Below are 43,463 nucleotides of genomic sequence, written 5' to 3'. Positions count from 1 at the left end.
CCGGGGGGCGGCAGGCGATTATCGTTCCTTCGTCACGGTACGAAGTTCAGTCGACCAGGACGCGTTGAGCTCCAGACCCCTGATGTCGGCGCGGAAGCCGACGCTGTCGACCACCTCGGCGAATGGCTGGATGGCTGGAACCATGTCGGCGTAATAGGTCTGGATTTCCTCGTATTTCTTGACCTGAGCCTCCGGATTGGCTTCCACGAGCGCCTCGTCGATCATCTTGTTGATCTTCTCGTCGTAGAAGGAGGTCCGCCAGCCCTGGAAGTTGGTTAGCTTCGCCTCGTCCGAATTGTCGGGATTGTAGACGATGGAGCGCAGATTCGAGTCTGGATGCGGCAACTGCCCGCCGCCGCCGCGGCCGACGATAAGCTCGAACTTCCGTTCGCGCATCGCGCCGTAGATCTGGTCGCCGGAACCGGTGATGATTTCTGCCTTGATGCCGGCCTGGGCGAGCGTCGCCTGGATGGCCGGCGCGAGATTCACGAATGGAGTGTCCGAAATCGCCCGGAGCGACGTCGAGAAGCCGTTCGGATAGCCGGCCTCCGCAAGCAGGGCTTTGGCCTTCTCCACGTCCAGCTTGTAACCGATACTGGGAAGAGCGCCGGAGATCCCGGTCTGGATCGGACGGTCGCGGAACTTGCCGAAATAGGGCAGGACGCTGTCGTTGAGCCCCTGATAGTCGATGAGGTAGCGCAGCGCCTCGCGAACCTTCGGGTTCTTGAACTTCTCGTCCTTCATGGAAACGGCGAGATAGTAGAAGCCGCTGCCGCCGATGGTCTGGACCTTCACGTCCTCATTGTTCTCGAGCGCCTTCAGGTCGGCTGCCGACATGGAATAGGCAATGTCGATATCGCCCTTTTCCAGCATCAGGCGCTGGCTCTGGGATTCGGCCAGATGGCGCATGATGATGCGGCGCATCGCCGGAGCGTCGCCCCAGTATTCGTCATTGCGGTCGAGGGTCACCCGCTCGTTGGAACGCCATCCCTCGAGCTTGAAGGGACCGGAGCCCGCCGAATTATTGGTCAGCCAGGCATTGCCGAGGTCGCCATCCTTCTCCTGCTCCGTCACGGCCTTGCTGTCGAGCACCGACCCCGGACCGACAAGGCAGAGCGTCATGATGATGATCTGTGGATCGACCTTCTTCGGAAGCTTGATGACGACGGTATGCTCGTCCGGCGCGGTGAAATTCTCTTCCGCATTGGCGGCCGTGAAGCCGTGCGTCTTCAGCGAGGTCGATTGCGCAAGATTGAGCTTCATCACCCGCTTGAGCGACCAGACGACGTCGGCCGAGGTCACCGGATTTCCCGACGCGAAGGTGGCGCCCTCGCGCAGCTTGAAGGTGATCGTGGAATTGTCGTCGCCGACCGTCCAGCTTTCCGCCAGTTGCGGGTCAACCTTCGAGCGGTCGGCGGCGTTCAGCGAAACCAGGTTATCATATATGTTCGCCAGAACCTGGACGGCCTCCTTGCCGGTGATGGCGGCCGGATCGAGCGTCAGGATATTGTTCATTGAAAAGCCGACCACCAGCATATTGGGCGGTGTTTCGGCATAAGCAGGCTGCATAAGCAGCGCGGACCCGATCAGGATCGACGATATCGTATTGAAGATTGGCTTCATCAGTGCTCCTCCTGCGCCACCATGACCCTGCCTCCGCAAGATCGCTCCTCACTTGAAAGAGATATGACCTCTTATATCTTCTGTCAAACGGAAAGCGTCTAGTGCCGCCCCGGTGCTGCGTTCCTCCTTGTATTCTCTTGGTCTTTTCGGAATGGGCGATTTCGGGACGCGGAGCCATGTCGGATGACGTAGGCCTGTCGCTCAGGGTACGCTATCTGGAAAGGCGATCGAGGAAGGCGCGCATTTCCTTCACAATCCCGGCGTCGGTGACGTAGGCCTGAGGCGGCTGAAAGCCGAAGGCGGCCGCTCGCTCGTCTTTCTTTTCAACGAGCCGCCGGCAGGAGCTGTGGACCTCGCTCGCGCCTGTTTCCATTACCACCCGCTCGACGGTGGCGAGATTGACGCCGCCGCCTGGCATGATCGAGACGCGGCCGCCCGCCTGCCTTACGAGGCGTTTCAATACGTCGATGCCATCCAGGCTGGTTGTCGCAAGTCCGGAGGTGAGGATGCGCTCGACGCCGAGGCTCGCGGCCTGTTCCAGCGCCGCTTCCGCATCGGGGATAAGATCGAAGGCGCGGTGGAGCGTGACGCCGAGGCCTCGGGCACGTTCCATCAGCCGCTGGAGAAGCGAAAGATCAAGCGTCGTGTCCGGGTGGTTGGCGCCGATCACCACGCCCGCAAGTCCGGCTGCGCGAACCGCGTCGATATCGGCCATCATCCCGGCCTCGTCATCGCCATCGAAGACGAAATTGCCAGCGCGTGGCCGGATCATCGCGTAGACGGGGATCGGCGCTTGCGCGGCAAGCGCCATCAGGCCGGGAGAAGGGGTAAGGCCGCCGACATCGAGCGCCGAGCAAAGTTCGACGCGGTCCGCGCCGCTTTCGATAGCCGCAGCCAGGCCCTGCGGGCTATCGACACAGATTTCGAGAAGAATGCGCATTTCAGCCTCCCTGATGACCGAGCACCGCGGCGCCCACCAGCCCGCCGTCCTCCTGGCGAAGCGCCGGCGTCACCAGCGGATGCTCGAAGCGGTTGAGGACGCGCCCACGCACGGCCGCATCAAGAGCGTCGATCAACGGCGTCACCGATGCAAGACCCCCGCCGACGGGAACGATCGAGGCGCCGGTAATATGGACGGCAAGCGCCAGCGGATCGGCGACGAGTTCGAGATAGACGGCGACCGTCCTCGCCGCACGGCTTTCGCCCGCTTGCCATCCCTCCAGAATGCGGTGGCTGCTCTCTGTCCGGCCATGCAGATGAAGATGCAGCCGCTCGATGCCGCGTGCCCCGCCGATCGTATCGACGCAGCCGGATTGCCCACAGCCGCAGGAAAAGCGTGGTATGTGGATAGGCCCTTCACCATTCCGAAGGTCGACCGAGGTGTTGAGGATCGGCCCATGCCCCCATTCGCCGGTCACGCCGCCGGCGCCCTTCACGAGCCGTCCGTCGATGGCAAGTCCACCGCCGATGCCGGTCCCCATGATCGCACAGAAAACGACGGAATGTCCGCGCCCGGCGCCTTCATTGGCTTCGGCGAGTGTCAGGCAATCGGCATCGTTTGCGGCAAGAACGGGTCGGCCGAGGATTGCCGCCAGCGCGGTGCTGAGATGCCGGCCGGTCACGCAGGGGACATTTGCCGAGGTCGCGATCCCGTCGCGCGGATCGACGAGGCCGGCGATCGAAAGCGCAAGTGGCGATGTGGGCGCTCCTGCGCCGGCATGGCGGTCGAGCAGCATGGCGAGGGCGGCGGCAAGTTCGCTCCACGAGTTCGCCGGTGTCGCTACCTTCTCCAGGAGCTCGAGCGCGCCCGGAGAGGTGGAAACCGCAAACTTCATGAACGAGCCGCCGATATCGACGCAGTAGACGGGACCGCTCATTTGCGCGGATCCAGAAGGTCGCGCAGGCCGTCGCCGAGAATGTTGAAGCCGAGCACGGTTATCATGATGGCAAGCCCCGGAAACAGCGACATCCAGATGTTGAGGCCGAGGTAGTTGCGGCCATCGCTCATCATCGCGCCCCATTCGGGAAGCGGCGGCTGGGCGCCGAGCCCGAGGAAGGAAAGGCTTGCTGCCGAAAGGATCACCGTGCCGGCGGTGAGCGTCGATTGCACGATGATCGGCCCGATGGCGTTGCGCAGGATGTAGTGTGTCATGATGCGGCGGCGGGAGATGCCGAGCGAGATAGCCGCCTCGACATATTCCTGGCTTTTCAGCCCGAGCGTGAGGTTGCGGCTAAGCCTAGCATACACCGGCACGGAGAATATTGCGATCGCGATCAGGAGATTGACGAGGCCCGGGCCGAGCACGCTGACGATGAGGATGGCGAGCACGATGCCGGGGAAGGCGAAGAGAATATCCATGATCCACATGATCGCCTGGTCCAGATAGTGGCCGCTCATGCCGGAAAGAATGCCGAGCGGAACGCCGAGGATGACGGCAAGTCCGACGGCGAGCACGACCTCGATGAGCGAAATGCGCGCGCCGTAAAGAACGCGCGAGAGGATGTCCCGGCCGCTGTCATCGGTGCCGAAAGGATGTCCCCAGGAGGGAGGCAGCATGGTCGCAAGCAGATCCTGCTCGTATGGATCGGCAGGCGCGATCATCGGTGCGAAGATGGCAGCCAGCACAATCAACCCGATCAGCAGACCACCGAGAGCAATACTTCTGTGGGATGCCACCCAGCGCAGGCTGCGGACCAGCCAGGATCGGCGCACGGTTTCCATTCCGGTTTCGAGCGCCGCCATCAGTCGAGCCTTATCTTGGGATTGAGGAGGGCGATCAGCATTTCGGCGAGGAAGTTCATCATCACCACGCCCGTCACGGCGACCAGTGTCACGCCCTGGATGACCGGATAGTCGCGATAGCGCACCGCATCGACGAGCAGCCGCCCGATGCCCGGCCAGTTGAAGACGGATTCTGTGACCACCGCCCCGCCGATCAGGCTGCCGAAATTGAGGCCGACAATGGTGATGATCGGGATCAACGCGTTGCGGAGCGCATGGCTCCAGTAGATGGAACGCGGCGCGACACCCTTGGCATAGGCGGTGCGGATATAGTCCTGCGACATCACCTCGATCATGCTGGAGCGGGTCATTCGGGCAATCACGGCCATCGGCAGCACGGCGAGCGTGATCGAGGGTAGAATGAAACTCTTCCAGGAAGAAGCGCCGAGCAGCGGCAGCCAGCCGAGCTTGACGGAGAACGTGTTCATCGCCATCAGCGCCAGCCAGAAATTGGCGACGGACGCACCGGCGATTGCCAGGATCATGACCGCCTGATCGGGCCAGCCGTGCCGGTGGATGGCGGCGATCATGCCGGCCGGTACGCCAATGCCGATCGCCAGAATATAGGCGGTGATAGCGAGGCCAATGGTGAAGGGCAGGCGCTCGGCGATTTCGTCCACCACCGGCAGTTTCGACTTGATCGATATGCCGAGATCGCCCCGGATCGCGCCATGGGCGAAGGAGGCATATTGTTCGGGCAGGCTGCGGTCGAGGCCGAGCCGCCCGGTCATGGCATCGACCGCCTCCTGGGTCGCTTCCGGACCGGCCATCAACCGGGCAGGATCGCCCGGCAGCGCCCGGATCGCCACGAAGACGATGAGCGAAACGCCGATGAGGATCAGCGGCAAGGCCAGCAGTTTCTTGGCGATATAGGCTTTCATCGACCGCTATTCCGGCTGGATACGGGCGGCCGAACCGCCCGGCACCCGGCTACTCCTTGGTTGCGTCCTTGACCACGATGAGGCCGCCCGGAATGATCCAGGCGCCGCTCACATTGGCGCCGGCCGCATAGAGGTCCTGTTTGGTGAAGAGCAGCACATGCGGCGCCTGCTCGTTCACCAGCTTTTGTGCCTCGACATAGATCGCGTTGCGGGCGGTTTCATCGAGCGTGGAAGCCGCCTTGTCGATGAGGCCGTCCAGCTTCTCGTCGCTGAAGAAGCCGAGATTGGCGCCGGTCGGCGAAGCGCTCGCGGAATAATAGAGCGGGCGGAATTGCAGGTCCGCGCCGTTCACGCCGGAAGACCAGGAGGCGATCGCCGAGGCCGTGCCGTCCGCTTCCTTGCCGGCGGGGTCCTGGAAGGCCGCCTTGGACCACACGCCGCTTTCCATGCGGCGGACGTCGAGCTTCACGCCGACCTTGGCCCACATGGCCTGAAGGAGTTCGCCGATGCGCGCCTCCTGCTCCTGCACGATGGTCGACATTTCGAAACCGTCCGGATAGCCGGCTTCGGCAAGCAGAGTCTTGGCCTTCTCGATGTCATAGCTATAGGGAGCAAGCGACTTGTCATAGCCAGGCGTGACTGGCGCGAGTGGCGAGTTCGCAGGCGTTGCGAACCCTTGAGTGAAGGCTTTCACGATACCTTCGCGGTCGGTCGCGTAGTTCAGCGCCTGACGTACCCGCACGTCGTCGAGGGGCTTCATCTTCGTGTTGAGTGACACCCAGAAGACGGCTGAACCATCCGTCTTGCTGAGCTTCATCTCCGGATTGGCGTCCGCCTGCGCGGCAAAGGCGGAAGGGAAGGGATTGACGACGTCCACCTCGCCGCTCTGGAGCGCCATGTTCATCACCGAGGGCTCGGCTGTCCAGGTCCATTTGATCTCGTCTTCGCCCTTCGGCGCGCCGCCCCACCAATCGGTGTTCTTCACCTGCAGCACGTATTCGCCGGATTTGTATTCGGCGAGCTTGTAGGGGCCGGTGCCGACCGCCTGGCTGCCGATCGTGCCGGCGGCTTCCGCAGCGGGGCTCACCATCAGGCAGGGCCCCGTGCTCAGAAGCGCGAGAAAGGCCGGGTACTGGGTCTTCAGCTTGAACTCCACCGTCATGGGATCGACGGCGGTCACGCTTTCGAGGAAGGTGCGCAGCCTGCCGCTTGCGGCAAGGCCACGCTTGGTATCGAGATGGCGATTGAAGTTCTTGACCACGGCATCGGCATTGAAGGGCGTGCCATCATGGAATTTCACACCCTCGCGCAGCTTGAAGGTCCAGACGAGGCTGGAAGGATCGGAAGACCATTCGGTGGCCAGCGCCGGCTTCAGCGAGAGATCGGGATCGCGCTTGATAAGCCCTTCATACATGGGGTCGAGCAGGGCGGCGGTAAACGTGGCGGTCTGGTCGCCGGGGTCCATGGAACGCGGCGCTTCGCTCTGCATGACGTTCAGTGTCGCCGCCATGACTGCGGCAGGCATCATCAGGCTGCCGGCAACGGCAGCCGCCAGCGCGAGGCGTTTGGCCTTAGATGGATTCCGGTGGAAGATGTTCATGATCGTTCACCCCTGATTGTTGTTGAAACAGGGCGGATCGCTGCCGCCTTAGATCATTTTTTATAGTTATTGCCGTTGATTTGTTCATTTTCTGAACTTAGTGTCAAGCACTTCCAAATCCCGGATACCGCCCTTGAACGCGATGCTCACTTCCTCCCAACGCCAGTTGTTGCGCGTCATCAGCGAGTCCGGCCCGCTCAGCCGCACCGAGATGGCCAATATTCTGGGTTTGAGCAAAGGGGCCATGAGCGGTCTCGCCCGCGACCTGCTCGATCGCGGCGTGCTGCACGAGACGGAAACGATCTATGGTCAGGGGCGACCTTCCATACGGCTCGACCTGCATCCGGAATGCGCGTTCTTCGTCGGCGTCTCGCTCCTCGAAGACCCGGCTCCGATGATTCTCGGTGATCTCAACGGCGGCATCATCGCAAGATGCGCGATGCCACTCTCGCGGGATCCGGAAGTGATTGCCAACGCGATTGCGGAAGGCCTGCCGGCTCTGCTCGGGAGCCGGCCCGACGCGAAGGAAAAGCTTTCCGGCATTGGCGTAGCGCTTTCCGGCTTCGTCGACGAGACCCAGGCGAACTGCGTGAAATCAACGTTGCTCGGCTGGCAGGACGTTCCGCTGGCCAGGATCATCCGTGAACGGACGGGCATCGAAACCTTCATCGAGAACGATGCGAAGGCGGTCGCGGTCAGCGAGAAGCTCTTCGGTAGCGCCCGCGAGGTCCAGAACTTCAGCGTCGTCTCGCTGGGCGACGGCATAGGCTGCGCCCATTTCATCGAGGGTAGGCTCTACCGCGGCAATCACGGCGGCGCGGGCGAGATCGCCCATTGCACCATCGAGCCCGGCGGCGCGCCCTGTCGCTGTGGCAAGCGCGGCTGCCTCGATACGGTCGCCTCGATGAAGGCGATCAAGGAAATGTCGCGGGCCGAGGGACTGGAATGCACATCCCTTTCCGATATCGAACACCAGGCATCGGCCGGCAATGCGGCGGCCATCCGCATCCTCCACCGGGCGGGTTCGGCGCTCGGCCTCGCGATCGCGCATCTGATCCAGATGAACGATCCGGGCCTCATCCTCATCACCCATCTCGAAGGCTCCTTCGATGGGTTGTTCGGCACGGTGGTGCAGCAATCCGTCGAAATGAACGTGTTGCCCAGATATGCAGGCCAGACGCCGATCCGCATCAAGCGCGTCGATAGCGATATCTGGGCACGCGGCGCGGCCAGCATCGCAGCCCACAACTTTCTGATCGGCCCCAACGTGAATTGAGGTTTCCCATGCGCATCGCCGTCGGCGGCATCCATATCGAATGCAGCACCTACAACCCCGTCCTAAACGAAGAGAAGGACTTTCGCGTGGTGCGCGGCGAGGAGCTGACGGCATCGCCCTATTTCGCCTTCCTCAAGGATTATGAAGCGGAATTCCTGCCCACCATTCATGCTCGCGCCATTGCCGGCGGTCCGGTATCGCGCTCCACCTATGAGCGTTTCAAGGCGGAGTTCCTGGAGCGCCTGAAGGCGCTCCTTCCGCTCGACGGGCTTTATCTCGCCATGCACGGCGCCATGTATGTGCAGGGCATGGAGGATGCCGAGGGTGACTGGATCACCGCCGCCCGCGATCTGGTCGGACCGGACTGCACCGTTTCGGCGAGCTACGACCTGCACGGCAATGTCAGCCAGCGCATCATCGACGCTCTGGACATGTATTCCACCTATCGCACCGCGCCGCATATCGATGTGGAGGAGACGATGCGCCGCTCGGTCTCCATGCTGGTGAAGAGCCTGAAGACCGGGGTGAAGCCGATCCTCGTCTGGGCTCCCATTCCCGTCGTACTGCCTGGCGAACGTACCAGCACGGTCGATGAGCCGGCAAAGAGCCTCTATGCCATGCTGCCGGAGATCGACGCGATCGAATGCGTCTGGGATGCGTCCCTGATGGTGGGCTATGTCTGGGCCGACGAACCGCGTGCGACGGCAGCCGCGATCATGACCGGCACGAACCGAGCGGTCTTGGAGCGGGAGGCGAGGCGCGTCGCACAAGCCTATTGGGATGCGCGCGAGAAATTCGTTTTCGGCTGCGAGACCGGGTCGATCGAGGAATGCGTGGAGAGGGCGATCGCCAGCAGGACCGCGCCGGTGGTGCTGGCCGAATCCGGCGACAATCCGACGGGCGGCGGTGTCGGCGACCGCGCGGAAGTGCTGGCGGAGCTGATAGCGAGGAAAGCGCAGGGCGTCGTCTTCGCAGGCATTGCCGACAGGGCAGCAACCGATGCCTGCTATGCTGCCGGCATTGGCGCCGAATTCGATCTTTCGATCGGCGCTTCGCTCGATACGATCGGAAGCAGGCCGGTGAAGACCCTTGCTCGGGTCAAGTTCCTGCACGAAACCACCGATCCGGCCGACCGTCAGGCCGTGGTCGTCATCGGCGGCATCGAGCTGGTGCTCTCGGCCAAGCGCCGGCCCTATCACAACATCGCCGATTTCACCCGGCTCGGCCTCGATCCGCACCACGCCAGGATCATCGTCGTGAAATCCGGCTATCTTTCGCCGGAACTCGCGCCGATCGCCAATCCGAACCTGATGGCGCTTTCGCCGGGCGTCGTCGACCAGTTCGTCGAGCGGCTGGAGCGGCACCGCAAGCTGCGCCAGACCTATCCGTTCGACAAGGATTTCGCTTTCAAGCCGCAGGTTTTCCCTTCGGCTCGCTCCGCCGGGCGCTGAGGGGCGGGATTAGGCTCACTTATCTGCTGCCGAAGGTCGGCGAGGTTTCCAGCGCGAATGGCCGGACGGCGGAGCGGCTACCGCCGCGAGCCGGCCTTTCGGTCTGCCGCGGAGCGTAGCGCTCCACCATTTCGCTGCAGAAGGCCGCAAATTCCTCCGGCACGAAAGGCGGGCTCGTATGATGCGCGCCGACGCCGCGATGTTCCGGCGTGAAGCAGAAGGTGACCGTCACGTCGAAATCCTCGAGCGCGCGCATCTGGCGGTCGAACCAGTCGAGTGCATAGGGGCGGAACCGGTCGGCCCATGAAAGGCCGGTGCGGACGGATTTGACTCCGAGCCGCTTCATCCAGTTCACGGCATCCGTAAGCCTCGGGTCCTCGAAGTGGAACCATTGCACGAGGCCTAATTCCGGCGTGTGCCTGACGAATTCATCGAAGGCCGGTTTCGGCGTACCGTCCTCCCGCAGAAGGCCCATGTAGTAGTGGCGATAGTAGGAGGAGCCTTCGGCCTCCCGGTGGCGCGTCGTCGCTTCCCAGGCGCGGGGTAGATCATAGAGGCTGTACCACTGGCAGCGCTCCACCTTGCCCTTCAGCAGCTCGGCGGTGCGCTTCAGTCCCCAGAGCTGCACCTCTTCCGCGCCGAAGGTCGATACGCCGACCTCGCTCACCCAGACCGGCAGGTCGGTCACGGCCCTGATTTCATCGATCTTGGCAGGCCATTCGTGGATCTGCCAGAGGTTCCAGTCGAGCGGAAAACCGTGAACAGCCACGGCATCGAGGTGGTCGAGCACACCGAAATCGCGCATTCGCGTTATGAAATGCGGATCGATCGGCGAGATTCCGCCAAGGACCCGGATCAGGTCGGGATTCTTCGCGCCGATTGAATCGGCGGCGAGCATGGCCATGCGGGCAAACTGGCTCCAGTCCGGATCGAGCTCCGGGTCCCAGTGCGATTTGTTGTTCGGTTCGTTCCAGATCATCGTGGCTTCGATCATGCGTTTTCTCCAGAATCCTGGGTTTCATGCAATCGTCTCGTTGAGGGTCAGAACTTTCGCGCCCCAGTGACCGGCCGCAATGCTGGTAACCGAAGCGGGCGCGATATCGAACCTCGGCCAGGCGTCGATCGGCAGGCCCAGCACATGGCTGACCGCCGCTTTGATGACATCGGCATGCGAAACCAGCACAAATCTCCCGCCGCCATCACCGGCCGCAAGGGTTGCGATCAGCTCCAGCACCCGGCGCTGCACATCCAGCATGGTTTCGCCGCCCGGCGTGCGGGCAAGGCTGCGGATCGTATTCCACCGGCGCCATGAGGGGTCCGCATCAAGCGTCTCGAAGGTCTTGCCCGACCAGTCGCCGAAATTCACCTCGTCCAGCGCATCCGTGATCTCCGGCTCGCCGAGCCCGCAGGCGGCCACGATGGCCACGGCCGTTTCCCGCGTACGCTCGCGGGGGCTCGTGTGAACCGCGCTGATCTTTTCCCGCTGCATCCTTTGCCCCAGGCGCCGGGCCTGCTCCTTGCCGGCCGCCCCGAGCGTGATGCCTTCCTTCCGCCCGGCCAGAAAGCGCCCGACATCGTCATGGGCGGCATGGCGGACCAGGAAGAACGTCACCGTCATTCGGCCGCCCCGCGCAGGATATCTTCCTGATCGTCGATGAAATTCTGCGTCCTCCGTCGCGCCTCGTGATCGGTGAATTGCTGCGGCGGCGACTTCATGAAATAGCTGGATGGGCCCGTCAGCACGCCGCCCACGCCGCGGTCGAGCGCGAGTTTCGCGCAGCGTACGGCGTCTATGACCACGCCGGCCGAATTGGGAGAATCCCACACCTCGAGCTTGAGCTCCGCATTCAGCGGAACACCGCCGAAGGTGGTTCCCTCGATGCGGATATAGGCCCATTTCCTGTCGGCGAGCCAGGGCACATGGTCACTCGGCCCCACATGCACATCATCGGGCGGCAAGGGAACATCGAGCTGACTGGTGACCGATTGAGTCTTGGAAATCTTCTTCGATTCCAGCCGCTCGCGCTCCAGCATGTTGAGGAAATCCGTATTGCCGCCGAAATTGAGTTGGTAGGTGCGGTCTACCCGCACGCCGCGCTCGCGGAAGAGATTGACGAGCATTCGATGGACGATGGTGGCGCCCACCTGGCTCTTGATGTCGTCGCCGATGACCGGCAGGCCGCGCGCGGCGAACTTCCTCTGCCATTCCGGTTTTGAGGCGATGAAGACCGGAATGCAGTTGATGAAGGCGCAGCCGGCGGCGAGCGCCTGTTCGGCATACCATTTGGTCGCCTCTTCGGAGCCGACCGGCAGATAGGAAACGAGCACGTCCGTGCGTGTCCGTCGCAGGATTTCGGCCACATCCGCTTCCGGTTCGGCCGCTTCCTCGATCTCGTCCCTGAGATATTTGCCGATCCCGTCGAGCGTCCTGCCGCGTTTCACGGCAACGCCGGTCGGCGCGACATCGGCAAACCGCTTCGTGTTGTTCGGCTTGGCATAGATGGCTTCCGCCACGTCGCGCCCCACCTTGGACGCGGCGACGTCGAAGGCGGCGGAAATCTCTATGTCGCTCACCTGATAGCCGCCGAGATCGACATGCATGAGGCCTGGAACCGGCTCGTTGTCCTGGACGTTACGGTAATAGGTCAGGCCCTGGACCAGCGAGGAAGCGCAGTTTCCCACTCCGACCAGGCCGACGCGAATGGATCTCGAAACCATCTTTTTCTCCAGCATCTACAAAGCCTGCGAACAAACCGCGGCGCCATGTGTTCCAGGAAAACTTCATTTTCTCGGAGTTGCGGCAAGAAGGCTGGCTTCAGGCTTGAAAGGGAGAAATGTCGATGCTGGTCTATGGCGACCTCGAACGTGTCGAACGATCGGCCGTGATGCGCGGGGAGATCGCCGAGACGCTTGCCGGTTGCTTGCGGATGCCTCCCGGCAGGCCGCGACATGAGGCACTGGTGAACGCTTTCATCGCCACGGGAGAACTGGTCCAGGGACTGGCGGATCGGGAGTTTGCCGAAAAGGGCGTGGATGATCTTTCGTTTGTCCAGGAGACGGGCGCGAAACTTCTTCACGCGCAGGCCGGAGCCATCATGCAGTCGTGGCGGAGCGGCTTTGCCGGCGAACTGTCGCTGCCCCGGCAGTGGCCGGACCTGCTGCAGGAATTGGAGTGCGCCGAACCGCTGCGCGTGAAGCGGGGAGAAGGCTATGCCTTCTATGCCCTTTATCCGGAAAGCTATATCGAGGCGGCGTCGAGGTCGGGATTGACCGTCCGGACTGTCGTGATCGGGCTTCGCAGCATCGGCACAGGTCTTGCCGCGCTCGTGGCCGCCGCCCTCGGCTCCGGGCCAGCCTGGTCGCTGCGTCCGTCAGGCCACCCCTTCGACCGGCGCCTGCGGGTCGCGCCGGCGCTTGCTAAACGCATTCTGGGTGAGGGGGACCGCGATTTCGCGATCGTTGACGAGGGACCTGGCCTCTCGGGAAGCTCCTTCGGCAGCGTCGCGGATTGGCTGCAGGCCAATGGCGTGCCCGCCGGCCGGATACATTTCTTTCCCAGCCATCCGGGCGATCCCGGTCCACGGGCAAGCGCGGCGCATCGAAAGTTCTGGAGGGAGCGCCCCCGTCACCACGTTTCGATGGACGAGCTGATTATCGATACGCGGGAGCCCGCTCACCGCCTTTCGACCTGGGTGGCCGATCTCGTTGGCGCCAGGAAAAGATCCTGGCAGGATCTCTCCGGCGGTGCCTGGCGCGCGCTACGCCATCCTGACGAGCGGTTTTGGCCGCCGAGCCACATGCAGATGGAAAAGCGGAAATTCCTGATGCGGGCGGATGACGGGAACTGGCTCGTCAAATATGCCGGTCTTGGTGGGAGCGACAAGGAGAAGACGCGTCGGGGCGCCCTCCTGCACGAAGCCGGTTTCACGCCGGAAGTGGCCGGCACCTGCCACGGTTTCCTGGTAGAGAAATGGGTCGATGGGACCCCGCTGAATACGATCACCCTACCGCGAGGGCAGCTCGTCGATCACCTCGGCCGCTATCTCGGCTTTCGTGCGCGTCATCTTGCTCCACCCGGTAGAGGTGCGTCGCCCGAGGAGCTGTGTCGTATGGCGGTTTTCAATACCAGCGAGGCGCTCGGCGAAGACGCGGCGGAAAGGCTTAGACAGCAGATTGGTCCCGTTGGGAGGTTTTCCCGCCGGCTTCGCCGGGTCGATACGGATAACCGGCTTCACGCCTGGGAATGGCTGATGACCGGCGACGGCCGGCTGGTGAAGACGGATGCGCTCGACCACAATGCCGCGCACGATCTCGTCGGCTGCCAGGATATCGCCTGGGATGTCGCCGCCGCCGGCGTCGAGTTCGATCTTTCCGGCGCGGAGCGGGATCGGCTCGCCGCGGCCATCGCGCAGCAGACGGACTGCGATCTGCGTAAAGACGTCCTCACGTTCTTCGAAGCCTGCTACCTGGCCTTCCAGATCGGCCTCTGGTCAGGCGCGTTCGCCTCCGCCGGTGGCCTCAAGAAAGCAAGGCTGAGGGCGCTGGTGGAACGCTATGTCGTCCGCCTGCGGAAACTGCTCGAAGTCACGGACTGTCAGGGCGAAGTCGGCTCCCCAATGCAAGCAGGGATGTCCGGCCTACCCGGATGAACGGAAGCGAAGTCAATGCCTGGATGTCAACTTGCGTTGTCGTTTCAGGCTTCTGATAGCCGCCCGTATCAGCTTCACTGATCGGTGCCCCACGCCTCTCAGTTTCAGCAACTCCCCGTCCGTGAGTTCGGATGCTTCGCTCAGGCGGCGAATGCCGTTGGCCTCAAGCGATCGGGCGACCCATTGAGGAAGACAGTTGGTCAGCAGGGGATCTAAAGGGCCATCCGGCTCGCTTTCCAATCCCGTTCGAGACGATTGCGGCATGGCAATTCACGGATTCACCGTTCAAGGTCGAGGGTCGAACCTCGTGAATCGTCCGCTGTTCCAGGGACTCCGTTAAATCTTTCGGGAAGCGATGCCTTCCATTTATCGTAGCCGGCTAAATTCCTTCCCGAAGCCTGTAGCCGACGCCGGTTTCGGTGAGGATGTATTGCGGCTGATCGGGTGTCTTCTCGATCTTCTGGCGAAGCTGGCGCACATAGACACGCAGGTACTGCACGTCGGTGAGCCCGTCCCAGACGTGCTCCAGCAGGAAACGGTGCGTCAGTACCTTGCCTGCATGCTGCACGAGAATGCGCAGGATTTCGTATTCCTTCGGCGAGAGCTTCACCTCCTCGCCCGCCACCTTCACGATGCGCTTGACGAGATCGACGGAAAGCTCGCCGGTCTGGAAAATCGGCTTTTCGCCGTGGCTTTGCAGCCGGTGCCGGAGCGCGACGCGGATGCGGGCCACGAGCTCGTTCATGCCGAAAGGCTTGGTCACGTAGTCGTCGGCTCCGAGTTCGAGCGCTCTGACGATACCCGCCTCGTCGGTACGGCTTGAGAGGATGACGATCGGCAGATCGATGCCGTCGCGGCGCCATTTCTCAAGCAGATCGTGACCCGCCATGTCGGGGAGCCCGAGATCGAGCAGGACCAGGTCCGGCTTGTCCGTCTCCACGAGTTCTGCCGCGACCTTGGCGTTCATCGCCTCGCTGATGGCATAGCCCTGTGTGGAGAGACCCACGCGCAGCAGCTTCCGGATCGGCGGTTCGTCATCGATTATAAGAATGCGGACGGCGGAATTGGTCATTCGTCTTCTCCCATTGTCGGCGCTTCGCGAGGCACCGGCATGCGGATGGTGAAAATTGCGCCCGAGCGGTCCGGTCGGTTGGAGGCCTTGATCGTGCCGCCCATGGCCTCGATGAAGCCACGGCAGATGGAAAGGCCGAGTCCGGTGCCGGCTCGCACGTGATCCCCCTTTCGAACCCTGTAAAAGCTGTCGAACACACGTTCGAGGTCGCCGGACGGAATGCCTGGCCCCTCGTCGGAGATCGAAAGCAGCAGGCTGTCTCCGTCCCGCCAGGCGCGGATATCGATCCGCGTTTCGTCGGGTGCGTATTTGGCGGCATTGTCGATGAGATTGAACAGAACCTGCTCGAACAGAACCGGATCGACCCTCAGCATCGGCAGATCGGCGGGAGCATCTACATGGACCCTGTGCCTCGCGGCGATCTTCGACGCTCGTCCGAGTGCGGTGCCCACGATATCGCCAACGAAGTGGAAGGCGTAGTTCGGCTGCATGGCGCCCGCGCCGAGGCGCGTCATGTCGAGCAGGTTGGAAATGAAGCGATTGAGCCGCTCGGATTCGTCGATGACGGTCGAGAGCAGCTCTGCCCGCGCCTCTTGGGGAATGTCCGGGCCGAAATCCTTGAGCGTTCCCGCCGAACCCATGATCGCCGCAAGCGGCGTCTTGAGATCATGCGAGATCGAGGTCAGGAGCGCGGTGCGCAGCCGGTCGGTCTCGGCGGCGAGCTTCGCCTTGTCGATGTCGGAAACGAGCTGAACGCGCTCGATCGCAAGCGCTGCCTGGTCCGCCAGCGCGTCGAAGAGGCGCTGCTGCTCCGGCGTGAGCAGCGGACCCTGCCTGTCGTTGTCCAGACCGATGACCCCGACCGCCTCGCGCCCCGTGCGCAGCGGCAGGTAAAGGCGTTTCGCCCCCGGCAGCGTGTCGGCCGCTCGTCCGGCGGGCCGGTTGTGCTGCCATGCCCAGTTGGCGGCTGCGATGTCGGCGTCGGCCAGGGTGTCGTCCGGCGGATAGCCGGCCTTGACGGCGATCGTGCCATTTTCGGGAAGCAGGATGACGACCCTGACCTTCAGCATCGAGGCGATCTGGAAGGCTGCCGCCCAAAGCACGTCGTCCAGCGTGCCGGTGCTCGCGAGCTTCTTGGAGAAGAGGTAGAGATCTTCGGTAGTGCGAGCCCGCTGCCGGGCCGCGGCGGCCTGGCGCTGCACGGCGGCCGTCAGATTGCTCGCCACGACCGCCACCCCGAGAAAGAATGCCAGTGCCACGACGCTTTCTGGGTCGCGCACGGTGAAGGTATAGCGCGGCTCCAGGAAGAAGAAGTTGAAGGAGAGGGCGCCGATGAGCGACGCGAAGAGGCCGGGCCCCAAACCGCCCCGCACGGAAGCCGCCAGTACCGCCATCAAGAAAACCAGCGCGAGGTTCTGCACGTCCAGCGCCTGATCGAGCGCGATGCCGGCGATGAGTGCAAGGCCGACGAAGACGGCGCTGCGGATATAGGGCCTGATCCTTACCGGCCGAGGTTTTGCAGTCTTCACGCCGCCGCGCGGCTCCTCCGTCGCATCGCCCGAGATCACGTGGACGCTGATGTCCCCGGCATAGCGGATGAGGTCGTCGGTTACGGTGCTTTGCCAGATACGCCACCAGGCTCGTCTTCGCGGCCTGCCGACGACGACATGGGTGAAGTTGTTGGCATTGGCATAGGCGATGATCTCGCGCGAAATGCGCAATGCAGGAAGCGTCACCGTTTCGGCGCCGAGCTGTTCGGCAAGCCGCATATTGGCGGCGAGCCGGTCTTTCTCCTCGTCCGGCAGGCTGATCGCCTGCGGAGTTTCGAGATGCAGCACCGCCCAGGGGGCACGTAGCCGGTCGGCCTGCCGTTTGCCATAGCGCACCAGCCCCGCGCTGCCTCTGCCGTGGTCGAGGCAGACGAGCACCCGCTCGCCCGCCGCCCAGGGGCCGGGAATGGCATGCGCCTGCATGTGGTTGAGAAGCTGCTCGTCCACCCGCTGCGCGGTGCGGCGCAGCGCCAGTTCGCGAAGCGCCGTCAGGTTGCCGGGTGAAAAATAGTTCTCGATGGCGCGGCGGGCAGTCGCCGGCACATAGACCTTGCCTTCCTTCAGCCGCTTGAGGAGATCATCCGGCGTGATGTCGATGATCTCGACGTCATCGGCCCTATCGATGATCGAATCTGGCACGGTCTCGCGCACGCGAATGCGGGTGATCTGCGCGACCACGTCGTTGAGGCTTTCGACGTGCTGGATGTTGAGCGTGGAATAGACGTCGATCCCCTGGGCGAGGATTTCCTGCACATCCATGTAGCGCTTCGGATGACGGCTTCCTGTAGCATTGGTGTGGGCCAGTTCGTCTACCAGCACCAGTGCCGGCCGACGTGCGAGGATGGCATCGAGGTCCATCTCGTCGATCTGCTGGCCTCGATAGTCGATCTTCTTGCGTGGGATGATCTCGAAACCGTCGACAAGGGCTTCAGTTTCTCTCCGGCCATGGGTTTCCACCACGCCGATGACCACATCGATGCCGTCGGCCTGGCGCGCGCGCCCGGATATCAGCATCTCGTAGGTCTTGCCCACTCCCGGAGCTGCGCCGAGAAAAATCTTCAGGCGGCCGCGACCTTCGCGCTCGGCATTTTCCAGAAGCGCGTCTGGCGAAGGCCGGTTTTCCATGTCGCGGTTGTCATCGGGCATAGGCAGGCTCTCTCCCGAACGGGAATGCAGCGGCCGGCAAAATGCCGCCCGCTGCCCATTTCAAGTCAGGGATTGGCTTCGTCAAGCGTCAGGTTCAACGCCAACACGTTGACCACAGGTTCGCCGAGCAGGCCGAATTGCCGATCCTCCACATGAGCATCGACCAGCGCGCGCACCGCCGGCTCGTCCATGCCCCGCGCCTTGGCGACGCGCGAAATCTGGAAATAGGCGGCTTCGGGTGAGATGTCCGGGTCGAGCCCGCTGCCGGAAGTGGTAACGAGATCGATCGGCACCGTTGCATTCGGGTTTTCGGCCTTCAATGCCTCGGCATCCGTTTTGATGCGCTCGATCAGCTTCGGGTTCGTCGGGCCGAGGTTGGAGCCGCTGGAGGCGGCGGCATTATATCCGTCGCCGGCGGCAGATGGGCGGCCATGGAAATAACGCTCGCCGGTGAAGGACTGGCCGATCAAGGCCGATCCGACCACCTGGCCGTCTCGTTCGATCAGGCTGCCATTCGCCTTTTCGGGAAAGAGCGCCTGGGCGATGCCTGTCATGCCGAGCGGATAGACAAGGCCGGTGATGACGGTGAGGGCGACCAGTAGGACGATCGCGGGTCTCAATTGTTTCAGCATGGGAACTGCTCCTTATGCGAGGCCAAGGGCGGTGATGGCCATGTCGATGGCTTTGATGCCGATGAAGGGCACGATCACGCCGCCGAGGCCGTAGATGGCAAGATTGCGGGAGAGGAGGGCGCCGGCACCGATCGCTCGGTATTTGACGCCTTTCAGCGAGAGCGGGATCAGCGCCACGATGATCAGCGCGTTGAAGATGATCGCTGAAAGAATGGCGCTCTGGGGTGTCGAAAGCCCCATGATGTTCAAGACGCCGAGCTGCGGGTAGAAGGCGAGGAACATGGCGGGGATGATCGCGAAATACTTGGCGATGTCGTTGGCGATCGAGAAGGTCGTCAGCGCGCCGCGGGTCATCAGGAGCTGCTTGCCGATCTCGACGATTTCGATGAGCTTTGTCGGATCGCTGTCGAGATCAACCATATTGCCGGCTTCGCGAGCGGCCACAGTGCCGGTGTTCATGGCGACGCCGACATCTGCCTGGGCAAGCGCGGGGGCATCGTTCGTGCCGTCACCGCACATGGCTACCAGCTTGCCCTTGGCCTGCTCTTCGCGGATCAGCGAAAGCTTGTTTTCGGGCGTAGCCTGAGCGAGGAAATCATCGACGCCCGCTTCGGCGGCGATTGCTGCGGCCGTCATCGGATTGTCGCCGGTGATCATAACAGTGCGGATGCCCATGCGGCGCAGCTCCGCAAAGCGTTCGCGAATGCCGCCCTTGACGATATCCTTGAGATGGATGATGCCGAGCAGGCGCCCGTCGCGCACCACGGCAAGCGGAGTGCCGCCCGACTTGGCGATGTCCTCGGCAATTCCCTGTGCTTCACGGATGGCGTCGCTGCTGGTCGCGGCGGCGTTCGACCGGATGTAGTTCAACACCGCATCCACCGCGCCCTTGCGGATGGAGGAACCCTCGAGATCGACGCCGCTCATGCGGCTCTGCGCGGTGAAGGGAATGAAGGTCGCGTGCAGGCTCTGCATGTAGCGGGCGCGGATGCCGTATTTCTCCTTGGCAAGCACGGTTATCGAACGGCCCTCCGGCGTCTCGTCGGCAAGCGAGGCGAGCTGGGCGGCATCGGCCAGGTCCTCGGCAGTCACGCCGGACACCGGGCGGAACTCGGTCGCCTGGCGGTTGCCGAGCGTGATCGTGCCGGTCTTGTCGAGGAGAAGCGTATCGACGTCGCCCGCCGCTTCCACCGCGCGACCGGACATGGCGAGCACGTTGAAGCGCACCAGCCGGTCCATGCCGGCAATGCCGATCGCCGAAAGAAGCGCACCGATCGTGGTCGGGATCAGCGTCACGAAGAGCGCGACGAGGACGGTGACCGGGATATAGCCGCCGGCATAAGAGGCGAAGCTCGGGATCGTCGCGGTGGCGATGACAAAGATCAGCGTCATGCCGGCAAGCAGAATATTGAGGGCGATCTCGTTCGGCGTCTTCTGGCGTTCCGCGCCTTCTACGAGCGCGATCATCCGGTCGATGAAAGTCGAGCCGGCGGCGGCCGTGATGCGCACCCGAACCCAGTCGGAAAGCACCTGCGTACCGCCGGTGACGGCCGAGCGGTCGCCGCCCGATTCGCGGATGACAGGAGCGGATTCGCCGGTGATCGCCGCCTCGTTGACCGAAGCGATGCCTTCGATCACTTCGCCATCGGAGGGGATGATGTCGCCGGCCTCGACCAGCACGACATCGCCGACCTTCAGGCTGGTGCCTGGCACCAGTTTGAAGTCGCGGCCATTGCCGTTGAGAAGTTTGGCCTGGGTTTCGGTGCGGGTCTTGCGCAGCGATTCCGCCTGCGCCTTGCCACGCCCCTCGGCCACCGCTTCCGCGAAGTTGGCGAAGAGCACCGTGAACCACAGCCAGATGACGATCTGAAAGGAGAAGCCGATATCGGCTCCCCCGGTCACCGCGTCCCTGATGAGAAGGAACGTGGAAAGGGCGGAAACGACGGCGACCACGAAGATCACCGGATTGCGGGCCAGGCTCTTGGGATTGAGCTTGGCGAATGCGCCGCCGATGGCTGGCACGAGGATGCGGGCATCCATGATGCTCGCGGATTTGGACTGGCTCATGACGAGGCTCCAGTATGGGTGTTCTTGTTAGGCAAGCCGGGGCGGGACATCAGAAGGTCTGCCCGCCGAGCATCGCCAGGTGTTCGACGATCGGGCCGAGCGCGAGTGCGGGGAAGAATTCCAGGCCGCCCATGATGACGATCACGCCGAGAAGCAGGGCGACGAAGAGCGGTCCGTGTGTCGGGAAGGTACCCGCCGATTCCGGCGCGGCCTTCTTCGTCACAAGCGAACCGGCAAGCGCCATGGCAGGCACGATGATCAGGAAGCGGCCGGCGAGCATCGTCAGCCCCAGCGTGACGTTGTACCAGGGCGTATTGCCGGTAAGCCCTCCAAAGGCCGAGCCGTTGTTGGCGGCCGCCGAGACATAGGCGTAGAGGATCTCGGAGAAGCCGTGCGGACCGGGATTGACGATCGAGGCCACCGCATTCGGCAGCACCACGGCGACCGCGGTAAAGCCCAGCATGAAGAGCGGCAGGCAGAGAAGCGCCAGCATTGCCATCTTCACTTCCTTTGCCTCGATCTTCTTGCCGAGATATTCCGGCGTGCGGCCGACCATCAGGCCGGCAACGAAGATCGCCACCACGACGAAGAGCAGGATGCCATAGAAACCTGCGCCCACGCCGCCGATGATGATTTCGCCGAGCATCATATTGATGAGCGGGATCATGCCGCCGAGCGCCATGAAGCTGTCATGCATGGCATTGACCGCGCCGCAGGAGGCTGCCGTGGTGATGACGGCGAAGAGGGCGGAAAGCGGTATGCCGAAACGCGCCTCCTTGCCTTCCATGTTCCCGCCGTCGATGCCGAGCGCGTGGACGAGCGGGTTGCCCGCAGCTTCCGCCCAGTAGCAGACGGTGACGCCGGTCAGGAACAGGATGCCCATGGTGGCGAAGATCGCCCAGCCTTGTTTCTCGTTACCGACCATGCGGCCGAAGACGTTGGTGAGTGCCGCGCCGATCGCGAAGATGGCGACCATGTGGATGAGGTTGGTGAGCGCCGTCGGGTTCTCGAAAGGGTGAGCCGCATTGGCATTGAAGAAGCCGCCGCCATTGGTGCCGAGATGCTTGATCATCATCTGCGAGGCGACGGGGCCTTGCGCGATCGTCTGCTGCGCGCCCTCGAGCGTGGTCGCGACGGTATAGGGGTTGAGGTTCTGCGGAACACCCTGCCAGACCAGCACCAGCGTGCCGATGACGCAGATGGGCAGGAGGATGTAGAGTGTGCAGCGGGTGAGATCGACCCAGAAGTTGCCGAGCGTCTGTACCGATTTGCGCGCAAAGGCGCGGATCAGCGCCATGGCGATTGCCACGCCGGTCGCGGCCGACAGGAAGTTCTGCACGTTCAAGCCCAGCATCTGCGTCAGGTACGACATCGTGCTTTCACCGCCGTAGTTCTGCCAGTTGGTGTTCGAGACGAAGCTGGCGGCGGTGTTGAAGGCGAGGTCTGAGGGCACACCGCTCATGCCGGCCGGATTGAAGGGCAGCCCGCCCTGCAGCCGCTGGAGGGTGTAAAGAAAGAGGAATCCGGCTAAATTGAAGAGCAGGAGGGCGACGGTATAGGTCGTCCAGTGCTGCTCCTCACGTTCGCCGGTGCCGGCAAGCCCATAGAGGCCGCGCTCGATCGGGCGGAGAAGCGGCGAGAGAAGCGTGCGCTCGCCGTTGAAGACGCGCGTCATGTAGCCGCCAAGCGGCTTCGCGAGCGCGATGATGATCCCGCAATAGAGAAGGATCTGGAACCATCCGTTGAGTGTCATGGGATGAGCCTTCGAAATGTTGAGTCGATCCGGCGGTCAGAACCGCTCGGGGCGGACCAGCGCATAGGTGAGATAGACGAGGAGGAAGAGCGTGACGCCGCCGCCGAGGAGATATTCGAGAAGCATTTTATGGCTCCTCTCACAGCGCGTCGCAGGCGTGTGTATAGGCGAGGAACAGGGCGAAGCTGACGACACCCATTCCGATCATGATCACGTCCATTTTGATGGCTCCTTGCATGGATCGAGTGAACCAGGACCGCTCCGGAAACGCCGGCATGCCGATGCGGCCGCCGGAGATCCGGCAGCGCCCGTCCTGGATTTCAGCAGGAAACATGGGCCCGAACCGCATAAAGGTTCGAGAGAGCCCGCATGGGAAAGAAATAAAAATCCTATAGGAATTTGTGCGGGACTACCCGCCGTAGAAGCCGGATATCGCTTCCGAGGCAGCGGCGATATCTGCAGGCCACCCTTGGGCCCGCAGTGCCATGCCATAGGCCACGATATTCGCGAGCACGATCTCGGGACGCGCGCGCCGACCGGTATGATTGAGCCGCACGAGCCGTTCCGCACCCGGCCCCACGCCCGCCGTCAGCGCAGCCCCGAAGCCGTCCGCCGCTTTCAGCAAACCGTCCATATCCGCGCTTTCCGGCAGCTTCACCGTCGTGACGAGATGCGAGCCGCGCCCTGCCGCGGCCCAGGGTTCAGCATAAAGCGCCAGCAGACCGGCGCGGCTTGCCGCCGCTGCCTGCACATGTCTTGCGATGACATTTTCCAACCCCTCCGCCTCGATGCGATCAAGAGCGGCTTCCAACGCGAAGAACTCCATGGACGAAGGTGTGCCGGGCAGGGCGCCGCGGCCACCTTCGATCCAGTCCCTCTGGTCGAGAAGGGAAAGGATCGAATATCGCGGCGCACCATCCCTTTCGATGAACTCCCACGCGCGCTGGCTCACGGAGACGGCCGAAACTCCAGCCGGCCCCGCAAGTGATTTCTGCGGGCCGATTACGGCAATGTCGATGCCGAGCGCATCGACATCGAGCCGATGCCCGCCGATGGAAGCCACGGCGTCCACAACGGTGAGGATGCCTCTTTGCCGGGCGAGCGAAAGAATATCTTCCAGCGGGTTGAGAATGCCGCTTGCCGATTCCGCATGCACCAGGGAGAGCACCCGGACATCCGGATTGGCCTCCAGAGCCGCCGCAACCGTGGAAGCCTCGATCGGCTTTGCCGGCTCGGCCATGATATCGATGACCGAGGCTCCGCCTCGCCGCAGCCAGCCCCCGAACCATCCGCCATAGGGGCTGGTGACGATGTTGGCGGTTTGAAGCCCTGGCCTCGCAAGGCTGGCGGCGACGGCCTCCAGCGCCACGACGGCTTCCGCCTGGATGAGAACCACGTCGTTCCTGGTGCCGAGAAGCCGGGCGATCCGATCGGCGATCGACGCATAGCGATCTGCCGGAAAGGCCGGCAGATCGTTCAGGAAGTTCCATAAGTCAGAAGCCATGTTCCGCCTGTCCTTCCTGGCGTGGGATGATGAGACGCGGGACGGCCGCAATCAGGGCCTTGGCCGCCGGCGAGCTCGGCGCATCGATGATCTGCCGCGGGGGGGCCGTTTCGACGAGCTTGCCGGCATCCATCACCGCGATCCTGTGCGAAACCGCCCGCAGCACCGCAAGATCATGCGATACGAAGAGATAGGCGATGCCGCGCTCCTCCTGCAATGCGACGAGCAGCTCAAGGATCTTGCCGCGTACGGAAACGTCGAGGGCGGAAACCGCCTCGTCCAGCACGATCAACGAAGGACGGGTGGCGATGGCGCGCGCAATCGCCACCCTTTGCCGCTGCCCGCCGGAAAGCTCGCGGGTCGAGCGGGCGGAATAGGACGCCGGCAGGCCGACCCGATCGAGAAGAGCGGCGATCTCACGAGGCCGTTCGCTTTTTGCCACCACATTGTGGATGCGCAGCGGATCGTCGATTACCGAGGCCACCGTCGCTCGTGGGTTGAAGGCGCTGAGCACATCCTGGAACACCATCTGCATGCGCGCCCGCCGCCAGCGCAACTCGCGGCCGGAATGTGCAAGCCAATCCTCCCCTTCGAAGCGGATCGATCCCGCATCCGGGTGGATGAGGCGAAGAAGTACGCGGGCCAGCGTCGATTTTCCGCTGCCGGAAGCGCCGGCAAGGCCGAGTGTCTCGCCGGCTCTCAACGTGAGGGAAACGTCGTCCAGCGCAGCGACCTCTCGATCGCGAGAGAGGAAGCGTTTCGACAAGTTCTTGATCGTCAGCAGCTCGGTCATGCGGAGCGCCTTTTCCGGATCAGCGGCGGGCTCCGCAAATCGAGATGGCTTCCGATCAGCATGCGCGTATAGGCCTCGCGCGGCTCGGCCAGCACCGCCTGCGCCGCCCCCTCTTCCACGATGCCGCCGTCCTTGAAGATCGCAAGCCGGTCCGCAAAGCCGGAGGCAAGCGCGATATCGTGGGTGATGAAGAGCATCGTCGTGCCGGCCTCAAGCACCAGCTCGTCGAGCAGCTTCACGATCTCGGCCTGCACCACCATGTCGAGCGCGCTGGTCGCCTCGTCGGCGATCAGGAAGGCCGGCTTGCAGATGACGGCCGCGGCGATCGCCACGCGCTGGCGCTGCCCGCCGGAAAGCTGGTGCGGAAAGGCCTTCAGCGCCTTTTCCGGCTGCGGGATGCGCACGCGCTCCAGCATCTCCAATGCCCGGGCATAGGCATCCCTCCAGGCGAGGCCGAGATGCCGAGCCGCACTTTCGGCCACCTGCTCGCCGATCGTCAGCACCGGGTTGAGGCTTGCAGAAGGGTCCTGGAAGACGAAGCCGAGATCGCGGCCGGGTACCGGCCGTTGCCCCCGCGAGGGCCAGATGATTTCGCCGGCTATGCGCGCGCCACTGGGCAGCAGGCCGGCGAGTGCGCGCGCAAGCGTGCTTTTCCCCGAACCGCTTTCGCCGATGACGGCGAGCCTCTCGCCTGGCATGATGTCGAGGTCGATATTCTTCAAGGCGAGCGTCTGTTGTCCGGGATAAAGCACCGAAAGCCCGCGTATCTGGCAAAGCGGAGCGCTCATCTCATCCGTATCCCATGGCCGGAGATGGCTTTGCTCAAGCCTTCGCTGAACAGATAGACGCCGACGACCGTCACCACTAGCGCGATGCCGGGGAAGATCGAGAGCCAGGGCGAGGAACGCAGGACGTTGCGGCCTTCCGCGATCATTGAACCCCAAGTCACGACGTTCGGATCGCCGAGGCCGAGGAAGGAAAGCGCGGCTTCCGTGAGGATGGCGGAGGCGACGATGATGGCCGCAAGCGCCAGTACCGGCGGCAGGGCATTCGGAAGGATCTCCTTGAATGCGATTTCGACCGGATGCATGCCGACGACGCGCGCGGAGGCGACGTAATCCTGTTCACGGATCGTCAAAACCTGCGCCCGCGTCAGCCGGGCGGGATCGGCCCAGGCGCCGAGCGCGATCGCTAGCACGACGACCGGCACGGATGGACCGATGACGCTGACGAAGGCGAGCGCCAGCAGGAAGCTCGGCACGATCTGGAAGGCATCGACCACCCGCATCAGCGCCTCGTCCGCCAATCCGCCGGCAAAACCGGCCGCGAGCCCTACACACAACCCGAGCGCCAGCGCCGCCAGTGCGGCGGCGATCCCCACCGCAAGCGATGTCCGTGTGCCGTGTATGATGCCGGCCAGGACATCGCGTCCGAGCCTGTCGGTGCCGAGCGGAAAGGCTGGATCAGTGAAGGGAGCCAGCAGCGGACGGCCGGCAATGCTCAAGGGATCGCCGGGCGAAAGCAGCGGCGCGAGAATGGCCGCAATCGCGAGCACGGTCAGGATGAGAAGGCCGCCGATACCTTCGGGCGTGTGCAGAAATCTTCCCGTGACCGTCATGTGCCGGCCTCCGAGGAGCCCACGCGCGGGTCGAGCGCGGCATAGAGAATGTCGATGAGGAGATTGACGCAGATGACCAGCACGGCGCTAACGAGAATGATCCCCATGAGGAGGGGTGCATCGCGGCCGCTCACCGCCTCCTGCGCCAGCCGCCCGAAGCCGGGGATCGCGAAGATGCTTTCGATCACCACGCTGCCGCCGAGCATGGCCGCCGATTGCAGGCCAAGTATGGTGACCAGCGGCAAAAGCGCGTTGCGGGCCACGTGGCGCAGCACGATCCTTGCTCGCGAAAGCCCTTTGGCGCGGGCGAAAAGTACGAAGTCCAGAGGCCAGATCTCCGCCATTCCTGCCCGCATGACACGCAGGAAGAGCGCGAGATAGATAAGAGAAAGAGCGCCGACCGGCAGCACGAGATGGGCCGCGATGTCGGCCGTCCTTGCAAGGCCGTCCTTGCCCGAAGCGATGGTTTCGATGCCGGAGGTCGGCAGCCAGCGGAGCTGAACCGCAAAGATTATGCTGAGCACCAGGCCGAGCCAGAAACTCGGAATGGCGTAGAGCACCAGCGATCCCGTGGAAAGCAGCCGGTCGCGGAAGCTTTCCGGCCTTGCCCCCGCGAGAATGCCGAGTGCCGAGCCCAGCCCGAAGGAAAGTGCCGTGGCGCTTCCCATCAGCAGTAACGTGTTGGGCAAGCGTTCGAGAATGAGGTCGAGAACCGGACGGTCGAAAGCGACCGACCAACCGAGATCGAGCATTGCCAGCGAGGAGAGATAGAGCCAGAGCCGCGCCCACATCGATTGGTCGAGCCCATAGGCCTGCCGCAGCGATTGCGTGAGCGCCGCATCCCCGCCGCCGATCGACAGCAGATAGGCATCGACCGCATCGCCGGACGCCTGCTCCAGGAGCAGAAAAGTCAACGCCACCACGATCAGCAACACGGGAATGCTGCTCGATGCGCGGCGCCTGATCAATCGGAGTGCACGCTTCACGCCCTAAAACGCCTCGGGAAATCGATGCCGGGAGCCGATCCTATCACGATTGCAGGGCCGTATCCGCCCAGTTCGACACGGCCCAGCGCGGATTGTTCGAAACGTTCAGCACTGTGTCGCGGGCAACGGTGATGAAGCCCCATTCGGCTACGTTGATGAGCGGCAGGTCGGTGGCCACCAGTTTCTGGAACTCGTTGTAGAGCTCGGTCCGTGCTGTCGCATCCACGGTTTCGGCCGCCTTGGTGATGATCGTGTCGAGTTCGGCATTCGCATAGCCGCCCTGATTGGAGAAGGGCACACCGGCCGGGATGCCTGACTGCACGAGAATGGTGGTGGAGATCGCCGGGTCGCCCCGGAAGACGGGTGGGGCGACGGCAAGATCGAAATCGTGGTCCGTGTAAACCGCCTTCTGGTGCGCGGCGGAATCGGCATTCACGAGCTGTGCATCGATTCCGATCGCGGCGAGCGCCTGGCGCAGGTAATCGCCGAACTGGCGCGTCTCGTTGAAATAGGGGGCGGGTCTGAGCTTCAGGGAGAAACGTGTGCCGTTGGCTCCCTTGGGGTAGCCGGCTTCATCGAGCAGTGCATTGGCCTTCGCCACGTCGTAACCGTAAGCCGCCACGTCGGGCGTGTAGAATTCCGGCGCGTTCTTCGGCACCGGCCCGGTCGAGGCAGCAGCGTAACCGAGAAAGATCGTGTCGACGACGAACTGCTTGTCGATCGCATGCGCAATCGCCTGCCGCACCTTGAGATCGGCAATTTCCTTGCGCCGGTGATTGATCTCCACGACGAGCTGGTAGGTCAGCGCTTCATAGCCCTTGGAAATGACCTTGATACCCGGCACTTTGGAGATCCGGTCGAGATCGGTGAGCGGCACGGCCGAGAAGGCGGCGAGGTGGATTTCTTCCGCCTCCAAGGCGGAGCCGGCGGCGGCGCGGTCCGGAAGCACGCGGAAGATCACCTCGTCAAGTTTAGGCTCGCCTTCGCCCCAGTAATCGGTGTTGCGCTCCAGCCGGTAATATTCGCCCGGCTTGTATTCTGCGAACTTGAACGGCCCGGTGCCGACGAGCTTCACATTGGCCGGGTTGGTGGCGATGTCCGTGCCTTCATAGAGATGTTTCGGCACGACGCTGCTCACCACCGGCAGCGCATTGCGGATGAGCTGCAGCGGTGTGGGTTTGGAGAAGCGGAAGACCGCTGTCGTCTCGTCAGGCGTATCGACTGTTTCGAGATTGGCAAAGACGATGCGGCCGAGGTTTTGCAATGGCTTCCAGATATTGAGGGCCGAGAAGGCGACGTCGGCGGAGGTGAAGGGCTTTCCGTCGTGCCAGGTCACGCCCTCCCTCAGCTTGAAGGTGACCGACCGGCCATCGTCGGATCCCTCCCAGGATGTCGCGAGGCGCGGTCGAAGCCCGTCTTCTCCCTCAAAGGAGGCTTCAGCCAAGGGCTCGATAACCTTGCTCGCCACGAAGAAGACCCCGTTGGAGGCGACGATCGCCGGATTGAGGTTCTTGGGCTCCGAATCCGCCGCCACGATCAGCCGGCCACCGCTCGGTACACCCTGAGCCATCGCAAGGCGAGGCAGCGCGGTGGAGGCGAGCAGCAGGCCCGTACCCTTCATCAGCAGGCGGCGCGAGACGGCGAAGTGGTTCATCTTTTTCTCCACATGGATTCGGCTCCCCATATTCCGTCCGGAATCCGATTTTCCAAAGCGATGAAATGCCGGAAGCAGTCGGCGGCGAGGCATTTTATTGTGTGCGTCGCGCGTTGGAGAGTAAAGCCATTCGCTGGTTCAAAGTGAAGCCGGCAAAAAAGAAGGCGGGCATTGAGCCCGCCTTCGATTTTCGTGACCTTCTATGGTATTATTCCGCCGCGATCTGCCGCACCTCATCCGTGTTCGCATGGGCGGTTTCGGGTACCCGGCCGTGGTTGATCAGCGGCCGGTTGCCGGTGAGCTTGCGCACCAGTACGTAGAAGACCGGCGTCATGAAGATGCCGAAGAATGTCACCCCGATCATGCCGGAGAACACCGCGACACCCATGGCGGCGCGCATTTCCGCACCCGCGCCGGTCGAGATGACCAGCGGCACGACGCCCATGATGAAGGCCATGGAGGTCATGAGGATCGGGCGAAGCCTCAACCGGCTGGCCTCAATGGCCGCCTGCACCGGCGTGCGGCCTTCGAATTCCAGCTCGCGGGCGAATTCCACGATCAGGATCGCGTTCTTCGCCGAGAGCCCCACCAACACCACAAGTCCGATTTGGGTGAAGATGTTGTTGTCTCCACCGGTCAACCAGACGCCGGTCAATGCCGCCAGCACGCCCATCGGCACGATCATGATGATGGCGATCGGCAGTGTCAGGCTCTCATATTGGGCCGCGAGCACGAGATAGACGAGCAGCAGCGCCAGCGGGAAGACGATGATGCTCGAATTGCCGGCGAGGATCTGCTGGTAGGTCAGGTCCGTCCATTCGAAGTCGATGCCGGGCGGCAGCGTTTCGCCGGCGATCCGCTCGATCGCGGCTTCGGCCTGTCCGGAGGAGAAGCCCGGTGCCGGCCCGCCGTTGATGTCGGCGGCAAGGAAGCCGTTGTAGCGGGTCGTACGCTCCGGCCCGGTTTGGGCGTCTACCTTGAGTAGGGCCGAAAGCGGGATCATCTCGCCCGACTTCGAACGTACCTTGAGCTGGCCGATATCCTCGGCCCGCGCGCGGAACTGCGCATCCGCCTGTACCCGCACGCTGTAGGTACGGCCGAAGGCGTTGAAGTCGTTCACGTAGAGCGAGCCCAGATAGATCTGCAGCGTTTCGAAGACATCCGTCACCGAGACGCCGAGCTGCTCGGCCTTGACGCGGTCCACGTCGGCATAGAGCTGCGGAACGTTGATCTGGAAGCTGGAGAACAGCCCCGCCAGTTCCGGTGCTTGAGAGGCCTTGGCGAGGAACGCCTTGGTGGCCTCGTCGAGCGCCTGGTTACCGAAGCCGGCGCGATCCTCGATCTGCATCTTGAAGCCGCCCGTCTGGCCGAGACCGTTGACCGGCGGCGGCGGGAACATGGCGATGAACGCATCCTGGATGCCGGCATATTTCTGGTTCAGCGCCATGGCGATCGCGCCGCCAGAGAGTTCCGGCGTCTCGCGCTTGTCGAAATCGTCGAGGATCGCGAAGACGATGCCGGCATTCGAGCCGATGGTGAAGCCGTTGATCGACAGGCCGGGGAAGGCCACGGCATTCGCCACACCAGGCTGTTCGAGCGCGATGTCGCTCATCTGCTTGATGACCTTTTCGGTGCGGTCGAGCGTCGCCCCGTCGGGAAGCTGGGCGAAACCGATCAGGTACTGCTTGTCCTGCGCCGGCACGAAGCCACCGGGAACGGTGGTGAAGACGCTATAGGTCGCGCCCACCAGCACCAGGTAGATCGCCATGATGATGGTCTTGCGACCGAGAAGTCCGCCGACGCTGCGGCCGTAGCCGTTCGAGGCGGCGCCGAACGCGCGGTTGAAGCCCCGGAAGAACCAGCCGAACAGCTTGTCCATGACCCGCGTCAGCCAATCCTTCGGAGCGTGGTGATCCTTCAGGAGAAGGGCGGCCAGCGCCGGGGAGAGCGTCAGCGAGTTAATGGCCGAGATGACGGTCGAGATCGCGATCGTCAGGGCGAACTGGCGATAGAACTGGCCGGACAAGCCGGTGATGAAGGCAAGCGGTACGAAGACCGCGACCAGCACCAGCGCGATTGCGATGATCGGGCTCGAGACTTCCTGCATGGCCCGATAAGTGGCGTTGCGTGGGGTAAGCCCGTTCTCGATATTGCGCTCGACGTTCTCCACCACGACGATCGCGTCGTCCACGACGATACCGATCGCGAGCACGAGCCCGAAGAGCGTCAACGCGTTGATCGAGAAGCCGAAGGCGTACATCACCGCGAAGGTACCGATGATCGAGACGGGAACCGCGATCAGCGGAATGATCGAGGCGCGCCAGGTCTGCAGGAAGAGGATGACGACGAGCACGACGAGGCCGATCGCTTCGAGCAGCGTGTGGAGCACCTTCTCGATGGAGGAACGCACGAACTTCGTCGTGTCGTAGACGATCTCGTATTTCACCCCGGCCGGCATTGCGAGCTGCAACTCGTCCATGGTTGCGCGCACATTGTCGGCAATCTGCAGCGCGTTCGAACCGGGAGCTTGCAGGACCGCTACGGCCACAGCCGGCTCGCCGTCGAGCAGCGAACGCAATGTGTAGTCGGCAGCGCCGAGCTCGATGCGCGCGACGTCCCGCAGGCGGGTCACGGCGCCGTTCTCGTCGCTCTTGACGATGATGCTGCCGAATTCCTCGGGCGACTGGAGGCGGCCCTGGGCATTCACGTTGAGCTGCAGGTCGACACCGGGAACGCTCGGGGATGCGCCGATGATGCCGGCGGCAGCCTGAACGTTCTGCTCGCGGATGGCGTTGGTGATGTCGCTGGCGGCTAGCGAGTGTTCGGCCGCCTTCTGCGGGTCGATCCATATGCGCATGGAATAGTCGCCGGCGCCGAAGACCTGCACCTGCCCGACGCCTTCGATCCGCGCGAGGCGATCCTTGATGTTCAAGGTCGCGTAGTTGCGGAGATAGGTGATGTCGTAGGCATCGGTCGTCGAGACGAGGTTCACCACCATGATGAAGTCGGGCGAGCTCTTGACCGTGGTGATACCGAGCGCGCGGACTTCGGCCGGCAGGCGAGGCTCTGCCTGGCTGACGCGGTTCTGCACGAGCTGCTGGGCCTTGTCCGGATCGGTGCCGAGCTTGAAGGTGACGGTCAGCGTCAGCACGCCGTCCGAGGTCGCCTGGCTGGACATGTAAAGCATGTCCTCGACGCCGTTGATCTGCTCCTCGAGCGGCGTGGCGACGGTCTGGGCGATGACGGTCGGGTTGGCGCCCGGATAGGTGGCGCGCACCACGACCGAAGGCGGCACCACTTCTGGATATTCGGAAATCGGCAGCGCGCGCATGCCGATCAGGCCCGCCACCACGATGAGGATCGACAGCACGGCCGCAAAGACCGGTCGGTCGACGAAGAATCTGGAGATGTTCATGTCAAAGCCCTCTCCGGGGTTGAACAGAGGCGAAACGGTCCCGGCTTGCGTTCCCGAAGGACCGCAAGCGACACGAAACCGGTTGTGATTGGAGCTGCCGGAAAGGTCCGGCAGCCGTAATTACTGTTGGGCTACCTTGGCCTCGGCCTGCGGATCGACAACCGCGCCGGGGCGGATGCGCTGCAGGCCGTTGACGACGATGCGCTCGCCGGCGGTCAGGCCATTGGTAACGATCCTGTCGCCACCCACGCCTGCGCCGAGCTCGATCTGGCGGTAAGCCACGGTGTTCTTGTCATCGACCACGAAAACGAACTTCTTGTCCTGGTCGGTGCCGATCGCCCGTTCGCTCACCATGAGGTGCTCTTCGGCGCGAGGCTGGCCCATGCGGACCCGCACGAACTGTCCGGGAATCAGACGGCCGCCGGGATTGTCGAAGACTGCCCGCACGCGAATCGTGCCGCTGGAGGCATTCACCTCGTTGTCCACGAGCTGCAGCTTGCCGCGGATCGGTGTCCCCTCGTCGCCGAGGGTACCGATTTCGACCGGCACCTGGTCGATTGCCGGAAGGCCGTTCTCGGAGGGAAGCTGGGCGAGTGTGCGGCTCACCAATTCCTCGGTGGCGTTGAAACTCGCATAGATCGGATCGATCGAGACCAGCGTGGTGAGCGCCGGCGAGGCGGAGCCGGCGGCGACAAGGTTGCCGGTCGTGATCTCAAGCTTGCCTGCGCGTCCGGCGATCGGTGCGCGGATCTGCGTGTAGTCGAGATTGATCTGTGCGGTCTTCAATGCCGCATTGGCCGACTGCAGGGTCGCGAGCGCCTCGCTATGGGCGCCCTGCCGCTGCGCGAGATCGCTTTGTGAGATCGTGTTCTTGGCCGAAAGAATCTTGCCGCGATCGAGCTCGGTGCGGGTGAGTTCCACCCGCGCCTTTGCCGAGGCGACCGTGCCTTCGGCTTGAGCGACGGCGGCGGCATAGGGTTCCGGATCGATCGTCAGTAGCAGATCGCCGGCCTTCACCAGTCCGCCTTCGCGGAAATGCACGGACTGGATCGTCCCTGCAACCTGGGAACGGACCTGCACGCGGTCCACGGCCTCCAGACGGCCGGAAAATTCCTGCCAGGTCGTGACACTGCGCGGTTCGACGGTGGCCACCGTCACCGGAGTTGCGGGCGCTTGCGCGGCCGCGGTCTCCGCCGGCGCGGCATTGGCCCCGCTCGGAAGTTCCAGATAAAAGGCTGCCCCGGTTGCGGCGACAGCAAACCCTAGGCCGGCGCCCCACAGGGCCCAGCGTGCCTTTTTCGAAGTCATCGGTATTCTCCTTGGCTCCTTAGAGCGAACCTGTACTCGTCTTGGGATTAATCGTTTTCAGTGTTTCAAGTCTTGGACGAAACCGGCGAACTGACGACAGAGAACGTCGAGCCATTCGCCACTTTCCTCGTTGTAAATGCCCGTCCAGCCGAAATCGGCTGGAAAGATGTGCTGCCGCACCGGCACGCCCGCCGCCCGCAATCGGCTGGCATAGCCCACCGTCTCGTCGCGTAGCGGATCGTCTTCCGCTGTCACGATCAGGGCCGGAGCGACACCCGAAAGCCGCGTGCACTGGCATGGCGCGGCATAGGGGTGGAAGAAATTCCTTGCCGAAGCCAAATAGTGGGCCCAGCCATCGGACCAGCGTTCGCGCATGCCAATCGAGTCCGCCTGCCGGAAGGAAGTCGTCGCCATCATCGGGTCGATCATCGGCGAAAGCAGGATCTGCCCGTCGAGCTCGCCCGGCAGCAGATCGCGCGCCTTCAGCGCCACGCCCGCCGCGACATTGCCGCCCGCCTCCTCGCCTGCCACGAGAAGAAGCGATTTCGCCCCGCCGAGCTGTTTCCGGCGGCTGCTGAGGCAGTTGAGCGCGCCGAACGCATAGTCGAGCACCTTGGGAAAGGCGTTCTGCGATTGGCTGCTGTAGTCTGCCTCCAGCACGACGGCGCCCGCTTCGGCCAGTGCCCTGGCGATTGGCCTCTCGCGCTCCTCGCGCTCCACGTCGAGGAAGGAGCCGCCGCGCAGATAGAGCACCAGCGGCGGGGCCTTGCCGCGGCACGGGCCTTCGTAGAGGCGCACGCCCAACGGCGGCCTCTCGGACCGGTCGAGCGATATATTTTCCCACTGCGCGGCCATTGAAAAACCTCTGCCGGCACCCCTAGTGAAGGAGGGGTGCTTGCCTACAATCCACACAAAATATTATTATTGCCGGTGCGCGCCACAAGCGCGGCTGGTTCGACAACACTGTTCCGGAATTTGGGATAATGTTGCGATGCAAAAAGGTGAGCGGTCATGGATCAACTTTCCGCAATGCGTGTTTTCGTACGAGTCGTGGAGACCGGGAACTTCACCCGTGCCGCGGTGACGCTCAATTTGCCGAAGACGACGGTCACCAATCTCGTACAGGCCCTGGAGGCGCATCTGCGCACCAAATTGCTCAATCGCACCACGCGGCGCGTCGCCGTGACCACAGATGGCGCTCTCTATTACGAGCGGGCGCTCCAGATCCTCACCGAACTCGAAGAGCTCGACGGCAGCCTGTCCAATTCCCAGGCCCAGCCTTCCGGCCGATTGCGCGTGGAAATGGCCGGGGCCTTCGCCGATCATGTGGTGATCCCTGCGTTGTGCGATTTCGCTCAGCGGTATCCGCAAATACAGCTGGATATCGGGGTCGGCGACCGTCTGGTGGATTATATCGCGGAAAACGTCGATTGCGCGTTGCGCGCCGGCACGCCGACAGACCAGTCGCTGATCGCCCGCAAGGTCGGCGAACTGGACATGCGGACCTATCTGTCTCCGATCTATATCCGCAATTTCGGCGAGCCGCAGCATCCCAGCGAGCTGGAGACGGAGCATTTCTCCGTAGGTTATCTGCATGCCCAATCCGGACGGGTTCTTCCATTGGAGTTCCGGCGGGGGAACGAGGCGATTGATGTCACCGCCCGCTATGTCGTCTCGGTCAACGACAGCCGCAGTTACGTGAATGCCGCGGTCTCCGGAATGGGTGTCGTTCAATCCCCGTATTTCATGGTTCGCGAGGCATTGGAAAAGGGTGAGCTGGTGCCTGTCCTTTCCGACTGGCACCGCGAGCCGCTACCGCTTTACGTGGTCTACCCGCAGACCCGGCATCTCAGCAACAAGGTGCGCGTCTTCGTGGATTGGCTCGCCAAGCTCCTGCAGAAGCTGAGCCGCGATCCGGCTCTCGATATACGCAAGAAAATGGCCGCCTACCGGCAGGAGGTCGCCTGACCTCGCTTCGAGGCTGGCGAAAGCCGGTTATTGACCGGTCGCGGTGCCTACGGTGTTTTCCAGAGCACGGCCAACGCGATTGAGATGTTCGTCATAGCTGCGGCGGGTGACCGGGTCGAAGACGGCAATCGGCGCGCTGACCGCCGCACCTGCGACGCCGCCCACCGTCTGCGCCGTTCCAAGCGCGATCGCGCCGAGCCGGTCGCCGAGACCCACTTGTGAATCCGTTATCGTCTGGCCCTGGACCAGTCGCGTACCGATCAGCCGCACGACCTCCGGGCTTTCCGCGAATTTGCCGTGATTGAGGCGATCGCCGCCCTTGAGCGCGGTGAGGTCGATCACGGTGATGCCGGCCTTCTCGAACTCCGTGCGGTAAGGTTCCGCCGTCGGATCGATCTGGCCGAGGCGGTCCACATTGCCGGAAATGCGCCTCGACAGGCTGAGCGCCCGGTCGTCGCGGGAGACGAAGAGCGTGAAGCGCGGCCGATGTTCGCCCATCTCGCTCCATTGTTTCCCGAAGACGTCGACGTCGAGATCGGGCGATGCGAGGATGACATTGGTGATCTTCGTCGCTACATGGCCGTCGCGAATGGCCATCTGCCGGAGCGCTTCGACCGTCAGCCACGAACCCATGGAATGGGCCATGACGGTGATTTCCCCGACATTCCGCTCCCTTGCGATCGAGCGCAGCAGATCCTCCAGTGCATCGCGGGAGTAATTGGTGCTTTCCTTGTCGTAGGCATAGTCGAATATCGAGGCACGCGACGGCCAGGTGAACAGGACCGGTGCCGCATCCGCCTTGGAATCGTGAACGATCTGGGCGAAGCGATAGACGGCATCCTCGTAGCGGTTGTTGAAACCGTGGACGAAGACCATGACGCGGCGGCTTTTCGGCAGGTGCTGGTTGAGCCAGCGACGGGCCTCGCTGTCGCCTTCCATCGGGGTGACGCTGACGGTCGCGAACTCGCGCTCCGGGTTGGGCGGAAGCCGCTTCGGCCACTGCACATGCCCCACCCGTCTCTGGCTGTCGGGCGGTATCGAGACCGAGATCTCGGTCAATTTCGGGCGTTCGCCGCGCTCGCCGGAAAACAGCACGCCGGGGTTTTGAGAAGGAGCGCGTGTGGTCGCGACCATCACGTCGACCGTGCTTGCGCCGGGCGCGGATTGGTTCGTCGGAATGAGGACGCCCTCAGGCCGCCCTGCGCAGGCCGAAAGCAAGGCGCAGCCCATGAGCACCCCGATCCATCGCCGTCCCATCGACGTGATGCCGCCCTGCCGACCGTTCATGGTCCTCGCGCCGTTCTTCATCTTCAATGCAAGAAGCTCTACGGGAAACGAAGCCGGGAAGGCAAGGTGAAATACATCCATTCCGATTGAGATCGCCCGCCGGTTGTGACGCTGCGGCCACAATGATCGGTCTGCGGCCGCAGTCGTGGAATGTTGATTTTGATGGTGGCATGGGCAATCTTTTCGGTAGCTGAACGGGGAGGATGGCGTTGGAGGAATTGGATTGCGTGGTGGTCGGGGCCGGTGTCGTGGGCCTTGCCGTAGCCCGTGCGCTTGCCCTTTCCGGCCGTGAGGTGCTGATCCTCGAAGCGGCCGATGCGATCGGCACGGAAACGTCATCGCGCAACAGCGAGGTGATCCACGCTGGCATCTATTATCCCGCCGGCAGTCTGATGGCGCGTTTCTGCGTGGCGGGGAGGGAGGCGCTCTATCGCTACTGCGCCGAGCGTGGCATCTCCCATAAGAGATGCGGCAAGCTGATCGTCGCGACGTCCGAAGCCGAATTGGAGATGCTGCCGGCGATCGCTGCGCGGGCGGCCGCGAACGGCGTTGCCGATCTTCGCCGGATTTCCGTCGCCGAGGCACGTGATCTCGAACCGGCACTTGCCACGGTCGGGGCGCTTCTCTCTCCGTCGACCGGCATCATCGATAGCCACAGCTACATGCATTGCCTCCTGGGTGACGCGGAGAACGCGGGCGCAATGCTGGTGCTGAAAAGTCCGGTGCTTGGCGGCAGGGTGGTGGAACGCGGCATCGAGCTCGATGTCGGTGGTGACGATCCGGTGACGGTTCGCTGTCGGCTCCTCGTCAATTCGGCCGGTCATGGCGCGCCTGCACTGGCACAGAGCATCGAGGGCATGCCGAAAGAGCATGTTCCCAGGGCCAACTATGCCAAGGGCAGCTATTTCGCGCTTTCCGGGCAGGCGACGCCTTTTAGTCGGCTCATATATCCCGTCCCTGTCAAAGGCGGGCTCGGCATCCACCTGACCCTCGATCTTGCCGGCCGTGCCCGCTTCGGCCCGGATGTGGAATGGGTCGATGCGATTGACTACGCAGTCGATCCGGCTCGGGCGGAAAGCTTTTATACTGGCATCCGGCGCTATTTTCCGGAGCTCAAGGACGGCGCGCTCATTCCCGCCTATTCGGGCATCCGGCCGAAGATCGTGCCACCGGCGATCGCCGCTCAGGATTTCAAGGTAGAAGGCCCCGAGACCCACGGCATTGCCGGGCTCGTCAACCTCTTCGGCATCGAATCACCCGGCCTCACCTCCTCGCTTGCCCTGGCCGACCATGTCTGCGAGTTGGCGCGGCGGGCCATTCCTCCCCGAAGATTGGCAGGCTAAAGGGGTGTTTTGAAACACTCCCTTAGCCATGTCGGTTGGGTTACGCCTCGCCTATCTTGTCCTGCGTCTTCGTCTGGAAATCGGAGGCGTCGTGGCGCTCGTGCAGCTGTTCGGACGGATCGCCGGACGTGCGGTTGACCATGCGGCCGCGCTTGACCGCCGGGCGGGCCGCTATCTCGGCCGTCCAGCGCTGGACGTTCTTGTAGGTCTCGACGTCGAGGAAGGTTCCTGCGTCGCCGTATTGCTTGCCCTGAGCGAGGCTGCCGTACCAGGGCCAGATGGCCATGTCGGCTATCGTGTATTCGCCGCCAGCCACGTATTGGTTGTCGGCGAGGTGCCGGTCGAGCACGTCGAGCTGGCGCTTCACTTCCATCGCATAGCGGTCGATCGCATATTTGATCTTCATCGGCGCATAGGCGTAGAAATGGCCGAAACCGCCGCCGAGGAACGGCGCGGAGCCCATCTGCCAGAACAGCCAGTTGAATGTTTCGGTGCGGGCTCTGAGATCGGTCGGCAGGAAGGCGCCGAACTTTTCCGCGAGATAGACGAGAATGGAGGCGGATTCGAAAATCCGGACCGGATCCCCGCCGCCCTTCGGCGCATGGTCCATCAGCGCCGGGATTTTCGAGTTCGGATTGACCTCCACGAAGCCGGAGCCGAACTGATCGCCATCCCCGATCCTGATGAGCCAGGCATCGTATTCCGCTTGGTTATGACCTGCCGCCAGCAGTTCCTCCAGCATGATGGTGACCTTGATGCCGTTCGGCGTGCCGAGTGAATAGAGCTGCAGCGAGTGCTTTCCGACCGGCAGGACCTTTTCGTGAGTCGGGCCGGCAATCGGGCGGTTGATGCTCGCGAAAGCGCCGCCATTGCCCTTTTCCCAGGTCCATACTTTCGAAGGCTCATAGCCGGCGGGGAAATTGTCGGCGGGGGATTTCTCGGTCATGAAAATCGATCCTCTTTTCGGGTAGGCTTCGCATTCTTGCGGGTGTCGCGCGGCCAATATAGGCATGGCTTCGGCACTTTGCCGCCCTCGCAGAAAAATTGTGCCGGCAATGGGCGGTCCTGGTAGTGCAAATCACCAGCGCCCGAGAATGTGTCTGTTCAGGACGGAGCCGCATCCGCTATCCTGCCAATGACCGGAGCCGGAGACAACAGAGCAAAGGAATACCCATGCAAGCCCTCGTCCTAGAAGAAAAAGGCGTTCTTTCGTTGAGGGAGATCGATCTGCCGCTCGTCGTCGGACCGGGCGACGTGAGGATCGCCATCCATACGGTCGGTGTCTGCGGCAGCGATGTGCACTACTATACCCATGGCGCGATCGGTCCCTATGTGCTGCGCGAGCCGATGGTACTGGGTCATGAGGCGGCCGGCACGATTGTCGAGGTGGGCAGCGAAGTGAAGCACCTCAAGATCGGCGACCGGGTCTGCATGGAGCCCGGCGTTCCCAATCTTTCCTCGCGCGCCTCCAAGCTCGGCCTCTACAATGTCGATCCGGACGTGCGTTTCTGGGCGACGCCGCCGATCCATGGCGTGCTGACGCCCGAGGTCGTGCACCCGGCGGCCTTCACCTATAGGCTTCCGGACAATGTCACCTTCGCGGAAGGGGCCATGGTGGAGCCGTTTGCGATTGGCATGCAGGCTGCCACGCGTGCGCGCATCCAGCCGGGCGATGTGGCCGCGGTGGTCGGCGCCGGACCGATCGGTATCATGGTGGCGCTTGCGGCCCTTGCCGGCGGCTGCGCCCGTGTCTTCATTTCCGATCTCAGCGCCGAGAAGCTCAAGATCGCCGGGCAGTATCCGGGCATCGTCCCGATCGACGTCACTAAGCGGCCTTTGGCCGAGGTAATCGCGGAAGAAACCGGCAACTGGGGTGCGGACGTGGTCTTCGAGGCGAGCGGAAGCGTGAAGGCATTCGACGGTATCTTCGATCTGGTGCGGCCGGGCGGCGCCCTGGTGTTGGTCGGCCTGCCCGTCCGCAAGGTGGAGTTCGACGTCGCGGGGGCGATCTCCAGGGAAGTGCGGATCGAGACGGTTTTCCGCTATGCCAATATCTTTGACCGGGCGTTGGAACTCATCGCCTCCGGCAAGGTGAACCTGAAGCCGCTGATCACCGGCACATTCGATTTCAAGCAATCGATCGAGGCCTTCGAGCGGGCGGCTGCCGGCAGCCCCTCGGATGTGAAGCTGCAGATCCGCCTGGTGGAATGAGTCCAAAGCCTCCTTACCGGTTGAACAGCAGGTTCGGCAGAAAGAGCACCGTCTGCGGAATGAATATCAGGATCAGCGTCACGAGGCCGACCGCAAACATCAGCGGCAGTGATTCCCGCGTATAATCGCCGATCCTGACCTTCAGAATCGAGCAGACGGCATACATCGCCGCTCCGACCGGCGGAGTGAAATTGCCGATCGTAGCGGCGACCACGAAAACGACCCCGAAATGGACGGGATCTCCACCGAGCTGCTTGATCAGCGGCAGGAAGATCGGCGTCAGCATGATGATCAGCACGGTCGCGTCGATGAAGAAGCCGCAGGCGAGGATGAAGAGCACGATCAGCATCATCACGCCGTAAAGGCTGTCCGTCACGTTGAGGATCGCGCCGGAGATGAGTTCGGGGATGCGCTCGACTACGATGCCGTAGCTGAAGATCGCCGAAAGCGCGATGAGGAACATCACCGCTCCGACGTCGGACAGGCTGCCTTCCAGGGCCTCGCGGAAGGATGCCGTCTTCAGCTTTCGATAGGCCGCGATACCGATGAAAACGGCATAGATAACGGCGAAGGCGCCGATCTCGGACGGCGTGAAGATGCCAAACCGGAGGCCGAGGAGCAGGATGATAGGAAAGAGCAGCGCCCATATTCCGCCCCGCAGTGCCGTGGCGATCTCGCGCATGGATGCGGGCTTTGCGCGCGCTGCCGGATAGCCGCGCCTGTTGGCGACGATAGAGACGGTGGCCGCCAGCCCTACCCAGAGAAGAAAGGCGGGCGCAAAGCCGGCGGCGAACAACCGGCCTATGGAGACCTGGCCGATAGTGCCGTAGATGATGAAGCCGAGCCCCGGCGGGATGATCGGCGTCAGGATCGCGCCGAAGGAGAGGACGCCGGCGGTGAAGCCCTTCGACATTCCGCGGTTGATCATTTCGTTGCCGAGCATCCGGCTCTGCATGGCCGCATCGGCGATGGCCGAGCCGGAGACGCCGCCCATCAGTGCCGAAAGAGCGAGCGACATTTGAGCGAGCCCGCCTTTTAGCCGTCCCGCAATCACCGAGGCGAGGTCGAGCAGCCTTTCGGTGATGCCCGAAGCGTTCATCAGATTGCCGGCCATGATGAAGAGGGGAATGGCAAGCAGCGCGAAATTCTGCGTCGTCGAGATCGTCTGCTGCAGCGGAATGGTGATCGGCAGCTCGGGATGCTGGAGGAAGAAGACGACGCCCGAAATGCCGATCGCAAAGGCGACGGGCATCCCCATCAGCATCAGGAGGATGAAGGCGATGGTGACGAGGAGCATGGCGTCACGGTCCCGAAACGGAGGGATGGGCGGCGGGCACTTCGCCGCGATGCAGATCGACGAGCTTGAGGATCGTGGTCATCAGGAGCAGCAGCCCGCCGAAGGGCAGGCTGGCGCTGATCCAGGAATAGCTGATGCTCGGGATTCCCATGAAGCTGCGGGCCCGGCTCGTCCACGCAAGCTGCGTTCCATAGATGACGATGAACAGCAGGAAAGCGATCAGAATCAGGTAGTTGATGTAGATCAGGATGCGCTGGGCATTGGTCGGCAGGCGCTCGGTGAGGAGTTCTATCGACATCAGGCTGTCGCGCCGCCAGGCGATGTCGGCGCATATGAAGCAGGCCCAGGCGAAGAAGCAGGTCGCGAAATCGATGGTCCAGTTGAGCGGGTGGGCTGCAAGCCGGGCAAGCCCTCCCAGGAAGATCAGCAGGACCATCAGGATCAACAATGTCCCCGCCGCCACCGCTTCGAATTTTCCGATCGCTTCATGGATCCGTCGCATGAACTTGTTCCTGTGGCCGGGGCGATTGGTTACCTGCCGAGTTCGGCCTGCACGGCGTTCTTGGCCTCGGTGATGCCGAGCGTTTCGTAGGCCTTCTCGCCGGCCTGCCTGAAAGCATCGAGATCGACGTCGGAGACCACTTCCATACCCTTGCTCTGCAGGTCTGCCTTGATCGTGTCGGCCATCTCGGCGATCTTCTGCGAGGTCTCTCGTCCGGCGGTCCTGCATTCCTCAACGAGCGCCGTCTGGAACTCCGGCGGCAGCGTATCGAACCATTGCGAACTAACAACCTGGAAGTTGATCAGCATGATGTGCTTCGTCTCGTTGGCGTATTTCAGCACTTCGTAGAAACGGCCGCCCGGAATGTTCGCATAGACGAGCTCGACGCCGTCGATCGCCTGCTGCTGCAGCGCCGGATACATGTCTCCAAAGGCCATGGCGGTGGGGGCGGCACCCAGCGCTCGGACCGATTCCTGCCAGATCGGCGCGGGCGGCGTGCGGATGCGCAGCCCGGAGAGGTCTTCGGGTTTGCGGATCGGCTTGTTGGTGAAGAAGTGGCGGAAGCCCTGCACCCAGTCGAAGCAGACCACCTTCAATCCATGCTGCGCGGCAAGCTCCTCCTGCCATTTGGCAAGCGTCGGGGATTCGGAAAGCTTCCAGACATCTTCGAGCGAGTCGACGAAATATGGGCCGTTCATCACCGCGATACTCGGCACGTAATTGCCGAGGCGGGCGGAATCGGTGTTCTGGCCGACATTGGCGCCCTGGCGGATCTGCTCGATGATGTCCTCCTCGACACCGAGCTGGGCGCTGTGGAAGACCTCCATCTTCAACCCGCCCTTGGTGCGCTCCTCGACGCGCTTCGCCCAGTTCATGAAACCTTCGTGGAAGGGTTCGCTCGGCGCGAGCACATGGTTGAAGCGCAGCGTGAATTCCTGTGCCGCGGCGGATGCTGCTCCGAGCGCGGCGAGGCTGGCAGCCGCCAGAAGCGGCAGAATTCCCTTGGCAATCATGCGCATGCTTTCCTCCTCTATCGTTCACGACACGGGATTTTCCGTGTTCCTGATCGCGACGCCGGGGGGGGCACTCCCCCTT

Annotated in this window: 36 protein-coding genes; 6 read left to right on the top strand and 30 right to left on the bottom strand. The window is 63.1% G+C overall.

What is annotated here, in order from left to right:
- Positions 1-18 precede the first annotated feature (18 nt).
- The 6 genes from ACE04I_RS08060 to ACE04I_RS08035 form a co-directional block, all read right to left on the bottom strand.
- Complete coding sequence (locus ACE04I_RS08060; RefSeq protein ID WP_487206952.1) at positions 19-1,623, bottom strand: ABC transporter substrate-binding protein; 1,605 nt, start codon at positions 1,621-1,623, stop codon at positions 19-21.
- 211 nt (positions 1,624-1,834) lie between these two features.
- On the bottom strand, positions 1,835-2,563 hold the full coding sequence (locus ACE04I_RS08055) for a copper homeostasis protein CutC (protein WP_487206951.1): 729 nt from the start codon (positions 2,561-2,563) through the stop codon (positions 1,835-1,837).
- A gap of 1 nt (position 2,564) precedes the next feature.
- Positions 2,565-3,500 carry an ROK family protein gene (locus ACE04I_RS08050; RefSeq protein ID WP_487206950.1) on the bottom strand — a complete coding sequence of 312 codons (936 nt, stop codon included), beginning with the start codon at positions 3,498-3,500 and terminating at the stop codon, positions 2,565-2,567.
- A complete protein-coding gene (locus tag ACE04I_RS08045) occupies positions 3,497-4,366 on the bottom strand; it encodes an ABC transporter permease (RefSeq protein WP_046793769.1) in 870 nt (289 codons plus the stop codon). Before ACE04I_RS08045 ends, ACE04I_RS08050 begins: the two co-directional genes overlap by 4 nt.
- Entirely contained in the window at positions 4,366-5,286 is a 921-nt protein-coding gene (locus ACE04I_RS08040) for an ABC transporter permease (protein WP_487206949.1), read from the bottom strand. Before ACE04I_RS08040 ends, ACE04I_RS08045 begins: the two co-directional genes overlap by 1 nt.
- A 49-nt stretch (positions 5,287-5,335) precedes the next feature.
- On the bottom strand, positions 5,336-6,886 hold the full coding sequence (locus tag ACE04I_RS08035; protein WP_487206948.1) for an ABC transporter substrate-binding protein: 1,551 nt from the start codon (positions 6,884-6,886) through the stop codon (positions 5,336-5,338).
- 142 nt (positions 6,887-7,028) lie between these two features.
- On the opposite strand from ACE04I_RS08035, the gene ACE04I_RS08030 reads away from it, so the two are divergent.
- Together ACE04I_RS08030 and ACE04I_RS08025 are read left to right on the top strand one after the other, a co-directional pair.
- Positions 7,029-8,162, top strand: coding sequence for an ROK family protein (locus ACE04I_RS08030; protein ID WP_487206971.1), 1,134 nt, complete (start codon positions 7,029-7,031; stop codon positions 8,160-8,162).
- An 8-nt stretch (positions 8,163-8,170) separates the two neighbouring features.
- A complete protein-coding gene (locus ACE04I_RS08025) occupies positions 8,171-9,613 on the top strand; it encodes a M81 family metallopeptidase (RefSeq protein ID WP_487206947.1) in 1,443 nt (480 codons plus the stop codon).
- A gap of 19 nt (positions 9,614-9,632) precedes the next feature.
- Here the strand turns inward: ACE04I_RS08025 and ACE04I_RS08020 are convergent, their stop codons facing one another.
- The 3 genes from ACE04I_RS08020 to ACE04I_RS08010 are packed head-to-tail and all read right to left on the bottom strand — an operon-like array spanning position 9,633 to position 12,331.
- Entirely contained in the window at positions 9,633-10,607 is a 975-nt protein-coding gene (locus ACE04I_RS08020) for a glycoside hydrolase 5 family protein (protein WP_487206946.1), read from the bottom strand.
- Between the two features lie 24 nt (positions 10,608-10,631).
- Positions 10,632-11,231 (bottom strand): histidine phosphatase family protein, encoded by a 600-nt coding sequence (locus tag ACE04I_RS08015; RefSeq protein WP_487206945.1) that lies wholly within the window; start codon positions 11,229-11,231, stop codon positions 10,632-10,634.
- Positions 11,228-12,331 (bottom strand): inositol-3-phosphate synthase, encoded by a 1,104-nt coding sequence (locus ACE04I_RS08010; RefSeq protein WP_487206944.1) that lies wholly within the window; start codon positions 12,329-12,331, stop codon positions 11,228-11,230. The genes ACE04I_RS08015 and ACE04I_RS08010 overlap by 4 nt, the downstream gene beginning before the upstream one ends.
- A 122-nt stretch (positions 12,332-12,453) precedes the next feature.
- On the opposite strand from ACE04I_RS08010, the gene ACE04I_RS08005 reads away from it, so the two are divergent.
- On the top strand, positions 12,454-14,262 hold the full coding sequence (locus tag ACE04I_RS08005; RefSeq protein WP_487206943.1) for a hypothetical protein: 1,809 nt from the start codon (positions 12,454-12,456) through the stop codon (positions 14,260-14,262).
- A gap of 379 nt (positions 14,263-14,641) precedes the next feature.
- Here ACE04I_RS08005 and ACE04I_RS08000 read toward each other — a convergent pair whose 3' ends face one another.
- The 16 genes from ACE04I_RS08000 to ACE04I_RS07925 all read right to left on the bottom strand — a co-directional run bounded on the left by ACE04I_RS08000 (position 14,642) and on the right by ACE04I_RS07925 (position 34,615).
- Positions 14,642-15,334, bottom strand: coding sequence for a response regulator transcription factor (locus ACE04I_RS08000; protein WP_046793776.1), 693 nt, complete (start codon positions 15,332-15,334; stop codon positions 14,642-14,644).
- Complete coding sequence (locus tag ACE04I_RS07995) at positions 15,331-18,030, bottom strand: sensor histidine kinase (protein WP_137326574.1); 2,700 nt, start codon at positions 18,028-18,030, stop codon at positions 15,331-15,333. The genes ACE04I_RS08000 and ACE04I_RS07995 overlap by 4 nt, the downstream gene beginning before the upstream one ends.
- Positions 18,031-18,095: 65 nt before the next feature.
- On the bottom strand, positions 18,096-18,662 hold the full coding sequence (gene kdpC / locus ACE04I_RS07990; protein ID WP_487206942.1) for a potassium-transporting ATPase subunit KdpC: 567 nt from the start codon (positions 18,660-18,662) through the stop codon (positions 18,096-18,098).
- 12 nt (positions 18,663-18,674) lie between these two features.
- Complete coding sequence (gene kdpB, locus ACE04I_RS07985) at positions 18,675-20,729, bottom strand: potassium-transporting ATPase subunit KdpB (protein WP_487206941.1); 2,055 nt, start codon at positions 20,727-20,729, stop codon at positions 18,675-18,677.
- A gap of 49 nt (positions 20,730-20,778) precedes the next feature.
- On the bottom strand, positions 20,779-22,482 hold the full coding sequence (gene kdpA, locus ACE04I_RS07980) for a potassium-transporting ATPase subunit KdpA (protein WP_487206940.1): 1,704 nt from the start codon (positions 22,480-22,482) through the stop codon (positions 20,779-20,781).
- A 36-nt stretch (positions 22,483-22,518) separates the two neighbouring features.
- Positions 22,519-22,608: a K(+)-transporting ATPase subunit F gene (kdpF, locus tag ACE04I_RS07975; RefSeq protein ID WP_487206939.1), complete on the bottom strand. Its 90-nt coding sequence runs from the start codon at positions 22,606-22,608 to the stop codon at positions 22,519-22,521.
- Between the two features lie 13 nt (positions 22,609-22,621).
- Complete coding sequence (locus tag ACE04I_RS07970) at positions 22,622-22,816, bottom strand: hypothetical protein (protein ID WP_487206938.1); 195 nt, start codon at positions 22,814-22,816, stop codon at positions 22,622-22,624.
- Positions 22,817-22,891: 75 nt separating this feature from the next.
- On the bottom strand, positions 22,892-23,986 hold the full coding sequence (locus ACE04I_RS07965) for a pyridoxal-phosphate-dependent aminotransferase family protein (protein WP_487206937.1): 1,095 nt from the start codon (positions 23,984-23,986) through the stop codon (positions 22,892-22,894).
- On the bottom strand, positions 23,976-24,779 hold the full coding sequence (locus ACE04I_RS07960; RefSeq protein WP_487206936.1) for an ABC transporter ATP-binding protein: 804 nt from the start codon (positions 24,777-24,779) through the stop codon (positions 23,976-23,978). Before ACE04I_RS07960 ends, ACE04I_RS07965 begins: the two co-directional genes overlap by 11 nt.
- Positions 24,776-25,567: an ABC transporter ATP-binding protein gene (locus tag ACE04I_RS07955; RefSeq protein WP_487206935.1), complete on the bottom strand. Its 792-nt coding sequence runs from the start codon at positions 25,565-25,567 to the stop codon at positions 24,776-24,778. The genes ACE04I_RS07960 and ACE04I_RS07955 overlap by 4 nt, the downstream gene beginning before the upstream one ends.
- The gene (locus ACE04I_RS07950; protein WP_487206934.1) at positions 25,564-26,397 is read right to left on the bottom strand and encodes an ABC transporter permease; all 834 of its coding nucleotides are present in this window, start codon (positions 26,395-26,397) and stop codon (positions 25,564-25,566) included. Before ACE04I_RS07950 ends, ACE04I_RS07955 begins: the two co-directional genes overlap by 4 nt.
- A complete protein-coding gene (locus tag ACE04I_RS07945) occupies positions 26,394-27,383 on the bottom strand; it encodes an ABC transporter permease (RefSeq protein ID WP_487206933.1) in 990 nt (329 codons plus the stop codon). Before ACE04I_RS07945 ends, ACE04I_RS07950 begins: the two co-directional genes overlap by 4 nt.
- 43 nt (positions 27,384-27,426) lie before the next feature.
- Entirely contained in the window at positions 27,427-29,037 is a 1,611-nt protein-coding gene (locus tag ACE04I_RS07940) for an ABC transporter substrate-binding protein (protein ID WP_487206932.1), read from the bottom strand.
- A gap of 208 nt (positions 29,038-29,245) precedes the next feature.
- The gene (locus tag ACE04I_RS07935; RefSeq protein WP_046793789.1) at positions 29,246-32,452 is read right to left on the bottom strand and encodes an efflux RND transporter permease subunit; all 3,207 of its coding nucleotides are present in this window, start codon (positions 32,450-32,452) and stop codon (positions 29,246-29,248) included.
- Positions 32,453-32,572: 120 nt separating this feature from the next.
- Positions 32,573-33,760, bottom strand: a complete 1,188-nt coding sequence (locus ACE04I_RS07930; protein WP_487206931.1) for an efflux RND transporter periplasmic adaptor subunit — start codon at positions 33,758-33,760, stop codon at positions 32,573-32,575.
- 57 nt (positions 33,761-33,817) lie between these two features.
- On the bottom strand, positions 33,818-34,615 hold the full coding sequence (locus tag ACE04I_RS07925) for an alpha/beta hydrolase fold domain-containing protein (protein ID WP_487206930.1): 798 nt from the start codon (positions 34,613-34,615) through the stop codon (positions 33,818-33,820).
- Between the two features lie 156 nt (positions 34,616-34,771).
- On the opposite strand from ACE04I_RS07925, the gene ACE04I_RS07920 reads away from it, so the two are divergent.
- Positions 34,772-35,728, top strand: coding sequence for a LysR family transcriptional regulator (locus ACE04I_RS07920; protein WP_046793792.1), 957 nt, complete (start codon positions 34,772-34,774; stop codon positions 35,726-35,728).
- Between the two features lie 27 nt (positions 35,729-35,755).
- Here the strand turns inward: ACE04I_RS07920 and ACE04I_RS07915 are convergent, their stop codons facing one another.
- Positions 35,756-36,985 (bottom strand): alpha/beta hydrolase, encoded by a 1,230-nt coding sequence (locus ACE04I_RS07915; RefSeq protein WP_487206970.1) that lies wholly within the window; start codon positions 36,983-36,985, stop codon positions 35,756-35,758.
- A 233-nt stretch (positions 36,986-37,218) separates the two neighbouring features.
- Here ACE04I_RS07915 and ACE04I_RS07910 point away from each other — a divergent pair, with 233 nt between their 5' ends.
- Positions 37,219-38,358 (top strand): NAD(P)/FAD-dependent oxidoreductase, encoded by a 1,140-nt coding sequence (locus ACE04I_RS07910; protein WP_487206929.1) that lies wholly within the window; start codon positions 37,219-37,221, stop codon positions 38,356-38,358.
- Between the two features lie 40 nt (positions 38,359-38,398).
- On the opposite strand, the gene yghU is transcribed toward ACE04I_RS07910, so the two are convergent.
- The gene (gene yghU / locus ACE04I_RS07905) at positions 38,399-39,304 is read right to left on the bottom strand and encodes a glutathione-dependent disulfide-bond oxidoreductase (RefSeq protein WP_487206928.1); all 906 of its coding nucleotides are present in this window, start codon (positions 39,302-39,304) and stop codon (positions 38,399-38,401) included.
- Positions 39,305-39,531: 227 nt separating this feature from the next.
- On the opposite strand from yghU, the gene ACE04I_RS07900 reads away from it, so the two are divergent.
- Positions 39,532-40,569 carry an NAD(P)-dependent alcohol dehydrogenase gene (locus ACE04I_RS07900; RefSeq protein WP_487206927.1) on the top strand — a complete coding sequence of 346 codons (1,038 nt, stop codon included), beginning with the start codon at positions 39,532-39,534 and terminating at the stop codon, positions 40,567-40,569.
- 13 nt (positions 40,570-40,582) lie between these two features.
- Here the strand turns inward: ACE04I_RS07900 and ACE04I_RS07895 are convergent, their stop codons facing one another.
- The 3 genes from ACE04I_RS07895 to ACE04I_RS07885 are packed head-to-tail and all read right to left on the bottom strand — an operon-like array spanning position 40,583 to position 43,387.
- A complete protein-coding gene (locus ACE04I_RS07895; RefSeq protein WP_487206926.1) occupies positions 40,583-41,866 on the bottom strand; it encodes a TRAP transporter large permease in 1,284 nt (427 codons plus the stop codon).
- 4 nt (positions 41,867-41,870) lie between these two features.
- Positions 41,871-42,368, bottom strand: coding sequence for a TRAP transporter small permease (locus ACE04I_RS07890; protein ID WP_046793797.1), 498 nt, complete (start codon positions 42,366-42,368; stop codon positions 41,871-41,873).
- Positions 42,369-42,397: 29 nt separating this feature from the next.
- Positions 42,398-43,387, bottom strand: a complete 990-nt coding sequence (locus ACE04I_RS07885) for a C4-dicarboxylate TRAP transporter substrate-binding protein (protein ID WP_487206925.1) — start codon at positions 43,385-43,387, stop codon at positions 42,398-42,400.
- Positions 43,388-43,463 lie beyond the last annotated feature (76 nt).

Source organism: Rhizobium moroccans (assembly GCF_057559155.1).
The sequence above is the reverse complement of the archived record's forward strand: the minus strand, read 5'-3'. Positions and strand labels throughout refer to the sequence as shown.

Bases quoted from the DNA above. Each gene is read 5' to 3' on its own strand.
- ACE04I_RS08060 (WP_487206952.1), bottom strand. From the start codon at position 1,623: ATGAAGCCAATCTTCAATACGATATCGTCGATCCTGATCGGGTCCGCG.
- ACE04I_RS08055 (WP_487206951.1), bottom strand. From the start codon at position 2,563: ATGCGCATTCTTCTCGAAATCTGTGTCGATAGCCCGCAGGGCCTGGCT.
- ACE04I_RS08050 (WP_487206950.1), bottom strand. From the start codon at position 3,500: ATGAGCGGTCCCGTCTACTGCGTCGATATCGGCGGCTCGTTCATGAAG.
- ACE04I_RS08045 (WP_046793769.1), bottom strand. From the start codon at position 4,366: ATGGCGGCGCTCGAAACCGGAATGGAAACCGTGCGCCGATCCTGGCTG.
- ACE04I_RS08040 (WP_487206949.1), bottom strand. From the start codon at position 5,286: ATGAAAGCCTATATCGCCAAGAAACTGCTGGCCTTGCCGCTGATCCTC.
- ACE04I_RS08035 (WP_487206948.1), bottom strand. From the start codon at position 6,886: ATGAACATCTTCCACCGGAATCCATCTAAGGCCAAACGCCTCGCGCTG.
- ACE04I_RS08030 (WP_487206971.1), top strand. From the start codon at position 7,029: ATGCTCACTTCCTCCCAACGCCAGTTGTTGCGCGTCATCAGCGAGTCC.
- ACE04I_RS08025 (WP_487206947.1), top strand. From the start codon at position 8,171: ATGCGCATCGCCGTCGGCGGCATCCATATCGAATGCAGCACCTACAAC.
- ACE04I_RS08020 (WP_487206946.1), bottom strand. From the start codon at position 10,607: ATGATCGAAGCCACGATGATCTGGAACGAACCGAACAACAAATCGCAC.
- ACE04I_RS08015 (WP_487206945.1), bottom strand. From the start codon at position 11,231: ATGACGGTGACGTTCTTCCTGGTCCGCCATGCCGCCCATGACGATGTC.
- ACE04I_RS08010 (WP_487206944.1), bottom strand. From the start codon at position 12,331: ATGGTTTCGAGATCCATTCGCGTCGGCCTGGTCGGAGTGGGAAACTGC.
- ACE04I_RS08005 (WP_487206943.1), top strand. From the start codon at position 12,454: ATGCTGGTCTATGGCGACCTCGAACGTGTCGAACGATCGGCCGTGATG.
- ACE04I_RS08000 (WP_046793776.1), bottom strand. From the start codon at position 15,334: ATGACCAATTCCGCCGTCCGCATTCTTATAATCGATGACGAACCGCCG.
- ACE04I_RS07995 (WP_137326574.1), bottom strand. From the start codon at position 18,030: ATGCCCGATGACAACCGCGACATGGAAAACCGGCCTTCGCCAGACGCG.
- kdpC (WP_487206942.1), bottom strand. From the start codon at position 18,662: ATGCTGAAACAATTGAGACCCGCGATCGTCCTACTGGTCGCCCTCACC.
- kdpB (WP_487206941.1), bottom strand. From the start codon at position 20,729: ATGAGCCAGTCCAAATCCGCGAGCATCATGGATGCCCGCATCCTCGTG.
- kdpA (WP_487206940.1), bottom strand. From the start codon at position 22,482: ATGACACTCAACGGATGGTTCCAGATCCTTCTCTATTGCGGGATCATC.
- kdpF (WP_487206939.1), bottom strand. From the start codon at position 22,608: ATGCTTCTCGAATATCTCCTCGGCGGCGGCGTCACGCTCTTCCTCCTC.
- ACE04I_RS07970 (WP_487206938.1), bottom strand. From the start codon at position 22,816: ATGTTTCCTGCTGAAATCCAGGACGGGCGCTGCCGGATCTCCGGCGGC.
- ACE04I_RS07965 (WP_487206937.1), bottom strand. From the start codon at position 23,986: ATGGCTTCTGACTTATGGAACTTCCTGAACGATCTGCCGGCCTTTCCG.
- ACE04I_RS07960 (WP_487206936.1), bottom strand. From the start codon at position 24,779: ATGACCGAGCTGCTGACGATCAAGAACTTGTCGAAACGCTTCCTCTCT.
- ACE04I_RS07955 (WP_487206935.1), bottom strand. From the start codon at position 25,567: ATGAGCGCTCCGCTTTGCCAGATACGCGGGCTTTCGGTGCTTTATCCC.
- ACE04I_RS07950 (WP_487206934.1), bottom strand. From the start codon at position 26,397: ATGACGGTCACGGGAAGATTTCTGCACACGCCCGAAGGTATCGGCGGC.
- ACE04I_RS07940 (WP_487206932.1), bottom strand. From the start codon at position 29,037: ATGAACCACTTCGCCGTCTCGCGCCGCCTGCTGATGAAGGGTACGGGC.
- ACE04I_RS07935 (WP_046793789.1), bottom strand. From the start codon at position 32,452: ATGAACATCTCCAGATTCTTCGTCGACCGACCGGTCTTTGCGGCCGTG.
- ACE04I_RS07930 (WP_487206931.1), bottom strand. From the start codon at position 33,760: ATGACTTCGAAAAAGGCACGCTGGGCCCTGTGGGGCGCCGGCCTAGGG.
- ACE04I_RS07925 (WP_487206930.1), bottom strand. From the start codon at position 34,615: ATGGCCGCGCAGTGGGAAAATATATCGCTCGACCGGTCCGAGAGGCCG.
- ACE04I_RS07920 (WP_046793792.1), top strand. From the start codon at position 34,772: ATGGATCAACTTTCCGCAATGCGTGTTTTCGTACGAGTCGTGGAGACC.
- ACE04I_RS07915 (WP_487206970.1), bottom strand. From the start codon at position 36,985: ATGGGACGGCGATGGATCGGGGTGCTCATGGGCTGCGCCTTGCTTTCG.
- ACE04I_RS07910 (WP_487206929.1), top strand. From the start codon at position 37,219: ATGGCGTTGGAGGAATTGGATTGCGTGGTGGTCGGGGCCGGTGTCGTG.
- yghU (WP_487206928.1), bottom strand. From the start codon at position 39,304: ATGACCGAGAAATCCCCCGCCGACAATTTCCCCGCCGGCTATGAGCCT.
- ACE04I_RS07900 (WP_487206927.1), top strand. From the start codon at position 39,532: ATGCAAGCCCTCGTCCTAGAAGAAAAAGGCGTTCTTTCGTTGAGGGAG.
- ACE04I_RS07895 (WP_487206926.1), bottom strand. From the start codon at position 41,866: ATGCTCCTCGTCACCATCGCCTTCATCCTCCTGATGCTGATGGGGATG.
- ACE04I_RS07890 (WP_046793797.1), bottom strand. From the start codon at position 42,368: ATGCGACGGATCCATGAAGCGATCGGAAAATTCGAAGCGGTGGCGGCG.
- ACE04I_RS07885 (WP_487206925.1), bottom strand. From the start codon at position 43,387: ATGCGCATGATTGCCAAGGGAATTCTGCCGCTTCTGGCGGCTGCCAGC.